55 protein-coding genes (3 of these 55 cut by a window edge) are annotated in these 56571 nt (G+C 69.7%); 25 read left to right on the forward strand and 30 right to left on the reverse strand.

Features of this window, described 5'->3' with window-relative positions; all coding sequences use genetic code 11:
- Window positions 1–6, reverse strand: the 5' portion of a protein-coding gene (locus IEY88_RS31210) for a preATP grasp domain-containing protein (RefSeq protein WP_189158468.1). Its footprint begins 1248 nt before the window's first position; the window shows 6 of its 1254 coding nt (coding positions 1–6); the start codon lies at window positions 4–6; the stop codon falls past the left edge of the window.
- A protein-coding gene (locus IEY88_RS31215) for a class I SAM-dependent methyltransferase (RefSeq protein ID WP_189158469.1) crosses the window boundary here: on the reverse strand, window positions 1–733 show its 5' portion. It extends 2 nt beyond the left edge of the window; 733 of the gene's 735 nt are visible here — the first part of the coding sequence; it begins with the start codon at window positions 731–733; the stop codon is cut by the window's left edge — 1 of its three bases falls inside, at window position 1. The genes IEY88_RS31210 and IEY88_RS31215 overlap by 8 nt, the downstream gene beginning before the upstream one ends.
- Window positions 730–1566, reverse strand: coding sequence for an alpha/beta fold hydrolase (locus IEY88_RS31220; protein WP_189158470.1), 837 nt, complete (start codon window positions 1564–1566; stop codon window positions 730–732). The genes IEY88_RS31215 and IEY88_RS31220 overlap by 4 nt, the downstream gene beginning before the upstream one ends.
- Window positions 1563–2810, reverse strand: a complete 1248-nt coding sequence (locus tag IEY88_RS31225) for an MFS transporter (RefSeq protein WP_189158471.1) — start codon at window positions 2808–2810, stop codon at window positions 1563–1565. The genes IEY88_RS31220 and IEY88_RS31225 overlap by 4 nt, the downstream gene beginning before the upstream one ends.
- Window positions 2807–4354, reverse strand: a complete 1548-nt coding sequence (locus IEY88_RS31230; protein WP_189158472.1) for a hypothetical protein — start codon at window positions 4352–4354, stop codon at window positions 2807–2809. The genes IEY88_RS31225 and IEY88_RS31230 overlap by 4 nt, the downstream gene beginning before the upstream one ends.
- 541 nt (window positions 4355–4895) lie before the next feature.
- On the opposite strand from IEY88_RS31230, the gene IEY88_RS31235 reads away from it, so the two are divergent.
- Both IEY88_RS31235 and IEY88_RS31240 read left to right on the forward strand, forming a co-directional pair.
- Complete coding sequence (locus IEY88_RS31235; protein WP_189158473.1) at window positions 4896–5963, forward strand: ATP-grasp domain-containing protein; 1068 nt, start codon at window positions 4896–4898, stop codon at window positions 5961–5963.
- Window positions 5960–7018 carry a GNAT family N-acetyltransferase gene (locus IEY88_RS31240; RefSeq protein ID WP_189158474.1) on the forward strand — a complete coding sequence of 353 codons (1059 nt, stop codon included), beginning with the start codon at window positions 5960–5962 and terminating at the stop codon, window positions 7016–7018. The genes IEY88_RS31235 and IEY88_RS31240 overlap by 4 nt, the downstream gene beginning before the upstream one ends.
- Before the next feature lie 51 nt (window positions 7019–7069).
- Here the strand turns inward: IEY88_RS31240 and IEY88_RS31245 are convergent, their stop codons facing one another.
- Window positions 7070–7720: a fasciclin domain-containing protein gene (locus IEY88_RS31245; protein ID WP_189158475.1), complete on the reverse strand. Its 651-nt coding sequence runs from the start codon at window positions 7718–7720 to the stop codon at window positions 7070–7072.
- Between the two features lie 186 nt (window positions 7721–7906).
- Between IEY88_RS31245 and sigK the strand changes: the two genes are divergently transcribed.
- The 3 genes from sigK to IEY88_RS31260 are packed head-to-tail and all read left to right on the forward strand — an operon-like array spanning window position 7907 to window position 9622.
- The gene (sigK, locus tag IEY88_RS31250) at window positions 7907–8506 is read left to right on the forward strand and encodes an ECF RNA polymerase sigma factor SigK (protein WP_189158476.1); all 600 of its coding nucleotides are present in this window, start codon (window positions 7907–7909) and stop codon (window positions 8504–8506) included.
- Complete coding sequence (locus tag IEY88_RS31255) at window positions 8503–9228, forward strand: anti-sigma factor (RefSeq protein WP_189158477.1); 726 nt, start codon at window positions 8503–8505, stop codon at window positions 9226–9228. Before sigK ends, IEY88_RS31255 begins: the two co-directional genes overlap by 4 nt.
- Window positions 9229–9271: 43 nt before the next feature.
- The gene (locus IEY88_RS31260) at window positions 9272–9622 is read left to right on the forward strand and encodes a VOC family protein (RefSeq protein ID WP_189158478.1); all 351 of its coding nucleotides are present in this window, start codon (window positions 9272–9274) and stop codon (window positions 9620–9622) included.
- 1 nt (window position 9623) lies between these two features.
- On the opposite strand, the gene IEY88_RS31265 is transcribed toward IEY88_RS31260, so the two are convergent.
- Window positions 9624–11276 (reverse strand): methyltransferase, encoded by a 1653-nt coding sequence (locus IEY88_RS31265; RefSeq protein WP_189158479.1) that lies wholly within the window; start codon window positions 11274–11276, stop codon window positions 9624–9626.
- 19 nt (window positions 11277–11295) lie between these two features.
- Complete coding sequence (locus IEY88_RS31270; protein ID WP_229693948.1) at window positions 11296–12444, reverse strand: 4-hydroxybenzoate 3-monooxygenase; 1149 nt, start codon at window positions 12442–12444, stop codon at window positions 11296–11298.
- Window positions 12445–12650: 206 nt separating this feature from the next.
- Here IEY88_RS31270 and IEY88_RS31275 point away from each other — a divergent pair, with 206 nt between their 5' ends.
- From IEY88_RS31275 to IEY88_RS31285, 3 genes are all read left to right on the forward strand, one after another.
- Window positions 12651–13655, forward strand: a complete 1005-nt coding sequence (locus tag IEY88_RS31275; RefSeq protein WP_189158481.1) for a fatty acid desaturase family protein — start codon at window positions 12651–12653, stop codon at window positions 13653–13655.
- 72 nt (window positions 13656–13727) lie between these two features.
- A complete protein-coding gene (locus tag IEY88_RS31280) occupies window positions 13728–15563 on the forward strand; it encodes a hypothetical protein (RefSeq protein WP_189158482.1) in 1836 nt (611 codons plus the stop codon).
- Between the two features lie 51 nt (window positions 15564–15614).
- The gene (locus tag IEY88_RS31285) at window positions 15615–16316 is read left to right on the forward strand and encodes an SDR family oxidoreductase (RefSeq protein WP_189158483.1); all 702 of its coding nucleotides are present in this window, start codon (window positions 15615–15617) and stop codon (window positions 16314–16316) included.
- 3 nt (window positions 16317–16319) lie between these two features.
- Here IEY88_RS31285 and IEY88_RS31290 read toward each other — a convergent pair whose 3' ends face one another.
- The 5 genes from IEY88_RS31290 to IEY88_RS31310 all read right to left on the reverse strand — a co-directional run bounded on the left by IEY88_RS31290 (window position 16320) and on the right by IEY88_RS31310 (window position 20694).
- Window positions 16320–17516 (reverse strand): cytochrome P450, encoded by a 1197-nt coding sequence (locus tag IEY88_RS31290; protein ID WP_229693949.1) that lies wholly within the window; start codon window positions 17514–17516, stop codon window positions 16320–16322.
- A 14-nt stretch (window positions 17517–17530) separates the two neighbouring features.
- The gene (locus tag IEY88_RS31295; protein ID WP_189158484.1) at window positions 17531–18313 is read right to left on the reverse strand and encodes an ABC transporter permease; all 783 of its coding nucleotides are present in this window, start codon (window positions 18311–18313) and stop codon (window positions 17531–17533) included.
- On the reverse strand, window positions 18310–19260 hold the full coding sequence (locus IEY88_RS31300) for an ATP-binding cassette domain-containing protein (protein WP_189158485.1): 951 nt from the start codon (window positions 19258–19260) through the stop codon (window positions 18310–18312). Before IEY88_RS31300 ends, IEY88_RS31295 begins: the two co-directional genes overlap by 4 nt.
- A 10-nt stretch (window positions 19261–19270) precedes the next feature.
- Window positions 19271–20113 (reverse strand): DUF4097 family beta strand repeat-containing protein, encoded by an 843-nt coding sequence (locus IEY88_RS31305; protein WP_189158486.1) that lies wholly within the window; start codon window positions 20111–20113, stop codon window positions 19271–19273.
- Window positions 20114–20181: 68 nt separating this feature from the next.
- Window positions 20182–20694: a ribbon-helix-helix protein, CopG family gene (locus IEY88_RS31310; protein ID WP_189158487.1), complete on the reverse strand. Its 513-nt coding sequence runs from the start codon at window positions 20692–20694 to the stop codon at window positions 20182–20184.
- A 142-nt stretch (window positions 20695–20836) separates the two neighbouring features.
- On the opposite strand from IEY88_RS31310, the gene IEY88_RS31315 reads away from it, so the two are divergent.
- The gene (locus IEY88_RS31315; protein ID WP_229693950.1) at window positions 20837–21352 is read left to right on the forward strand and encodes a SigE family RNA polymerase sigma factor; all 516 of its coding nucleotides are present in this window, start codon (window positions 20837–20839) and stop codon (window positions 21350–21352) included.
- Window positions 21342–22109, forward strand: a complete 768-nt coding sequence (locus IEY88_RS31320; protein ID WP_189158489.1) for a hypothetical protein — start codon at window positions 21342–21344, stop codon at window positions 22107–22109. The genes IEY88_RS31315 and IEY88_RS31320 overlap by 11 nt, the downstream gene beginning before the upstream one ends.
- Here IEY88_RS31320 and IEY88_RS31325 read toward each other — a convergent pair.
- From IEY88_RS31325 to IEY88_RS31355, 7 genes are all read right to left on the reverse strand, one after another.
- A complete protein-coding gene (locus tag IEY88_RS31325) occupies window positions 22090–22875 on the reverse strand; it encodes a TIGR02452 family protein (protein ID WP_189158490.1) in 786 nt (261 codons plus the stop codon). The genes IEY88_RS31320 and IEY88_RS31325 overlap by 20 nt on opposite strands.
- Window positions 22876–22919: 44 nt before the next feature.
- Window positions 22920–23906, reverse strand: a complete 987-nt coding sequence (locus IEY88_RS31330) for a glycoside hydrolase family 113 protein (RefSeq protein WP_189158491.1) — start codon at window positions 23904–23906, stop codon at window positions 22920–22922.
- Window positions 23907–23969: 63 nt separating this feature from the next.
- Window positions 23970–25211 (reverse strand): SLC13 family permease, encoded by a 1242-nt coding sequence (locus IEY88_RS31335; protein ID WP_189158492.1) that lies wholly within the window; start codon window positions 25209–25211, stop codon window positions 23970–23972.
- Window positions 25212–25242: 31 nt separating this feature from the next.
- Window positions 25243–25701: a (2Fe-2S)-binding protein gene (locus tag IEY88_RS31340; RefSeq protein ID WP_308426024.1), complete on the reverse strand. Its 459-nt coding sequence runs from the start codon at window positions 25699–25701 to the stop codon at window positions 25243–25245.
- A gap of 13 nt (window positions 25702–25714) precedes the next feature.
- Entirely contained in the window at window positions 25715–27928 is a 2214-nt protein-coding gene (locus IEY88_RS31345; RefSeq protein ID WP_189158493.1) for a xanthine dehydrogenase family protein molybdopterin-binding subunit, read from the reverse strand.
- A 119-nt stretch (window positions 27929–28047) separates the two neighbouring features.
- The gene (locus IEY88_RS31350) at window positions 28048–28485 is read right to left on the reverse strand and encodes a MarR family winged helix-turn-helix transcriptional regulator (protein ID WP_229693956.1); all 438 of its coding nucleotides are present in this window, start codon (window positions 28483–28485) and stop codon (window positions 28048–28050) included.
- Between the two features lie 101 nt (window positions 28486–28586).
- The gene (locus tag IEY88_RS31355) at window positions 28587–29720 is read right to left on the reverse strand and encodes an ROK family transcriptional regulator (protein WP_189158495.1); all 1134 of its coding nucleotides are present in this window, start codon (window positions 29718–29720) and stop codon (window positions 28587–28589) included.
- 125 nt (window positions 29721–29845) lie between these two features.
- Here IEY88_RS31355 and IEY88_RS31360 point away from each other — a divergent pair, with 125 nt between their 5' ends.
- The 3 genes from IEY88_RS31360 to IEY88_RS31370 all read left to right on the forward strand — a co-directional run bounded on the left by IEY88_RS31360 (window position 29846) and on the right by IEY88_RS31370 (window position 32398).
- Window positions 29846–30802: a hypothetical protein gene (locus IEY88_RS31360; RefSeq protein ID WP_189158496.1), complete on the forward strand. Its 957-nt coding sequence runs from the start codon at window positions 29846–29848 to the stop codon at window positions 30800–30802.
- 58 nt (window positions 30803–30860) lie between these two features.
- A complete protein-coding gene (locus IEY88_RS31365) occupies window positions 30861–31535 on the forward strand; it encodes a class I SAM-dependent methyltransferase (protein WP_229693951.1) in 675 nt (224 codons plus the stop codon).
- A 116-nt stretch (window positions 31536–31651) separates the two neighbouring features.
- On the forward strand, window positions 31652–32398 hold the full coding sequence (locus tag IEY88_RS31370; RefSeq protein WP_229693952.1) for a sensor histidine kinase: 747 nt from the start codon (window positions 31652–31654) through the stop codon (window positions 32396–32398).
- On the opposite strand, the gene IEY88_RS45170 is transcribed toward IEY88_RS31370, so the two are convergent.
- From IEY88_RS45170 to IEY88_RS31400, 6 genes are all read right to left on the reverse strand, one after another.
- Window positions 32391–33920: a helix-turn-helix domain-containing protein gene (locus IEY88_RS45170; protein WP_189158498.1), complete on the reverse strand. Its 1530-nt coding sequence runs from the start codon at window positions 33918–33920 to the stop codon at window positions 32391–32393. The two genes, IEY88_RS31370 and IEY88_RS45170, sit on opposite strands and share 8 nt — an antisense overlap.
- Window positions 33917–34978, reverse strand: coding sequence for an S-methyl thiohydantoin desulfurase family protein (locus IEY88_RS31380; protein WP_189158499.1), 1062 nt, complete (start codon window positions 34976–34978; stop codon window positions 33917–33919). The genes IEY88_RS45170 and IEY88_RS31380 overlap by 4 nt, the downstream gene beginning before the upstream one ends.
- Window positions 34979–34988: 10 nt before the next feature.
- On the reverse strand, window positions 34989–36518 hold the full coding sequence (locus tag IEY88_RS31385) for a hydantoinase/oxoprolinase N-terminal domain-containing protein (RefSeq protein ID WP_189158500.1): 1530 nt from the start codon (window positions 36516–36518) through the stop codon (window positions 34989–34991).
- A gap of 9 nt (window positions 36519–36527) precedes the next feature.
- Window positions 36528–37778, reverse strand: a complete 1251-nt coding sequence (locus IEY88_RS31390; RefSeq protein ID WP_229693953.1) for a purine-cytosine permease family protein — start codon at window positions 37776–37778, stop codon at window positions 36528–36530.
- Window positions 37779–37962: 184 nt separating this feature from the next.
- Complete coding sequence (locus tag IEY88_RS31395) at window positions 37963–38574, reverse strand: hypothetical protein (RefSeq protein WP_189158502.1); 612 nt, start codon at window positions 38572–38574, stop codon at window positions 37963–37965.
- Between the two features lie 83 nt (window positions 38575–38657).
- Entirely contained in the window at window positions 38658–39281 is a 624-nt protein-coding gene (locus tag IEY88_RS31400) for a hypothetical protein (RefSeq protein WP_189158503.1), read from the reverse strand.
- Here IEY88_RS31400 and IEY88_RS31405 point away from each other — a divergent pair.
- From IEY88_RS31405 to IEY88_RS31445, 9 genes are all read left to right on the forward strand, one after another.
- Window positions 39267–39719, forward strand: coding sequence for a YbaB/EbfC family nucleoid-associated protein (locus IEY88_RS31405; RefSeq protein WP_189158504.1), 453 nt, complete (start codon window positions 39267–39269; stop codon window positions 39717–39719). The genes IEY88_RS31400 and IEY88_RS31405 overlap by 15 nt on opposite strands.
- Entirely contained in the window at window positions 39716–40021 is a 306-nt protein-coding gene (locus tag IEY88_RS31410) for a hypothetical protein (protein WP_189158505.1), read from the forward strand. The genes IEY88_RS31405 and IEY88_RS31410 overlap by 4 nt, the downstream gene beginning before the upstream one ends.
- On the forward strand, window positions 40018–40506 hold the full coding sequence (locus IEY88_RS31415; protein ID WP_189158506.1) for a DUF6346 domain-containing protein: 489 nt from the start codon (window positions 40018–40020) through the stop codon (window positions 40504–40506). The genes IEY88_RS31410 and IEY88_RS31415 overlap by 4 nt, the downstream gene beginning before the upstream one ends.
- On the forward strand, window positions 40503–41804 hold the full coding sequence (locus tag IEY88_RS31420) for a WXG100 family type VII secretion target (protein WP_189158507.1): 1302 nt from the start codon (window positions 40503–40505) through the stop codon (window positions 41802–41804). The genes IEY88_RS31415 and IEY88_RS31420 overlap by 4 nt, the downstream gene beginning before the upstream one ends.
- On the forward strand, window positions 41801–42241 hold the full coding sequence (locus IEY88_RS31425; RefSeq protein WP_189158508.1) for a DUF6346 domain-containing protein: 441 nt from the start codon (window positions 41801–41803) through the stop codon (window positions 42239–42241). Before IEY88_RS31420 ends, IEY88_RS31425 begins: the two co-directional genes overlap by 4 nt.
- The gene (locus IEY88_RS31430) at window positions 42238–43131 is read left to right on the forward strand and encodes a DUF6346 domain-containing protein (RefSeq protein ID WP_189158509.1); all 894 of its coding nucleotides are present in this window, start codon (window positions 42238–42240) and stop codon (window positions 43129–43131) included. Before IEY88_RS31425 ends, IEY88_RS31430 begins: the two co-directional genes overlap by 4 nt.
- A gap of 195 nt (window positions 43132–43326) precedes the next feature.
- Window positions 43327–44727, forward strand: a complete 1401-nt coding sequence (locus IEY88_RS31435; RefSeq protein ID WP_229693954.1) for a TIGR02677 family protein — start codon at window positions 43327–43329, stop codon at window positions 44725–44727.
- Window positions 44728–44786: 59 nt separating this feature from the next.
- The gene (locus IEY88_RS31440; protein ID WP_373294222.1) at window positions 44787–45797 is read left to right on the forward strand and encodes a TIGR02678 family protein; all 1011 of its coding nucleotides are present in this window, start codon (window positions 44787–44789) and stop codon (window positions 45795–45797) included.
- Window positions 45790–49557 (forward strand): TIGR02680 family protein, encoded by a 3768-nt coding sequence (locus IEY88_RS31445; protein ID WP_189158511.1) that lies wholly within the window; start codon window positions 45790–45792, stop codon window positions 49555–49557. Before IEY88_RS31440 ends, IEY88_RS31445 begins: the two co-directional genes overlap by 8 nt.
- Before the next feature lie 136 nt (window positions 49558–49693).
- On the opposite strand, the gene IEY88_RS45300 is transcribed toward IEY88_RS31445, so the two are convergent.
- Entirely contained in the window at window positions 49694–51976 is a 2283-nt protein-coding gene (locus tag IEY88_RS45300; protein WP_308426025.1) for a helix-turn-helix transcriptional regulator, read from the reverse strand.
- 84 nt (window positions 51977–52060) lie between these two features.
- Here IEY88_RS45300 and IEY88_RS31455 point away from each other — a divergent pair, with 84 nt between their 5' ends.
- Window positions 52061–53113 carry a cytochrome P450 family protein gene (locus IEY88_RS31455; RefSeq protein WP_189158512.1) on the forward strand — a complete coding sequence of 351 codons (1053 nt, stop codon included), beginning with the start codon at window positions 52061–52063 and terminating at the stop codon, window positions 53111–53113.
- Here IEY88_RS31455 and IEY88_RS31460 read toward each other — a convergent pair.
- From IEY88_RS31460 to folP, 3 genes are read right to left on the reverse strand one after another with little or no spacing between them, the layout of a single operon-like run.
- Window positions 53070–53354 carry a hypothetical protein gene (locus IEY88_RS31460; RefSeq protein ID WP_189158513.1) on the reverse strand — a complete coding sequence of 95 codons (285 nt, stop codon included), beginning with the start codon at window positions 53352–53354 and terminating at the stop codon, window positions 53070–53072. The genes IEY88_RS31455 and IEY88_RS31460 overlap by 44 nt on opposite strands.
- Before the next feature lie 48 nt (window positions 53355–53402).
- On the reverse strand, window positions 53403–54341 hold the full coding sequence (locus tag IEY88_RS31465) for a hypothetical protein (protein ID WP_189158514.1): 939 nt from the start codon (window positions 54339–54341) through the stop codon (window positions 53403–53405).
- A gap of 14 nt (window positions 54342–54355) precedes the next feature.
- On the reverse strand, window positions 54356–55180 hold the full coding sequence (gene folP, locus IEY88_RS31470) for a dihydropteroate synthase (RefSeq protein ID WP_229693955.1): 825 nt from the start codon (window positions 55178–55180) through the stop codon (window positions 54356–54358).
- 62 nt (window positions 55181–55242) lie between these two features.
- Here folP and IEY88_RS31475 point away from each other — a divergent pair, with 62 nt between their 5' ends.
- Window positions 55243–56307 carry a DUF2786 domain-containing protein gene (locus IEY88_RS31475; protein ID WP_189158515.1) on the forward strand — a complete coding sequence of 355 codons (1065 nt, stop codon included), beginning with the start codon at window positions 55243–55245 and terminating at the stop codon, window positions 56305–56307.
- A gap of 186 nt (window positions 56308–56493) precedes the next feature.
- Window positions 56494–56571, forward strand: partial view of a hypothetical protein gene (locus IEY88_RS31480; protein ID WP_189158516.1) — the 5' end (the start) only. It continues 405 nt past the right edge of the window; the window shows 78 of its 483 coding nt (coding positions 1–78); its start codon is at window positions 56494–56496; its stop codon lies off the right edge, out of view.

Below are 56571 nucleotides of genomic sequence, written 5' to 3' on the forward strand. Positions count from 1 at the left end.
AGCCATCGTGGCGCTCCCCTGTCTTCGTCGCCCCGAACACGGCGTGGCCCGCGCGCGCCCAGTAGACGTCCACGTCGGTGAAACCGATCTCCTGCAACCAGTTCAGCTGGTCGCGCAGCGGGGACGGCTTGTCGAGGTCGTCCGGGTACTGCAGCCAGCTCCACTCGTTCTCGTGGAACGCCTTGTACGGCTCGTCGCCGAGGCCCGAGGCGAGGGCGTTGTCGCGCACCCACTCGTCCCACTCGCGGCGGGCCAGCTCGGTCGCGCGGGCACCGACCGGTTCGATCAGGTCGGCGATCACGAACGCTCCGCCAGGCGCCAGCATGCTGTGCACGTCGGTGTAGAGCTGCTTCTTCTGCGGGCCGTCGAGGTGGTGGATCGCGAGCGACGACACCACCGCGGCCGGGGCCTCGGCACGGGCGCGCCAGTCCGCGGAGGGCAGGTCGAACTCCTCCGCGGTGAACCGGTCGCCGTAGGCCGACAGCACCTCGCGGGACTCGGCGAGCATCGCCGCGCTGGCGTCGAGACCGACGACGCGGGCCTGCTCGTGGTCGGCCAGCAGCCGCCCGCACAGCGCGCCGGGGCCGCTGCACAGGTCCAGCACCTGCCCGGAGCCGACCGGGCCGATCATCGTGCTGATCAGTTCCTGTTGCTTCTCGCGCTCGGGAACGAAGAAGTCCGCGAATCGGATGAACGACGCGGAGTCCGCCTCGCTCCACACGCCGGTGGTCATACCTGTTCAGCCCTCTCGCCGATTGCGTTCAGGAACTCGTCGAGCGCGGCACCGATGGCCGGCACCGCCTCGACGTGGCACATGTGTCCCGCACCGGGCAGGACGGCCGACGGCACGCCCAGCTCGGTCAGGTGGGTGGGGCCGGCCCAGGCGTCGAGATCGCCCGCGACGGCCAGTGCGGGCACGCCCGCGGCGGCGACGTCGGCCGCCACCGTGTCCAGCTTCGGGAAGACGTGGTCGTTGAAGTACCGCAGCGCGTCGAGGTTCGCGGGCTGCGCGGCGATCCGCTCGCACCACGAACGCGTCTCGTCGGTCAGCGGACCGAGCCACAACGGGGCGACGTCGGCGATGTGCCTGCCCAGTTCGGCTTCGTCCGGGTAGACGTCACCCTGCGCGGCCAACGCGGCCAGCGCCCGTGCGCAGTCCGGTTCGCCGGCACGGGTGATGTGCAATGCCTCCGCCTCGGCTTCCGCACGCTCACCTCCGTACGCGGGAGTCGCGAGCAGCACGAGCGCGCGCACCAGGTCGGGCCTGCGAGCGGCGGCACGGGCCACGACGACGCCTCCGTGCGAGTGTCCGAGGAGCACGGGCGGCTCGGCGCGGCCGCTGAGCCACGTGATCAGGTCGTCGGCGTACTCGTCGGGCGAGTACGCGTCCGGGTTCGCCGGACGCGCGGTGCCGCCGGTGCCGCGCGGGTGCAGGATCGTGAGCCGGTAGCGGTCGGCCAGATCGAGCAACGGGTCCACGTACGCGGGGTCCATGCCGGGCCCGCCGGGGTGCACGACGAGGTCCGGGCCCGTGCCACGCACCGTCGTCGCGAGCGCCGGGCTCATCGGCCGGCCTTCGGGATGAGCACGGTCGCCATCACGGCGCCGACCGCGGCGCAGACCGCGGCGACCCAGAACGCGACCGCGACCGACTGGCTCGCCAGCACGCCGCCGAGCGCGGTGCCGATCGGGAAGCCGATGAGGTTGACGCTGATCGACACGGTCATGACCCTGCCGAGCCACTGCGGTTCGGTGCGGCGCTGGCGCAGCGACAGCACGCCGACGTTGAGTCCGCCCTCGACCAGGCCGAACAACGCCATGCCGACGCCGAGGGTGATCACCGAGGCGATCGCGTTGATCGGCAGCACGGCGGCGGACGCGATCAGCGTGACGATGATGGTGATCCGCTCGGTGTTCGCGTTCATGACCTTGCCCGCGACCAGGGCACCGGCCGCGCCGCAGACACCGGTGATGCTCCAGATCAGGCCGGCCCACTGCTCGGTCGCGCCGTCGCCGCCGATCCGCTGCGCCACGGCGACGGGCACGGCGACCACGAGGATGCCGAACGCGATCTGGTAGGTCGAGTACGCGCCCGCCAGCCCGCGCAGGGTGGCGTTGCGCATCAGGTAGACGATGCCGTCCCACGCCTCGCGCACCAGGTGCTTGCGCGGCTCGCGTTCGGGCTCGGTGAACGGGCCGCGCACGGCGAGCAGGCTCAGCGCCGCCAGCACGAAGATCACCGCGACGACCGCGAGCGCCGGGTCGGCGCCGACCAGCGCGATCAGGGCACCGGCGGCCAGCGGGCCGGTCACCTCGATGGCCGAGTACGTGCTGAGGTCGAGCGCGTTCGCCTTGGCGTAGGCGTGCGGCGGCACGATCATCGGGAACAGCGTGCGCACCCCGCCCGCGCTGAGCGGGCTGGTCAGCGAGAACACGCCCAGCGCGCCGAGCAGCAGCGGCGCGGTCAGCCAGTCGCCCACCGACGCCACCACGATCAGGCCGATGAGGACACCGCTGACGAGCATGTCGAGGATGACGGCCCGGCGCGCGCCGACCCGGTCGAGCAGGGCCCCGGCCACCGGGCTGATCAGGAAACCGGGCAGGGTCAGGAAGAACCCGCTCAGGCCGGCCAGCACCGGCGAGTCGAAGCGGACGAGCACCGACAGCACGACGGTGAACAGCGTCATCTCCGACGCCAGCCGCGACAGCGACGCCGACAGCAGCAGCGGCGCCACGTTGCGGGTGGTCAGGACCTGCCAGTACCCGACCTGGGTGGTCTGGTCGCCGGTGTCCTGGGTGGTCTGGGTCATCGTGCTGCGGCCTCCGCGGGTTCCCGGTACGGGAACGCGGCCTGCCAACCGCGGTCCTCGTACCACGCCTTGTCGAACCCGCGGATCGGCGCGACTGGGACGTCACCGGTGTCCAGGCACTCGGCGAGGGCTCGCCAGAAGGCGTCGACCAGCGAGGTGTGACGCACGGCGTCGGTCAGTTCACCCAGAGTGTAGGGCGGGCCCTGCATGCGAACGAGGCGGATGTCGTAACAGCCCCGGAAGCCGTGGCCGAACACGGTGAACGGCTCGCGCCACACCTGCGCGCCGGGTGCGCGGATCGTGTAGCGGACCGCGGAGGCGACGTGGCCGCCGTGGATGTGGTCGGCGTGCTCGGCGATGTCGGGGACCTGCGGCGGGAAGAAGTAGTGCCGGTTCTCCGGGATGTCCGCGCGGTCGAACTCGCCGGGGATGAAGTGCCAGCGGTTGTACTGCATGCGCTGCGCCGACCGCCAGAGGATCGGCACGTCCTCGTCGCCGACGTGCGCCATCCGCGTCGGGTGCGGCAGGCAGCAACAGAAGAAGTCGGCCTTGCGCAGGGCCAGCACGCCCTCGGGGCCACCGGCCTCGGCGCCGCGCAACGACGCCAGGTCGCGCACCGAGCTGCTCATGCCGTAGTCGGAGTCGGTGACCTGCACGGCCGAGGACACGATCGTGGCCAGCAGTTCGCCGAGCACACCGATGTCGTCGCCCGGCGGGTTCCCGGCGTCCCGCTCCGCCGCGGCACGGGTCATCGCGCGCAGGTCGGCGCGGACGTCTCCGGTGGCGGTGAGGTCGAGGCGTTCGCGCCCGAAGGCCGCGACTAGCCCGGGCATCTCCGCGGGGTCGCGGGGCAGCGGGAAGTCGGCCAGGTACTCGCTCTTGGCGAGGGTCAGGCCGCTGATCCGGCGGTAGCGCATGTGATCGGTCCGGTCGGCTTCCGGCATCAGCTCGCGGATGCGGCCGGCGAGCTCGAGCAACGGCAGCCCGTGCAGGTCGATCGGGTCGCGGCCCAGCGCGTGGCAATACGCAGCGTAGCGATTGGTGAGGAACTCACGCAGCCCGACGGCACTGAGTTGCTTCCCGTTGAACTCCTCGAAGCGGACCGACCGCCCGCTGAGGAAAAGGCAGTGCGCGGCGACCACGAACAGGCAGTCGCTTTCGCGCCACTGTTCACGCGGGGTCCGGCGGAGCTTCCCCACCAGGTCATCGCGGGTGAGCGTGTTCGATCCCGCGTCGGATTTCGAGAAAACATCGCGTCCGATGAAGATGTAAATGCTTTCCACTCGCTCGACGATGTCCTGGATGACCGCGAGTCGTTTGTCGAGCTCGCCGGACTGCTCCCACCGACCGAGCAGCTCGTGTATACCACGCATTTCCGCGCGTTCCCGCACGGCGGCGGCGGCAGTTTCCTCGTTCACCATTTCCAGGACCGACCGCGGCACGTCCAGCCAGCCGATGGTGCGTTCGTCCGACTGCTCGGGTGCGGCGCCCGGCGCCCAGAACGACACGCCCGACAGCGGGGCGGTCGTGATCTTGACTATCACCCTGGAGGACCCCTGAACTGCAGGGTAAGTGGCATGCGCGATCACATCAGGGTGCCCGAGCGCGTGCTGGGTCAGCAGCGCCTCCCACGTCGTGAGGCGTTGGAGCGCCAACCGGAAGGAGATCCTGCCCGCAGCTGTGAATTCAGCCAATAAAAGGGAAGAAGTGTCCGAAAGTTCAGACTCGACAAATTGCATGCCCACCCCCGCCGGCGCAACTATCGTACGCAACCTTTACCGCGTCAGATTCCCCCGACGACTTCGGACTATACGCATGATCGACCGGCGCCCTGCAAGGCCTCCTCCGAGCTTCACCCGGACGGCGCAACCATCCCGAATCGGGCGTGCGGAAGTGTGCCGTGGTTATGATGACAATGAATGGCAGGGGCGATTTGGGGGATAACAGATGACAATATTGTCCCCGGCTGACCGGGTGCTCTGCTTGGAGTGGGGAGCTGGTCCAGTCGGCGCAATGCGGGACCTGGGAGTCGCGGTCACGTGTGTGGCGGCCATAGACGATCCCGGGGTGCCGGACCAACTGCCTGTGAACGTGCAAGTGGTGCCCGTGCGTGACCACAGTCGTGTGGAGGACGTGCTGGCCGGTCTGGCGTCGGCCGGGCTGGCTCCGGCCGATTTCACCGCCGTGGGCACCGACGACGAGTTCTCCGTGGTGACCGCCGCCGTGCTGGCCGCACTGGGCGGCGCCCGCGGGATTCCGGTGCCGGTCGCACTGGCCCTGCGCGACAAGCTGGAGCAGAAGCGCCTCGTCCGCGCGGCCGGTCTGCCGACCGCCCGCTGCGCCTGGGCAGCGTCGCTGGCCGAGGCCAAGGGCGCCGGCGTCGAACCGCCGCTGGTGATCAAGCCGCCCGCCGGCGCGGGCACGCAGCGCACGTGGGCCGTGCGGACCGCCGACGACCTGGCCGCGATGCCGGACGAGGCAGGGCCGTGGCTGGTCGAGGAGTTCGTGCCCGGCGGGGAGCTCCACGTGGACGGCGTGGTGCGCGACGGCGTGCTCGTGGTCGCCGTGGTCAGCAGGTACCTGCACAACGTGATCGGCGTGCGCGACGGCGACCTGATCGCCTCGACCACCGTCGAGGATCCGGACCTGGTCGAGCGCACGACCGAACTGACCGCCGCCGCGCTCGCCGCACTCGGTCACCGCGACGGCGTGTTCCACCTGGAAGCGTTCCACGACAACGGCTCGCTGGTCTTCGGCGAGTGCGCCGGACGCATCGGCGGCGGCATGGTCGCGGAGACCGTGCTGGCCAAGAGCGGCGTCGACCTCTACGCCGAGCAGGCCGCCGCGCTGCTGGGCGTGCCCTCCCCCGCCGTCGTGTCGGCGACTCCCGACGTGCTGGGCTGGGCGAACCTGCCGGTGCCCGCGGGCCGGATCACCCGGCTGCCCTCGCAGGCCGAGATCGCCGCCCGCCCCGGTGTCGCCGCGGCCCAGGTCTGGAAGCGCGCGGGGGACGTGGTGAGCGATCCGAGCGGCGGTTCGCACCTGCTCGCGGCCAAGATCATGGTCCGCGCCCCCTCGGTGGAAGCGGCGCGAAAAGCCCTGGTCGACACCGCCGACTGGTTCGCGGGCGCCGCTCAGGTGGTGCCCGCATGATCACCCGGCTGTCGTTGGCCGAAGCGGCCGCGTCCCCCGCGTGGGCCTCGCTGTGCGGCCCGGCCGACCTGTTCTGCACGCCGGCGTGGCTGGAGGTCGAACGAGCCGGTGTCGGCCCGTGGGTGCCCCGCGAGGCCGCCTGCCTGACGTGGTCGGACGCCGACGGCATCGCGGCGGGCACGACGGCGCAGGTCTTCAACGGCTCGGTCACCGACGACACGGTGCGCCTCGACCTGATGCTGCCCGCGCCCGTGACCCTGGACCGCGCGCTGCTGTGCGGCACGTGGTTCAACTCGTCGGTGCTGCACGACCCCGTCCGGGCCCCGGCGCACGCCCGGCTGGAGGTGGCCGAGGCGGCGGTGGCGTTCGGCGCGTCCCGCGATGTCGACGCCGTGTACTTCCCGTACGTCGACGCGGCGGACACGGACCTGCGGAAAGCGTTGGCGGAGCTGGGTTTCCTGGAGTTCCCCGCGCCCGACCGGCACGTGTTCCCGACGCACTACGCCGACTACGACGAGTTCCTCGGCTCCTTGCGCTCGCATCGGCGCACGCGGCTGCGCAAGGAGCTGTCCGTGGTGGCGTCGGCGAACCTCACCACCGCCGCGACCGTGGTCGACGACTCGAACGTCGAACAGCTCTCGCTGCTGGCCCACCTGCTGGAGCGCAAGTACGAGCAGCAGTCGACGCTCGACGAGCTGACCGGCTGGTTCGCCGAGATCGCCCGCCGGATCGAGGTGGTGGCGTTCACCGCGGCCCCCGCGGGCGAGGACCCGTTCGGGATGAGCCTGTGGCTGCGGCACCACGACCTGCTGTACGGGTTCCACGCCGGGTTCGACTACTCGCGCGCCGGCGGGCTGCCGCTGTACACCCTGGTCGGGTACCACCTGCCGATCCAGCACGCATGCGCCGATCCCGGGCTGTCCGCGCTGGAGTACGGGATCAGCTCGGACGACGCCAAGCGGCTGAGGGGAACCACCGCGCTGCCCCAGGTGCTGGCAGTGCGCGGAATGACGGACTCGGTGACTTCGGCGTTGTCCGCCATGAGTCCACAGTAGACACGCCTGTGCCCCTCACATCGGTGATGTGAGGGGCACAGGCGTCACACATCAGGCAGGGAGCAGGACCGAGTCGATGAGGTAGACGGTGGCGTTGGCGGTCTTCACGCCACCACAGATCACGTTGGCGTCGTTGACCTTCAGCGCGTCCTTGGAACCGGACACCTTCACCGTGCCGGTCTGCACGGTCTTCTGGTCACCGGCGATCTTGTCGGGCGTGATCTGGCCGGGAACGACGTGGTACGTCAGGATCTTCGTCAGCAGCGCGTCGTCGGTCTTGAGCTTCTCGATCGTCGCCGCGTCGATCTTCGCGAACGCGGAGTCCACCGGCGCGAAGACCGTGAACTCGGCACCGTTCAGCGTCGAGACCAGGTTGACCTTCGGGTTCAGCTTGCCCGACACCGCGCTGACGAGGGTCGTGAGCAGCGGGTTGTTGCTCGCGGCCACGGCGACCGGGTCAGCTGCCATGCCCGACACCGAACCCGAGCCGGACGGAACCTGCTTCGCGTAGTCGGCACAACCGGGGCCCACGAGGTTCGCGGCCGGGTCGGCCATCGCGGCGGACGAGGTCGCGGTCGTGGTCGGAGCCGCGGAGGAAGACGTACCCGTGCTGGCCGTGTCACTGGATCCGCACGCCGCGCCGAACAGGGCGAGCGAGACGGCGCCGACGGCCAGGACGGTGTTGCGGACGGTCTGGTTCATGACAGGACATCTCCAAAGGGTGATCGAGCAGTTGCTACCCGTGATTCGCCGCCCCTCGGGAGACGGATGGGTGTGGTTATCGACCTGTTACAAACCCGCCCGGATGTGATGGCGCGTTCAGGACCGATCCACGAGCGCTCCGGCTGCGAACACCAGAGGACAACGCTTGATGGAGAGGACCTCGGGATGCCTGAGCGTGAGCGGGCGCTGCAAAGCCTGCAGAGCACTCCTCGCGACGTCGGCCCGACAGCCGACGAGCTGCTCGCTCTCGTCGCACGCGGCGACGAGGCCGCGTTCGAACGGCTCTACGACGTCATGTCCGGCTCGGTGTTCGGGCTGATCAGACGAGTCGTGCGGGACCAGGCGCAGTCGGAGGAGGTGTTCCAGGAGGTGATGCTCGAGGTGTGGCGGACCGCGACCAGGTTCGACCCCGAGCGGGGCAAGGCCACCACCTGGATCCTCACGCTGACGCACCGCCGGGCCGTGGACCGGGTCCGGTCCGCCCAGGCCGCCACGCATCGCGAGGACCGCGCGGCCCGCCTCGACCCGGCCAGGCCGTTCGACGAGGTGAGCGAGCAGGTCGACGGCCGGCTCGAGCAACGCCAGGTGCGCCGGTGCCTGAGCTTCCTGACCGACCTGCAGCGCGAGTCCGTGCTGCTCGCCTACTACCAGGGCTACTCCTATCCGGAGGTCGCGAGCCTGCTGGGCATCCCGCTCGGCACGGTCAAGACCAGGATGCGCGACGGCCTGATCCGACTGCGGGACTGCATGGGGGTGACCGGATGAGGACCACATCCGCTGATCTGCACACGCTCACCGGCGCCTACGCCGTGAACGCGTTGTCGGAGATCGAACGCACGGCCTTCGAGGCGCATCTGACCCGGTGCCAGAGCTGCGCGATCGAGGTCACCGAACTGGCGGCCACGGCGGCACGGCTCGGCGTCGCGGTGGAGGCCCCGCCACCGCCCCAGCTCCGCGCCCGCGTGCTCGCGGCGGCGGCCGAGACCCGGCAGCTCTCACCCCACGCGGACCGCGTGCCGGACCCGCGCCGCAAGCGCTGGGCGGGAGCGCTGCTCGCGGCCGCCTGCCTCGTCGCCGCGGTGTTCGTGACGGTGCAGTACACGGGGTCCTCGGACCAGGACCGGCAGCTGGCACAGCTGTCCAGCGAGTACAGCCGGTTCTCCGACTTCCTGTCCACACCGGACGCGAGGCTCGTCAACGGCAAGGCACCGAACGGCGCCACCGGGACCGCGGTGGTGTCGGCGAGCCGCGACGAGGCGCTGTTCCTCGCCAAGGACCTGCCGGATCCCGGTGACGGGCGGAGCTACCAGCTCTGGACGATCGGTGCCGACAAGGTCCCGCACTCGGCCGGGCTGCTCACCTCGCGGACCGCGCCCGTGTTCGTCAGCGGGCTGACCGGCGTGCAGGAGGTGGCGCTGACCCTGGAGCCCGCGGGCGGTTCGACGACGCCGACCCTGCCGGCGGTGATGGCGATGCCCCTCGCGTGAACCAGGGCGCTGGTTGTCCTGGTTCGGTGCCAGCATCCCGCGCATGATCGGACGCTGGCACGGCCTGGTGATCGACTGCCCCGACCCGCGGAGCCTCGCGGAGTTCTACGAGAAGCTGCTCGGGATGGTCCGGGTGCAGGACGACGGGGAGTTCGTCGTCATCGGTGACGCCCCGGACCGGCCCGGCGTCGCGTTCGCGCGGGTCGAGGGCTGGACACCGCCGAACTGGCCGGACGACACCGCGCACATGCACTTCGACGTGCGGGTGGACGACCTGGTGGGGGCGGGCGAGCAGGTGCTGGCGCTGGGTGCGCGCAGGCTCGAAGGTGGTGGCGAGCGGTTCCACGTCTACGCGGATCCCGCCGGCCACCCCTTCTGCCTGGTGAGCTGGTGAGCTAAAGCAGCCGGGCGCGCATCACGTGCGCGTCCAACGGCAGCGCGTGCGTCTCGACGAGCTCGAACCCGGCCTCGGCGAGCAACGCGCGGTAGTGCGCCTCGGTGCGCTCGCGGCCACCGGTGTTGCACAACATGTGGATGTCCCAGGGGATCGCGAGCGAGTCGGCCCCACCGGTCTCGGGCAGCAGCCGTTCGATCACCAGGATCTCGGCGTGTGCGGGCATGTTCCGCGCACACGTGGCCAGGATCGTGCGGCACTGCTCGTCGTCCCAGTCGTGCAGCACGCGCGACAGCAGGTAGACGTCACCGGCGCCGGGAACGGCCTCGGTGAAGTCGCCGGGCACGAGGCTGACGCGGTCCGCGAGGTCGGCGAGCCGGGGTTCGGCCGCGGCCAGGGCGTTCGGCAGGTCGAGCAGCACACCGCGCAGCGCCGGGTTGGCGTGCAGGACGCGGGAGAGCAGCTCGCCGTTGCCGCCGGCCACGTCGACGACCGTGCGGGCGCCGGAGAAGTCGACGACCTTGGTGACGCCGGTGAACATGGCGTTGCTCGCCGCCATGGAGCCGTGGAACAGCTCCGCCAGCGCCGGATCCGTCGCCATGTGGGCGAAGTGGTGGGCACCGAAGGCCTTCGCGTACGACTCCTCACCGCTGCGGACGGCCTCGGTGAGCTCGGCGAACGACCGGTAGAACGGGCCGCCGTACATCAGGGCGAGCGGGCGCATCGACCCCGTCAGGTCCGACCGCAGCAGCTCGCCGAGGTCGGTGAGGTCGTACCGCTCGCCGCAGACGCGGACGACGCCGAGCGAGCCGAGGTAGCGCAGGAGCCTCGCCAGGCTCGGGGGTTCGCAGCCGGTGGCCGACGCCAGGCCTTCGAGGTCCGTGATCGTCACGAGGTGGTCGAGCAGCCGGAGCTCGGCCGCCGTCGCGATGGCCTGCGTCGCCCACGCGCCGGTCATCAGGCGCAGCAGCTCGGTGCCGGCGCACGACTCCCGCTGGTGGCTTGCCTGCAGTTGCGCGAACCGGCCGGTGGCGATCAGCTCCAGGCGGCGGAACGCGGGGTCGGCGCAGTGCGCGTCGCGGAAGTAGAAGACCGAGTTGTTCTCGTAGCGGTTGTACCCGCCGCCGTCGCAGCGCCGGACACCGGCGATCATCGTGCGCAGTCCGCGCAGCAGCACCGGGTCCGGCCGGCGCACGGCCAGCGCCACGTGGTTCTCGTGCTCGTGCCGGCGTTCGTCCTCCGCGATGTGCGCCAGCTCGGGCGGCGTCACCATCACGAAGATCTCCAGCTCGCACGGCCAGCCGTTGCGGTCGGGCACGGGCGCGCGCAGGATGCCGACCTTCAGGTCCGCCACGGGCACCGAGTACCGGGCGCTCAGCCGTTCGCGGACGACGACGCTCGGGGTCATCGTGCCGACCTCGAGGCCGAGCCGGGCGAGCTCGTCCGTGAGGCCGACCAGGGTCTCCGGGAAGATGAGCAACGCCGCGTGGTCGAGGGCGGCGTGCCTGGTCACGGCGGCGCGCTGGTCGGCGGGCAGCGACGGCACCGCGGCGGCGAGGGCCGAGTGCGTGTCGTGCCTGCCGATGAGGGAGATCGCGGCCGTCAGCCGGCCGAGGTCCGCCGCGGCGATGATGCGGGTGGTTGTCGGGATCATGGTGACGATTCCTGGTGGCTCAGATGCCGACGTAGTGCTCGGCGAAGAAGTTCTGGTGGGCGTGGCAGTCGCGCAGGCTGTGCAGCCGGGCGCGACGCAGAGCGCGGTGGAAGTCGTCGTCCTGGGTGTGCAGGAGGTCGATCATCCAGCGGGAGAACTCCTGCGCCCGCCAGACGCGGGGCAGGCAGGTGCGCGAGTACGCGGCCAGCGGCCGTTCGTCGTCGTGGCGCAGCGCGGAGACCAGGGCGGAGGCGAGGGTCTCGGCCTCCATGATCGCCAGGTTGGCGCCCTTGGCCGCCGACGGGCTGATCAGACCGGCGGCGTCGCCCGCGAGGAACAGCCTGTCGTGCTGGATCTCCGCGGCGACGTCGGACCGCAGCCGCACGATCCGCCGGTCGATGATCGGGCCCTGCTTGAGCTGCCCGAACTCGTCGACGCGCATGCGGGTGTCGAGCGCCGCCCAGATCCGTTCGCCGGTCCACGCCTCCGCGTCGTCGCCGGGAGGGACCTGGAGGTAGTAGCGCGTCACCTCGGGGCTGCGCGCCATGTGGCCCGCGAAGCCGTCGTCGTGGATCGCGTAGGTGACCGCCGCCATGCTCTGCGGTGCCTCGGCGAGCACGGCGAGCCAGCTCACGCCGTGGTCCTGGGTGATGCGCCGGCCGGGCACGGCCTGCCGCGTCACCCCGCCGCTGCCGTCGCAGCCCGCCAGGAACCGGCCGCTGACGACGCTCTCCCCCTGCTCGTCGCGGTAACGGATCGTCGCCGTACCGGGATCGACGCCGGTGACGGTCGCACCGAAGCGGATCTCGCCACCGCGGTCCAGGTACTCGGCGACCAGGTCCGCGACGAGGTCCTGCTGCGGGTACACGGTGTGCACCTCGCCCCGCCCGAGCCGGGAGTAGTCGAGCTCGAACTCCCCGTCCTCGCCGCGGAAGGCGCAGACACCGTGCTCCAGTCCTTTGTGGAGCATCCCGGCGCCGAGGCCGTGCTCGGTCAGCACCCTGGCGCTGTTCGGGCCGAGGAACCCCGCCCTCGCCCTGGTCCGCACCTGCTCCCAGCTCGCCCGCTCGACGACGAGGGTGTCGATCCCCTCCGCCCGCAGCAGGTTCCCCAAGACAAGTCCCGCCGGCCCCGCGCCCGCGATGAGCACGGTGGTGTGGTCGACCACGCCTCCTGGTCCTCTCTGCCGGTCGAGCCCGCGCCGGGCCCTTTGCCGCAGCACTGGACAGCAACGACGAGGGCGGGGACCAGCGGCTCGCCGAGGAAGATGATCATGTCCACTCCATCGTGTCGGCGCCGGTGCGACCCGTGTGGTTGGTAACGACTTCATGGGCCGTGCATGACTTAGTCGCCGCGATCAGGCATTCTGCGCAAATGGCATCCCGGCAGGCGAGCGACTTCGCCCAGTTGGCCGCCGAGATCAAGCAGGCTGGCCTGCTTGCCCGGCGGCGCGGTTACTACTTCACCCGGATCGGCGTGAACCTCGTGGTCTACGCCGCGGCCTGGGTGGCGTTCGCGCTGCTGGGCGACTCGTGGTGGCAGCTCGCGGTGGCGGTCGTCCTGGCCGCGATGAGCACGCAGCTCGCGTTCATCGGGCACGACGCCGGTCACAAGCAGATCTTCGCCTCGAGGAGGTGGAACGAGATCACCGGCTACGTCCACAGCGGCCTGGTCGGTGTGAGCTACGACTGGTGGGTCGGCAAGCACAACCGCCACCACGCCAACCCGAACCACGAGGACGAGGACCCGGACGTCGACATCTCGGTGCTGGCGTTCACCCAGCGGCAGGGAGTCGCCAAGCGCGGCGCGCTGCGGTGGATCGCCTCACGTCAGGCGGTGTTGTTCTTCCCGTTGCTGCTGCTCGAAGGCTTCGCACTGCACTGGCACTCGATCAAGTACTCCGGCCGCGAGCGGACCGTGATGATCGCGAACGTCGTGGTGTACCTCGCGATCGTCTTCTGGGTGCTCTCACCCGTGTACGCGATCACGTTCATCCTGGTCCACCAGGCCCTGTGGGGCTTCTACATGGGCTGTTCGTTCGCCCCCAACCACAAGGGCATGCCGGTGCTGTCGGCCGGGCACACCCTCGACTTCCTGCGCAAGCAGGTGCTGACCTCCCGCAACATCCGGGGCGGCTGGTTCACCGACATCCTGCTCGGCGGGCTGAACTACCAGATCGAGCACCACCTGTTCCCGAGCATGCCGCGGCCGAACCTGAAGCACGCGCAGTCCATCGTCCGGAACTTCTGCGAGCAGCGCGGGATCTCGTACGCGCAATGCGGGCTGTTCCGCTCGTACGGCTACGTGCTGGAGCACCTGCACGAGGTCGCCACCTCGTTGTCCGAAACTGGACAGAGGTCCGCCAAAACGCTCGCCTGACCCGCGCGGCGCTGATTTCCTCGGTTCGAGAGTCCGAACTGGGGAGTTCACATGCGCAAAAGGCTATTTGGCGTGCTCACAGCAGGTGTCGCACTGGCTCTGGTCGCCGGCGGACAGTCGGCGGCCGAGCCCGCGGCAGGGCTGATCCAGCCCGATCCGATGCTCGCTTTCCTGCCCGCGGAGGCACAGGTCGACTGGGCGGCGGTGCACCGCGGCCGGGAGGCCCGCAAGCAGAACCGGGAGCAGGCCCGCGTGGCCGCGAAGAGCGCCGGCCAGCCGTTGGCGTACACCGAGAAGGAGACCGGGCAGGGCGCCAACGACGCGCCCTCGAAGGCCGAGCACGTGGCCGGGTTCGGGACCGGCAGGGGCAAGAACCCGAAGCTCACGCTCACCGGCGACCTCGCGGGTGATCCCACGATCCCCGTGGTGCCGCCGTCCGCCGAGATGAACGACGCCATCCCGCACGCGAGCGCCCTCGGCACGTCCGTGCGGACCAGCGGGACGATCGGGGACGGCCCGTACGGCAGCGGCGGCGACGGCAGCGGCGACCACGACTTCTACCGGCTCACCGGCGGCTCGGAAGGCAAGTACGTCGTCGTCACGACGGACACCCCGGCGGGCGACCTCGACACGCTGCTCGCCGCGTTCGACTCGACCGGGTCGCTCCTGGGACAGCACGACAACCTCGCGGGCACCACCGACAGCAGGCTGCAGGTCTTCCTGCCCGCGGGTCAGGACGTGTACGTCATGGTCGCCGCGGCCGGGCCAGGTGGCATCCCGGCCGACCCGCTGAAGCCGGGCACCGGCAAGCGCGTCCTGACCGAGGGCGACTACGACCTGACCGTCTCTTCCGGCAGCAACGACAAGGACCACTTCTCCGTCGACCTCAAGGCCGGTGACGTGCTCGGCGCGTCGGCGGCGGGCAAGGCGACCAGGGTGGTCGTCCACGACCCGGCCGGACGGGAGGTCTTCGGTTCGTCGCAGGACTTCAGCTTCCTGTACGCCGAGAACTCCCCGATGCCCGCCGGTGGCAACGCCGTCGCGGACTTCGTGGCCCCGAAGGACGGCCGCTACACCGTGGGCGCCGAGAACGGTGACGGCCGCTACGACGTCACGGTCGAGGCCTACCGTCCCGGCTCCGAGCTCAACCAGCGGCCCGAGGTGCTGACGATCTTCCTCGACTTCGACGGCGCCCGCGTCAACACCCGGATCTTCAGCTCCGATCCCAGTGCGGGCAACAAGGACCTCTCGCCGTTGAAGAAGTTCCTGCCGGGCTGGGGTCTCTCCGCCGCCGACGAGAACGCCGTGATCGACGGCGTCGTCGCGACCACGCGCGAGAACATCGAGAAGGACCTCGCCGCGAAGGGCACCAACAAGCGGTTCGCCGTGCGGATCCTCAACAGCCGCGACCACGCCGACCCGTGGGGCCAGAAGAACGTCAGCCGGGTGGTCATCGGCGGCTCGATCGCCGAGGCCGGCATCCAGACCGTCGGCATCGCGCAGTCGATCGACGCGGGCAACTTCGGCAAGGAGGAGACCTCACTGGTGCTGCTCGACATCCTCAGCGCTCCCGCGGCCCAGACGGGCACGTCGCTGAACCGCTACATCACCCCGGCCAGTGACAGGATCGCGTTCATCGGCCGGGCGATCGGCAACATCACCGCGCACGAGGCCGGGCACATGTCGGGCAGCTGGCACCAGGACCAGTTCAACGCGCTCGACGCCATCATGGACCAGGGCGGCAACCCGAAGGGCATGTTCGGCGTGGGCCCGGACGCCGTCGGTGGCACCGCGGACGACGTCGACGTCGACTTCCACGAGGACGTCCTCAACCCCAACGAGGGTTTCACCGGGATCGAGGACTCCCTCAACCGCACCGCCTGGGCGTACGTCCGAGGCGCCAACTGACGGTCCGATTCCCGCCAGAATCCCCGGAGCGGTTCCAGCAGACTGGACGGCATGGGATCACTTGCGGGAAAAGCGGCTCTCGTCACCGGCGGGAGCCGCGGCATCGGTGCCGCGGTCGCCGAGAAGCTCACCGCTCTCGGCGCCCGCGTCGCCGTCACGTACCAGAACACCAAGCCGGACAACGTTTTCGCCATCCAGGCCGACAGCGCCGACCCGGACGCCGTGGTGGCCGCGGTCGAGGAGACCGCGGTCCACTTCGGACGGCTCGACGTGCTGGTGAACAACGCCGCGGTCTTCCAGGTCGGCCCCCTGGAGGAACTCGGCCGTGAAGAGTTCGACCACACGATGGCCGTGAACGTGCGGGCGCCGTTCCTCGCGGCCCGAGCGGCCGCACGGCACATGCACGACGGTGGTCGAATCATCAGCATCGGCAGCAATGTCGCCGTGTACGCGCCGTTTCCGGGCTTCGCGTTGTACTCGGCGAGCAAGACCGCGCTGATCGGGATGACGAAAGGACTCGCGCGCGAGCTGGGTCCGTTGGGCATCACGGCGAACGTGGTGAACCCGGGGCCTACGGACACCGACATGAACCCGGCCGACGGGCCGTTGTCGGACACGATTCGCGGACTGACCGCGCTGGGGCGCTACGGGCATCCGGCGGAGATCGCCGAGCTGGTCGCGGCTCTGGCCGGCGAGGCCGGTGCGTACGTCACCGGTGCCAGCATCAACGTCGACGGCGGTTTCACCGCCTGACGACTACGCCCAGGTGACGGGCAGGGCGTGGACGCCGTAGATGTTCATGTCGGTCCTGAGCTTCACTTCCCTTGCCGGAACGGCTAGTTCCAGCGAGGGGAAGCGGCGCAGCAGTCCCTCGAACCCGGCGCGCATCTCGATGCGGGCCAGCTGCTGACCGAGGCACTGGTGCACGCCGTGCCCGAACGCCAGGTGGCCACGAGCGTTGCGGTGCACGTCGAGCGAGTCGGCGTGCTCGTAACGCTCCGGGTCGTGGTTGCCCGCCAGCAGCGACAACACGACCATCGAACCCTCGCGGATCGTCTCCCCGAAGAACTCGACGTCCTCCGCGGCGTACCGGAAGAAGATGTCGGCGACGGCCAGGTAGCGCAGCAGTTCCTCGACGGCATCGGGGATCAGCTCCGGGTTCGCGCGCAGGGCTTCGAGCTGGTCCGGGTGCTCCAGCAACGCGAAAGTGCCCAGCGCCAGCATGTTCGCGGTCGTCTCGTGGCCCGCGAGCAGCAGGAGGAACGCGATTCCGACGAGTTCCTCGATGCTGAGGTCCTCGTCCCCGGCCAGGTCGGACAGCAGGTCGTCGCCCGGTTCGGCGCGCTTGGCGACGACCAGTTCACCCAGGTAGCCGGTGATCGCCATGTACGCGGCCATCTTGTCCTCCAGGTTCACCTGCCGTTCCATGAACTTGGAGGAGTTGTGCTGGAACGTGTCCCTGTCCGCGTACGGCACGCCGAGGATCTCGCAGATCACCAGTGACGGCACCGGAAGCGCGAACTCCCGGACGAGGTCGACCGGCGGGGTGAGCTTCGCCAGCGCGTCCAGCTGCCGCTCGGTGATCTCGACGATGCCCTCTTCGAGAGCCTTCATCCGCTTGACCGTGAACGCCCCGGTGAGCTTGCGGCGCAACCGGGTGTGGTCCGGCGGGTCCATGCTGATGAACAGGCCAGGGGTCTGGGGGACCGGCTCGGTCATCTCCGGCATGCCCGGCGTCGGGAAAGGCACGTGGATGATGCCGAGGTCCTGCCGGCTGCTGAACCTGGTGTCCGCCAACGCCTGCCGAACCGCTTCGTACCCGGTGACCAGCCACCCCTCGTGGCCGTCGGGGAAGAGCATCGGGCTGACCGGGCGGGTCGCGCGTACCCTGGTGATCTCACCGGGCGGGTCGAACGGCGTGACGTCGCGTTCCATGGGTAAGCCGTGCAGCATGATCGATATCTCCTTCAGCGGGTTGATTCGCGGTTGAAGAGCTTCTTGGACCAGAGGTAGCCGCCGAACCCGATGACGGCGCACCAGGCGAAGGCGATGTAGCCGCTGTTGCCGATCGACGTGCCCATCAGCAAACCACGCAGGGCGTCGATGAACGGGGTGAACGGCTGGTATTCGGCGAACCAGCGCAACACGGTCGGCATCGAGTCGGTGGGCACGAAACCGTTGCCGAAGAACGGGAGCAAGATCAGCGGCAGGCCGACGTTGCTCGACGACTCGACGGACTTGCTGGCGAGGCCCAGTGCGGCGGAGAGCCAGATCATCGCGAACGACATGGCCACCAGCAGACCGGCCAGCGCGAGCCAGTCGAGTGCGCTCGCCTGCGGCCGGAACCCGATCGCGACGGCGACACCGAAGACGACCGACATGGCGAGGACGGTCTGGACCAGGCTGCCGACGACGTGTCCGGTGAGGACGGACACCCGTGCGATCGCCATGGTGCGGAACCGGTCGACGATGCCCTCGGTCATGTCCATCGCGATGGAGATGCTCGTGCCCTGCACCGCGGCGGTGATCGACATCAGGATGATCGTCGGCGTCACGTAGTTGAGGTACTCGGCTCTGCCGCCGCTCGGGCCGCCCAGGCCGGCGCCGAGGGTGCCGCCGAAGACGTAGACGAACAGCAGCAGGAAGACGACCGGCATGATCAGGAGCTGGAACGTCAGCGAGGGGTAGCGGATCATCCGCTTGAGGTTGCGGCGCACCATCGTCGCCGAGTCGGTCAGTGCGTACGTCATGACAGGGTCACTTCCTTCTGGGTCGCCTTCTCGGGGTTGCCGGTGAGGGCGAGGAAGACGTCGTCGAGGTCGGGCGTGTGCGTGCTGAGCGACTCGACGGCGACGGCGTTCTCGTCGAGCCGGTCGAGCAGTGCCTTGAGCGAGCGGACGCTGCCGTCGCTCGGCACCCGCAGGGCGAGCGCGTCACCGTCGCGCGAGGCCTCGCCGATGATCCGCGTGGCGGACTCCAGGTCGCGCAGCTCGGTGAACTGCAACAGGACGTGACCACCGGGCATGCGGCGCTTGAGCTCGTCCGCGGTGCCCTCGGCGACGATCCTCCCGTGGTCCAGCACCGCGATCCGGTCGGCGAGCTCGTCGGCCTCCTCGAGGTACTGGGTCGTCAGGAAGATCGTGACGCCGCTCGCCACCAGCTCCCGCACGATCTGCCACATGGTGCGGCGGCTGCGCGGGTCGAGTCCGGTGGTCGGCTCGTCCAGGAAGATCACCTGCGGCGACCCGACCAGCGTCATCGCGAGGTCGAGCCGGCGCCGCATGCCGCCGGAGTAGGTCGACGCGGACTTGTCGGCCGCGTCCACCAGGTCGAACTGCTCCAGCAACTGCTCGACCTTGCGCCTGCCGTCGGCCTTGCCGAGGTGGTGCAGGTCGGCCATGAGCTTCAGGTTCTCGCGGCCCGTCATCAGGTTGTCGACGGCGGAGAACTGGCCGGTGACACCGATCGCGGCGCGGACGGCGTCGGGGTCGCCCGCCACGTCGTGACCGGCGACGGACGCGCTGCCGCCGTCCGCCCGGATCAGCGTGGACAGGATCTTCACGGTGGTGGTCTTGCCGGCGCCGTTCGCGCCGAGCAACGAGAAGACGGTGCCGCGCTGGACGTTCAGGTCGACGCCTTTGAGCACCTCGTTGTCGCCGTACGAGCGGCGCAGGCCGGTTGCCTTGATCGCGTTCATGGATTTCCCCTCAGCTGCGGCGAACGGAGATGTCGCCGAAGGACGTGTGGGCGGTGACCTTGACGGTCTGCGCGGAGTTGCCGGGGCCGTCGCTCACGTCGAGCGTGTTGCTGACGCGGCCGAACGAGGTCTTGGCGTCGATCCACGCGGCGGTGCCCTGGGCGATCCCGACCTCGATGCCGCCCATGGCGGTGTTCAGCGTGACGGTGTCGCTGACGACCTCGGCGACCTCGATGGAGCCCATCGCGGTCCTGGCCTCCACCAGTGCCCCGGCGCGTTCGACGTTGATGTCGCCGTTGGCCGAACGGGCCCGCAGCTCGCCCTCGACCGTGCCGACGTCGATGTGGCCGTTGGAGTTCTTGACAACCAGCGCGCCGTCGACCCTGCCGACGCGGATGTGCCCGCTGCCGGTCTTGACCTCGGCGTTGCCCGTGACCGTGCCGATCTTGACCTGCCCGGCGCCGGTGTCGGCCTTCAGCCGGCCGGTGCGGTCGAGGTGGATGTTGCCCGCGGACAGGTCGGCCTCGGTCTCGCCGAGCACCCCGGTGGTGCGGATGCTGCCCGCCGTCACGTCGACGTCCACTTTGGACCCGGTGGGCAGCTCGATCACGATGTCGACCGACCTGGTCTTCTTGGAGAAGTCGAACGTCCGCTTCGGCCCGCGCACGATCAGCGTGCCGTCGGCGTAGTCGACCCTGGTCTTCTGCGCGGCCTCGACGTCCGAGGAGTCGGACGAGTCCGAGGGCCGCAGGTCGACCGCGGTGGTGGTGCGGTCGGTCGCGACGATCTGGACGTGGCCCGCGTAGACGTCGAGCAGTACGGAAATCGGATCCGGCGTGTCGTAAGAAGGCATGGCTGTCCCCTCAGAAGGTGTCGGTGGAACATCCCCGCAGGTCGGGGCGATGTGATGCCGGACGGGTGTTAGCGGACCCAGCCGATGAGACGCTGCGAGCCCGTGAGGCTGTTGGCGATCGATTCCTCGATGGTTTCGCGCTTCGGGCTCAGCTGGGCGGACGCGGCACGCACGAGCCACGCGTTGACCGAGCGGCCCTCCTTGGCTGCGGCCTCGTCGATCGCCGCCTTGAGCGGTTCGGGCAGGCGGACGTTGATGCGCACGGTGGTGCCGTCGTCGAAGCCGGCCGTCACGTCCTCGGCGGGAGTGGGCTCCGGCGCGACCGCGGCCGGCTCGGGTGCCCGGCGTGTCACGACGAACTTCGGGTCACGGCCCCGCAGCAGTACCTGCACCGAGTCCGGTGCCAGGTCCGCGGTGATCTCGTCGGCGGCGGCGGACAACGCTTCGAGCAGTGCCAGCCGGATCGCCGACTCCATCGTCACGGTCAACCGCTCGACCAGCGCACTCGCTTCGTCGCCGCCGGTCTCGACGGCGGTCAGCAGCTCGCGACCGAGGGAAGCCACATACGGGGTCAGATCCATGGCATCACTATGGCACACGGTGGCACCACCAGCAAGCATTTCTGGCTCAAAGTGGCATCACTTTGGCTCACTGCAGGTCAGAGGCCTAAATCGGTACGACTCTCAGGTAAACCGAAGGCTGGAGTTCGTCGTCTACCTGATCGTGCAACGAGAACTGAGCGCAGACTTCGACCGGTTCGTGCTGGACCGTTCGACCGCGCTGCTACGCACGGCCGTGCTGCTCGTGGGGGACGTCGGCCACGCCGAGGACATCCTGCAGACGGCGCTGATGCGTCTGGCCACGCGCTGGAAGTCGGTCCACACGGCACCGGAGGCGTTCACCCGCCAGGTGCTGGTCAACCTGGCCCGCGACCGGTGGCGCCGGTCCCGCAGACGGGTGTCGGAGCAGGAGTTCACGAACGCCCACCAGGTGTCCGCGGGACGCGATCCCGCCGACACCGTGGTCGACCGCGACGCGCTGCGCCGGGCCTTGGCCAGGTTGCCGCCACGGCAGCGCGAGGCGGTGGTGTTGCGCTACTTCGCCGGCATGTCCGTGGCGGAGACGGCGGACGCGCTGCGCACGTCGGAAGGGACCGTCAAGGCGCACACGAGCCGAGCCGTCGCACGGCTGCGCGAGTTGCTCGGAGAACAGATCACGGAGAACGCTCATGGTGTCTGACAACGAACTGCTCGACGACGTGCGCGCGGTGCTGCACGCCGAGGTCGCCGGGGTGACCGCCGACTCGGCCGCGCTGCTCGCCTCGGTGCGGCGCGGGCGGTCCCGCCGGCGGTGGCCGTGGCTCGCGCTTCCGCTGGTCGCCGCCGCGGCCGCTGCCGTGGTGCTGCTGCCCGCGCCCCAGCCCGTGCCGGTGACGGTCGCCTCGGAACGCGTGAGCACCGCACTCGAAGGCGTGCGGGGAATGGTGATCCACGAACAGGCCGAGGTGCAGGGCGACAAGTACCTCGAACCGGGTCAGCGCGGGCTGAGCGAACGGTGGCACGCCGCCGACGGCAGCGCGTTCCGGTACCGGGTCTCCGTGGACGGCAGGACGGTCGTGGACCTGAGCCGCTCGGCCGCCGGTGACGTCTTCGCCGACCACCGCACCCGCACGTTCCGCTCGCGGCCCGGCGAGTCACCGGCCGACGAGGTCTGGACGCCCGAACGGATCCAGAAGGCGATCGCCGCAGGCACCGTCACCGTGGACGGGCCCGAGGTGATCGGCGGGAAGGACACCGTGCGGCTGACCGTCGCGGCGGCCAAGGCCGAACCCGGTCTGCGGATGTGGGTGGACGCCTCCACGTACCTGCCGGTGCGCTGGGTGTGGGAGCAGGACGGGGCGAGGGCGTTCGACGTCACGTGGTTGCCGCCGACACCGGAGAACCTGGCCCAGCTCAGGACCCAGATCCCCGCGGGGTTCACCGAAGAGCCTCGTTGAACGCGGTGAACGTCGGCGTGCCCGTCTGGCGGTCCAGCACCGCGAAGACGACGTGCTCGAAGTAGCGGTTGTCCCGCAGCGCGAGCCCGAAGACCTGCGCGACGGTGGCCGGGTCGTTGCCGAACACGCCGCACCCCCACGCACCCAGCACGAGCCGGCGGTGGCCGTGCGACGCGGCGACGTGCAGCACGCGGATGGCCCGCCGCAGCAACGCGAGCGGGACGGCGTCGGCTCGTTCGGGCTGGTTGCGCAGGATCGCGGACCGGTTCGGCGCCGCGGCCGTGAGGAACGAGACCTCGTACGGCTGCGGGAGGAGAGTTCCCTTGTCGTCCTTGAACACCGGCACGCGCGGCGAGTAGATCACGCGGTCGCTGTAGACGAGGTCCTCGTGCGCGCGGTGGTAGGAGTAGAACTCACCGGCGGCGCGCAGGCAGGGGTAGATCGCCGAGCCGCGGGCGATGCTCTCCTCCTGGGCCTGCGCGCCGCTGAGGAACCCACCACCGGCGTTGCGCGCGGAGGCGAAGTTCAGCGCCGCGACGTCACCACCGAGGCGGCGCGTGGCGTCCAAAGTGGACTCGTTGGTGACGTCGATGCGGACGCCGCCGGTCTCCGGGGGCAGCGACAGCACCTCGTCCGGCAGGTGCAGGCGGGTCCCCTCGACGGCGGGGGCGACGGCGATGGTGACCTCGCCCGCCGGGGTGGAGTAGGAGCCGCGCTCCGCGATGGCGACGGTGTCGTGGGCGATCGCTCGCAACCTTGCGCTCATGGTGCCCACGATTCTGGCTTGGAGCCGTCGTGCGCGCCAAGCGGTTAAATCCGCTCGTAGACCTCGGCGACGGCACCGAACGCGACCTTGGGCTCCCAAGTGCCATCGTCGTAGACCTTCACAATGCCGGGAGCGGCCATGTCGAGGTCACGGCTCGGATCGCCGGGCCGGTGCGGATAGTTGGCCAGCGCGAACATGTACACGAACGCCGCGTCGACCCCCTCGGCCTCGAAGGTCTCCAGCACCTCCCGCAGGTACGTGGCCTGCTCCTCCTCGTCACGGACGTAGCCGTCCTTCACGCGGACCGGCAGCCCCGACTCGTCGTGCTCGACGATCTCCATGCTGCGCGGCGCGACGGCCCCCGAACCGCGCCAGGCCGCCGTGCCGAAGCCCGTGATCGCGACCGGCTTCCCTTGCGCCACCACGTTCCTGATGCTCTCGGCGTACACACCGGCGACCTCGGCGGACCGGATCAGCTCGAACGACTTGACGTCGAACAGGTCCCAGTCCGGGTTCTCGAACGGGATGCACGCGTAGGTCAGCTTGCCGTGGAAGTGTTGCCGCACAACGCCTACAGCCTCGGCGAGGAACCCGTTGAGCTTCGCGCCGGCCTCCCGCATCCGTTCGGGGTCGCCCAGCAGCAGGCCCACGCGCTGCGCCACGTCGTCGCCGGGCAGGAAGCCGGAGTTCATGACGCTGAGCTCGACGCCCGCCACGAACACGACCTCGGCACCTCCGAGCCGGATGCGTTCGGCGCGGCGCGCGCAGTCGGTGAACAGGCCGAGGATCTCGGGCGGCGTCAGTTCCAGCGGGTACGGCGAGAACCAGACCTCCAGCCCCAGCCCGGCAGCGATCCCGGCGGCCTGCTCAAGGCGTTCCGGATCACCGCCGACGAGGTGGACTGCGTTGCAGCGCAGGTCGTCCCTGATGACGGTCAGGTCCCGCCGGACCTCGTCGAGGTCGAACTTCTCGAGTGAGATCTCTCCGTGGCGCACGAAACCGGTGTCGTACGCGATGCCTTTGGCGCGCATGCCACCGAGACTAGGTCCAAAAAGTGCGTGCACGCAAGTTTGCCGCTACGACCACCGCTGTGGTCACCCTCCGATCAGCCGCAGGGACGCCCACAGAGCCACGACGGCGCCGACCAGGGTGGCGGGCACGGCGAGCAGGCCGAGCTTCGTGAACTCCGGCAGGTTCACCTCGGTGCCGTGGTCGTGCACGATCCGCCGCCACAGCAACGTCGCGAGCGAGCCCGCGTAGGTGAGGTTCGGGCCGAGGTTCACGCCCAGCAGCACCGCGAGCACCACACCCGGTCCCATCGGCGCGACCAGCGGCAGCAGCACGAGCACCGCGGGCAGGTTGTTGATCACGTTGGCGAGCACGGCGGCGACCGCGGCCACCCCGAGCAGCGCCAGCAGGCCGGTGCCGTCCGGGATCGCGAGCCTCAGCACGTCGTCCAGTCCGTTGTCGACCACCGCCCGCACCACGATGCCGAGGCCCAGCACGAAGGCGAGGAACGGCAGCGACGCCGCCCGCACGACCTCGACCAGCGACGTGCGGCGCCGGACGAGCGCCCGCACGGCCATCGCGACCGCACCCGCGCAGGCCGCCCACGCCGGGTCGATGCCGGTGGCGGACGCGACGACGAACCCGACGAGCGTCAGCCCGACGGTGGCCAGCGCGAACATCGGCAGGTCCTGCGGCGGTTGCTCCACGGGCGCGTGCACGGGCGCGTCGAGGTCCGTGCGGAAGAACCGCCGGAACACCAGGTACTCCACGCCGATCGCCACGACCCACGGCAACGCCATCAGCGCCGCGAACCGCGTGAAGCTCAGCCCGCTCGACGCGAACGCGAGCAGGTTCGTCAGGTTCGACACCGGCAGCAGCAGGGACGCGCTGTTGGACAGGTGGGTGCACGCGTAGACGTGCGGCTTGGGCCGCATCCCGAGCTGCGCGGCCGTCGCGAACACCACCGGCGTCAGCAGCACGACCGTCGCATCGAGACTCAGCACCGCCGTCGTCACCGAGGCCGTGACGAACACCCCGCCCAGCAACGTCCGCGGTCTGCCACCGGACGCCCGCGCCATCCAGGTGCCGCACGCGCGGAAGAGCCCGTCGTCGTCGCAGAGCTTGGCCAGCACGAGGATCGCGGCCAGGAACCCGATCACGGGCCCCAGCCGCACCGCCTCGTCCACGACGTGGCCGAGCGGCAACGCCCCTACCAGCACGACGACGACGGCCGCCGGGACCGCCACCGCCGCCTCGGGCCAGCCCCACGGCCGGACGACCGCGCAGACGAGCACGGCGACCAGCAGCACGACGGACAGCGCCAGCACGGGATCCTCCTGCGCCGGCGGTGCTCCGGCTCTACCTCATCTTGGCCGCCGCCGACTTTATGGCCTGCCTGATGCGGAAGTAGGTACCGCACCGGCACACGTTCGCGATCCGGTCGATGTCCTCGTCCGAAATCTCCTTCTTCGTCCGGAGCAACGCCGCCGCGGCCATGATCTGGCCCGGCTGGCAGTAACCGCACTGCGCGACGTCCTGCTCCAGCCAGGCCTCCTGGACCGGGTGCAGGTCGTCACCGGACGCCAGGCCCTCGATCGTGGTCACCTCCTGGCCGGAGCACTCCGCGACCGGCGTGACGCACGGCTGGATCTCCGCGCCGTTCAGGTAGGACGTGCAGGCGCGGCAGACACCGATGCCGCAGCCGAACTTCGGGCCGCGCACACCGAGCTTGTCGCGCAGCACCCAGAGCAGGGCCATGTCGGCGGGAGCCTCGACGGTGACCGGCTTCCCGTTGACGATCATGGTGTAGGTAGGCACAGCTGACGCTCCTTCAGCGCGGGAACGGCTCGCAGTCGACCGGGAAGATGATCGGGAAGCTGGTCGGCACCACACCGGTGGCCCGCGCGTAGGCGTTGGCGATCGCGCCGACCGCGGCCGGCACGCCCAGTTCGCCCGCTCCTCCCGGTTCGCCGGTGGCCGGCATCACGTGGATCTTCACGTCGAGCGGCGCGTCCTTCTGGCGGGCGTAGTGGAACTGCGAGTACGACCCCTCGAGCGGCAGGCCCCTGTCGATGTGCAGACCGGCGCGCAACGTGGTGGAGATGGCGTCGGTCAGGCCGCCGAGCATCTGCGCCTCGAGGCCGCGCGGGTTGATCGGGCGGCCGACGTCGACCGCGATCGTCGCCTTGACCACGCGGGGGTTCTTCGGGTCGCGCGCGTCGATCTCGACCAGGCAGGCCGTGCACGACTTGTACTCGTCGTGGAAACCGATGCCCTGCGCGAAGCCCTTGGGCATCGCGCGGCCCCACCGGCCCTCCTCCACGACCTTGTTGAGCACGGCGCGCTGGCGGGCGGTCTTCAGGTACTCGCGGCGGAACGCGACCGGGTCCTTGCCCATCTTCTTCGCGAGCTGGTCGACCAGGACCTCCTCCGCGCCACGGGTGTTCGCCGAGTACACGGACCGCCACGAGCCGGTGTGCATGCGCAGGGGCACCTCGTTGAGCAGCGAGGTCACCACGCCGAAGTTGTACGGCACCTTGCACGTCGTGAGGAACACCGTCTGCGCGAACGAGAGGTTGCCCGCGACCGGCAGTGACGCGGCCGTGGCGGTGAGGATCTCGCCGAGGCCGTGCCGGAAGTCGGTCTCGACGGACGCCACCCGGTGCTCGAACGTCAGCACGTTGCCGAGCGCGAACGTCGCCCGCAGCTTGTGGTGGCTGGCGGCGCGCGCCCGGCCGTGCCGCATGTCGTCCTTGCGGTCCCACATGAGCTTCACCGGGCGCCGCAACGCCTTCGAGATCTGCGCGGCCTCGATCGCGGCGTCGAAGAAGAGCCTGCGCCCGAACGAACCACCGCCCTGCGTCACGTGCACGCTCACCGCGGACTCGGGCAGCCCGATTGCCGCCGCGATGGTCTGCCGCGCCACGATCGGTGACTTCAGCCCGGCCCAGATCTCGGCCCGGTCGTCCCGGACGTCCGCGATCGCCGAGTTCGTCTCCATCGGCGCGTGGCTGACGAACGCGAACTCGAACTCCATGTCCACGTGCTGGGTCAGCAGCGGCGGCACCACGAACGGCAGCGTGGCCGCCTTCAACTTGGCCCGGATCTCCTTGTCCGACAACGAGTCGATCGTGCCGGCGTTCCAGGTGACCTTCAACGCGTCCCGCGCGGCCATGGCCTGCCCGAACGTCTCCGCGACGACCGCGACCCCCGTCGGCACGACGCCGATCGCGAGCACACCGGGCATCGCCTTCGCGGCCGTCGAGTCGACGGACCTCACCGAGCCGTTGATCGTCGGCGGCCGGCGCACGACCGTCGGCATCGCACCGGGGACGTCGTGGTCGAGGGTGTACTTGAACTGCCCGGTGACCATCGCGCGGGCGTCGATGCGCGACTGCGGGGTGCCGATCAACCGATGCTCTGAGGACGGTTTCGGTTGTGCGGCAAACACTCCGGTGAGCTGGGCCGCGGCCGACGTCAACAGTCCGTACAGGACTGGCCGCCCGTCCGGCAGGATCACCGCACCGTCTTTTGTGGACAGCCGGTCGACCGCCACACCGTGCCGCTCCGCCGCCGCCGCGAGCAGCCGGGCCCGTGCGGCCGCCGCCGCCTGACGGACCGGGCCGTACACCGACCGCATCGTGTTGGAGCCGCCCGTGAGCTGGTTCATCAGCAACTCCGGCCGCGCGTCCGCGAGCGTGACGCGGACCTGGCCGAGCGGCAGGTCCAGCTCCTCCGCGACGAGCATCGCGCAGGCCGTCGTGATGCCCTGACCGACCTCGGCGCGGGGCAGGTCGAGGGTGACGACACCGTCCTCACCGACGCTGAGCACGGCGAGCGCGCCCGCGGTCGGAGTGCCGGCCAGGATCAGAACATCGCCGAGGTCGAGGATCTCGGCCGGTTGCGGCAGCGTCGGGATGACGGCCTCGGCCGTACCGGGAACCGCGACGGTGAGCACCGGCGCGGCCACGAGGAACGTGAGGAACTGCCGACGACGAACCGGGGTCCCGGCCACGGGGACCGGGACTTCGTTGTCACAGGTCATGTACTCGTCAACGACATCTGGTCGACAGGGGTACGACCGTCAGCCGAATGGGTGCACGACCGACCAGCGCACCGCCGCACCTGCGCCGTTGATGAGACTTGTCCGCCGTACCTGCTGCCCTAGTCGCTCGGCGCGAGCCGGTGTTTCAGCACCGGCTCGGCACCGCCGGTCGCGACCAGGACGCTGACCAACGCGCGTTTGACCTCGTCGTTGCCGTGCACGTCGAGCTCTCGCCGGAGCCGGCGGCTGTCCTCGACCAGCCGCCTGCCACGGCTGGTCAGCTGCGCACGCCTGATCCGTCCGTCCACGCGGTCCGGCACCCGCGTCACGTAACCGAGGCTTTCCAGCTCCAGCAACTGCTTCGACGCGGCCTGCTGGGTGACGCCGAGCAACTCGCCCAGCTCCCCCACCTTCGGCTCGCCGTCGACGAGCTGCTGGATCACGTAGCCGTGCGACATCCGCACGCCCTTGTGCCCCATCTCGTGCAGCTGCTTGAGGATCGCGTCGTTCGCGGAGCGGCCCGCGAGGTACGCGAGCGTCCCGAGGTCGATGTCCATCAGGTCCACGGGGCGAATCCTGGCATTGCCAACCACGGTTGTACAACGATGGTTGTGATTGTGGCTCCACCGGGTTGCCGCCCCCTTCGACGCAGCGACCGTCAGTGAGCGGCGGAGACCCTGGCGGTGACCAGGTTCGTGAGCACGGCGCCGAGGCCGGTGGCGACGGCGCCGGTGAGGATGGCGGCCTCGCCCAGCCGTGAGGTCTCCACGGCGGGAGGCTGGTAGGGCGACAGCGCGGCCAGGAAGGTGCGCACAGGCTCGGCGAGCAGATCACCGTTCAAGCCGATGCCACCTCCCAGCACGATCAACGAGACGTCCACGACCGACACGATCCTGGCGGCGTGCTCGGCGATCCGTTCGGCCTCCCAGGCGACGAGTCGCAGCGCGCGGTCGTCCCGCACCCGAGCGGCGGCCATGACGTCCTCGCAGGTGGCGAATTCGGAGTGCTGCCAGACGTGCGCGAGGAACGCGTCCGCGGCCGGGCTGTCGGTCCGGAACCGCTGGCCGGGTGGCACCTGGTCGATCTCACCCGCGGCCCCGTTCACACCGCGGTGCAGACCGCCGCCGAGCACCAGCCCGGCACCGACACCGCTGCCGACCGACAGGAACGCGAAGTCGCGGACGTCCGCACCGGCACCCCGCCAGCCCTCGCCGACCGCGGCGAGGTTGACGTCGTTCTCCACGATCACCGGCAGGGCCAGTGCGGCGGTGAGCTCGGCCCTGGCGGCGAACCCCTCCAGCGCGTGCTGGTTGGCGTCGTGGACGATCCCGGTGCGCGGGTCGATCACGCCACCGATGCCGATCGTGGCGACCTCGGGCAGCGACCCCGCCGTGTCGACGAGCGCGTCCCTCACCCGCAGCGCCACCTCCAGCACGTGGGCCGGCTCGTTGCTCGCCACCGGCTGGTCGAGCCGGGCGAGCACCTCGCCGTCGAGGTCGGCGATCATGCCGCGCAGGTACCGGCTGCCGAGGTCGAGCGCCAGCACCGTGGCCGCCCGCGCCCGCGGTCCGAAGTACACCGCGTCGTACCCCGCCGCGTCCGGTGGCCGGGGCACCTCCTCGACGAGCCCGGCCGCGAGCAGCGCGTCGATCGCCCTGTTCGCGGTCGGCTTGGACATGCCGAGGTCCCGCGAGAGCTGCGCACGGGTGACCGGGTGCCGCCGGCGGATCGCCCGGTACACGGCCTGCAGATTGGTGTCCCGCACGTGCGCCCCGGTCACGGCCCCTGTCATGCCCGTCAAAGTAGTGACGAGCCGTTACCGGGGGCCAGGTTCACCGCTTCACATACCGATCACATACCTGACCTCATACCCGGCCGCTGTTGTCTGGCGTCGTTCTCGACGAAGGGAGACCGGCGATGTCCGGCGAGAGGCAGTACAGCCGCCGTGCGATCGGCAAGCTGGCGGCAGGCGCGGTCGCGGCGGCGGGCATGGCGTCGTTGCCGGGCCAGGCGTCGGCCGCGCCGCACTACCGCGCGCACGGCCCGTTGCTCACCGACGGCTACCAGACGTGGATCGACGCGATCAACAACCAGGGCGCCGACCTCGCGAAGGTCGTGACGGGCTGGGGCATGCCCGGCTCCGGGCCGTGGCAGAACTTCCCCGACCACATCTGGACCGCGGCGGGCGCGACGAACTTCCTCATCGTCCGCACCGTCACCGGCGACACGGACAAGATGATCGACCCGAACCAGGCCGTCGCCGAGATCCGCGACTCGCGCTTCTTCGAGTTCAAGAGGATCCGCTCGGGCGCCGACAAGTGCATCATCGAGCTCGGCAACGAACCGAACATCCGCGTCGCCGACCCGTGGGCGTACGGCTACAACCTGAGCGTGACGATCGACCGCATCCGGGAGACGTTCCCCGGAGCCAAGATCTGCGGCACCGCGCTGTCACCGAACAAGACCACGAACCCGGACACCTGGTACGCCAACCCGAACTTCGTCAACGCCATCAAGAAGTGCGACTTCGTGGGCGTCCACTTCTACAGCAACGCCGACGACGGCAACTTCGCCGCGCAGGGCGGCTGGAACGAGCTCACGTACTCGGAAACCCTGTCGCGGTGCGCGTCCAAGTGGCCCGGCAAGCCGGTGATCGCCACCGAGTACTCGATGCGGACGACCCGCGTCACGCCCTACAACAAGGGCTACAAGTACGGCAGCCTCATCCACTTCGACGACTCGGTCGCGTCCAGCCTGTGGGGTGCCTGCTACTACCACGTGCAGACCAACCCGGGCGGCATCGACTTCCACGAGAACGTCGGCTCCGAAGGCGCTCGCGGCTACCGCAAACGCCTGAGCGAAGGCGGCCTGTAACCCACTCCCCCAGGTAGACTGGCAGGGCATCTACCTGGGGGTTTGAGTGCAACGGACCGTGCGCACGATCGATGACGTCATGACTCTGCTGGACGGGTTGTCCGCGTCGCCCGAGGGCGACTGGTGGGACCGCTTCTACGCCGACCGCTCGCACGAGGTCCCGTTCTTCGTGGCCAAGCCGGACGAGAACCTGGTCAGCCTCGTGGAACGCGGCCTGCTGCCGCCGGGCCGCGCACTGGACGTCGGCTGCGGTCCCGGCCGCAACGCGCTCTTCCTGGCGCGCAACGGGTTCCAGGTCGACGCGGTGGACCTCTCGGCGACCGCGATCAGGTGGGCCGTCGAACGCGCCGAAGGCCTCGACATCCGCTTCCGGCACGGCGACGCGTTCGAGACCGAGGGCTCGTACGACCTGATCTACGACTCGGGCTGCTTCCACCACCTGCCACCGCACCGCCGCGTCGGCTACCTCGCGCTGCTCGACCGCGCGCTGGCCCCCGGCGGCCACTTCGGGCTCACCTGCTTCACCGACGAGGAGGGCACCTCCGTCCCGGACGCGGAGCTGTACCGGACCGGGCTCGCGGGCGGCGTCGGCTACACCCCGGACGAGCTGCGGTGGATCTTCCAGGACCTCACCGAGGTGGAGTTGCGCCGGATGACGGAGGAGCCGCCGGACTCGCCGCGGTTCGGGAAGTCGTTCCTCTGGACGGCCCTGTTCACGCGTCGAGTGCAGTGACCGGACGCCGACGTTCGGCAGGCGGAAAAGTCGGGTGTCGCCACCTGCGAAAGTAGGGTCAACCCCCTGCTCCAGTAGGTGATCCAAGGCACAAAAGCGGCAGTATCGTCACCGGCGTGACGCAGGCCGGAGACCTGGCACTCGTGCTGCTCGTACTCGTGGCAGCCGCGCTCGCGGGCCTCTACCTCGGCACGCGGCGCAGCCTCACGCGGGCTCTGGCCGAACGAGAACGCGAGCTGCTGGCCGAGCAGGCCCGCGCCGACGAACGCACGAGGCTCGCCGCCGAGATGCACGACGTCGTCACGCACCGGCTGAACCTGATGGTGCTGCACGCCGGCGCGTTGCGAATAGCCGCGCACGACGACGGCGTCCGCGAGGCTGCGGGCGAACTGCGCACCGCGGGCTGCCAGGCGCTGGACGAACTGCGCGACCTGGTCGGCGTGCTGCGCTCCGGCCGCACCACCAGCATTCCCGACGTGCTGCCCGACCACCTCGCCCGCCTGGTCGCCGACTCCGGCACCGGCCTGGCGATCACCCTCACCGAACACGGCGACGCGGACACCATCTCCCCCGCCATGCGCCGCACGGTCTACCGCGTCGTCCAGGAGTCCCTGACGAACGTGCACAAGCACGCGCCGGGAGCCCAGACCGAGATCACGATCCACTGTGGACCGAGCATCGTGCGGGCGGTCATCCGCAACACGCGACCGGTCTCCCCGGTCCTGGCGCTCCCCGGCTCCGGCGGCGGTCTGCTCGGCCTGCGGGGCCGGGTGGAGATGGTCGGGGGAACGCTGACCGCGGGCCCGACGGACGACGGCGGCTTCGAGGTCGACGCCGTGCTGCCCGCGTTCGTGCCTACGTGACCTCGTCCGACGCCCGGACCGCCCGGCACGCCAGGTGCACCGCCAGCCGTTCGTCCGGGTTCAGCAGGCTGACCCCGAGCAGTTGCTCGACCCGGTTGATCCGCTGCGACACCGTGTTCCGGTGCACCTTCAGCCGCACGGCCGCGGACGACGTCACCGACTCCTCGTCCAGGTAGACGGCGAGGGTGCGCAGCAGCTGCCCGTCCTCCACGCCCGTCAGCGGGTCCAGCAGCCGTGCGGCCTGGTCGACCAGCGCCGGGGTCTCCGCCGCCATCGACAGCAGGCGCCGCACGCCCAGTTCGTCGACGTGCACGACCTTCGCCGAGCCGGTCATCGAGGCGGCCTCGCGTGCCTCCGCGAGCGTCCTGCCGACGCCCGTGACGCCGGGGTGCGGGCGCCCGATGCCGGCGACGAGCGAGCAGTCGCCCAGCACCTGGGCGATCTTCGCGGTCAGCTCGCGGTGCTGCGACTGCGGCGGCTCGGAGTCGTTGGTGAGCCAGAACGACCAGCCCTCCGCGCCCTCGACCAGCTGACCGTGCAGGCCGCGGCGGGACAGGTCGACGCGCAGCCGTTCGGTGCTCGTGGGATCGGCCACGGTCGACGGCACGACGTAGACGCCCGTGTGCCAGCCGTCGAGCCGCCACCCGGCGAGCACGGCCTGCTGCACGAGGTGCGGCGGCACGTCGTCGCCGGACGCGAGCAGCTCGGACAGCAGCGAGCCGCGGGAACGGGCGCGGCGCTCGGTCTCCAGGCGTTCGGCGGCGACCCAGCTGCCCAGCGCCCACGACGCGACCTGGCTGATCTGCGCGACGGTCTCGGCCCGGCGCTTGTTGCTGCCCCGCGCGTGCGAGACGAGCCACAGGTGCACGTGCCCGGTGCGGTCGGTCTCCACCGGCACGGCCACGGCGAAGCCCTCGGCCATCTCGACGGTCGTGGCGACGGAACCGGTCAGCAGGTCCGGCGGCAGGCCGGGCGGCGACACGCCCTCGATCGCGGTGCCGTCCGCGCTGATCACGGCACACGTCACGTGCAGCTCGCCGGACAGGATCGTGATCACCGACCGCGGGTCGGGCCTGCTGCGCCCCAGCCGCGCGGTGACGGCGTTGAGCAGCCTGGCCGCCGTGACCTCGGGACGCCGCACCGCCGTGCGCAACGCGTCCGCGACCAGCAGCGGGTCGTCCGCGCCGGCCTGCAGCAACGGCACGCCGAGCCGGTTCGCGAACGAGATCGTCGCGGCGGAGGGGGCCTGGTAGGCACCGGTCGACGGCCGCACCAGCACGACGGCCCGCACGTCCGCGCTGTACGCCCGGCGCAGCGCCACCTCGACGAGGTACGGCTGGTGCCCGGTGAGGATCACCAGGTCGCCCGCCGAGCACGCCTCGACGGCCGTGATGTCCGCCGCCAGCCGCACGTCCGCGACCTCGGTGCCGACACCGCGTTCGCCCGCCAGCAGGGTCACGTCGCCGAGCACGCCGATCTCCAGGAGATCGCGCACGGTCAGGGAGTCGGCGTCGTCGATCACTCGGCGTCCCGGAACGGCAGGTAGTCGAGGTCGTAGCCGAACGCCCGCGGGTCGACCCTGCCGAGCATCTCCGGACGTACCCACTGCGGTGGTGATGGGAGCGCTACCACGTCCACGACCGCGCCGAACCCGAGCCCTTCGGCCGACAGCGGGTGGCCGGTCTCGGCGTCCAGGCAGCACAGCAGGTCCGGCGTCGTCACGAGCGCCTCGCCGTCCGCGAGCGCGACGAGGTACTCCCCCTGCATCTCCAGGCGCACGTACGCGTCGTCGGCGTCGAGCCGCTGCAGCGCCACCGTTCCACGCGGGAAGTCACCGGCCGATTCACGCCACACCTCGACGACTTTGCCCCGTGCCACGAGGAAACCGCCGGAGGCCTTGGCCCGTTCGGCGACGGAGTCCGTGCGCCGCGACCAGATCTCGCCCAGTTCGAGGGCACGCGCGAGCGAACCCGTGATGCCCGCCGCGACCGCGTCCGCGAGCTTCAACGGCTTCGCGACCATCATCGCCCAGCCACCGAAGTCGACCATCACCGTGCGGGCGAGCTTCTCGATGCCGGTCGAGTCGAGCACCGCGCGGTTGCCGCTGGGTTCGGTGATGGCCAGCGGGGTCGTGGGCAGCCCGGCCGCGTCGTAGGTCGTCTGGTCGATCCGCGGGAACGCTCTCCCCATCCCGTCGACGTCGACGTACGGCAGGCCCAGCCGTGCGGCGAGGAGCAGCGGCAACAGGCCGTTGCACCCGCCGATCTCCCACCCGATGACGGCCGTCGCGGACGTGGAGTCGTGCGCCTGCAACGCTTTGAGCGCCTCCTCGGCCTCCCTGCCGGACGGCAGCTTCTCGATCAGGACGGTCGGTGCGCCGAGCAACCCGACCCGTGCGCCGTAGCCGTCCGGATCGGCCTCGGCCGCGTCGAGGACCGTGATGGGCCCGCTCTGGCGCATCTCGTGCCGCAGCATCGCGGCGAACGCGTGGGTCTCCTGCTCGCCGCCCCCACCACCGCTGCCGAGCATGACCACGCCCAAAGCGAGCCGGTCCACCTCTTCAGGCCGCAGCAGGTGCATGAGCAGGACCTTAGTGGCCGAGCAGCAGATCACCCACCGCACGCGCTCGCACGCGGCTCGCGTTTCCCGGCAGGTAGGCGAGCGGGATCTCCTCGATCTCGACGATCCGCACGCTGCCCGCGTCCGCACCCGCCGCCACCGCCCTGTCCACGGCCTCCTGCCGGGCCGCGTCGAGCACCTCGTCACGTCGCGCCGGCTCCATCGTGAACACCCGGTCGACCTCACCGCCGACCTGCGCGATCGCGGCACCGACGGCGCCCGCGAAGGCGTGGTGCGGGGGCCGGACGCCCTTGATCTCGTCCGGCACGAGGACACTCCCGCCGCCGACCAGCACGACGGGCATCGGTGCCGGGCTCGTGCGCATGCGGTCGACCTGCGCGGCGATCCGGTCGCCGACGTGGTCGAGCACCGACCGCACGAGCGTGCGGTCGAGCTTCTCGACGAGGCTCCTGTCGCCGATGTCGGCGAGGCCCGCCGCGACCGCGACGTCCGTCACCGTCAGCGTGTCGCCGCCGAACACCAGAGCTCTTCGCGCCAACCGGAATCCGACGCTGTCCGGTCCGATCTGGACGTCCGGGTGCTGCCTGATCACGCTGCCGCCGCCGAGGCCGATCGACCGGACGTCGGGCATCCGGAAGTTCGTGCGCACGCCGCTGATGATCACCTCGGATGAGGCCTCGCGCGGGAAACCGTTGTGCAGCACGCCGATGTCGGTCGTGGTGCCGCCGACGTCGATCACCGCGCAGTCGTCCGAGCCGGCCAGGAACGCGCCGCCGCGCATGGAGTTCGTGGGCCCGGAGGAGAACGTGGCGACCGGGTAGCAGCGCGCGTACTCCAGGTCCATCAGCGTGCCGTCGTTCTGGCTGAGGTAGAGCGGTGCGTCGATGCCCTGTGCCGTCAGGGATTCCGAGAGCCCGTCGGCGATCTGCTCGGCGAGCGCGCGCAGCGCGGCGTTGATGATCGTCGCGTTCTCCCGCTCCAGCAGGCCGAGCCGCCCGATCTCGTGCGAGAAGCTCACCAGCAGCCCCGGCACCTCGGCCGTGAGGATCTCCGCGGCCCTGCGCTCGAACTCGCTGCTGACCAACGAGAACACCGACGAGATGGCGACCGACCGCACGTCTTTCTCCGCGAGGTCGGCGGCGACCGCGCGCAGTTCGTCCTCCCGGAGCGGCGAGATGACCCGGCCGTCGTACTCGTGGCCGCCGTGGCAGAGGTACGCGTGCCCGCCGATGGCCTCGCGCAGTTCCCCGGGCCAGTCGACGAACGGCGGAAGTGCCGCGGTGGCGGGAAGTCCGAGCCTGACGGCCGCCGTCCGCGCGAGCCCCCTGCCCTCCACGACGGCGTTGACGAAGTGCGTCGTGCCGATCATGACGGCGGTGATCGACGCCGGCGCGAACGCGTGCCGCAACCCGCCGACCGCGTCGATGATCCCCGTGGTCACGTCGGCCGTCGTGGTCGCCTTGCACTCGGCCAGGACCCGCCGGCCCTCGACGAGAACGGCATCGGTGTTCGTGCCGCCGACGTCGATACCGATGTGCATGTCCACCCCTCAGGCGGCCTGAGCTTCCTCGACCACTTTACGGTTGGTGGCCCTGCGCGTCCGCATCCGCAGGAGGTCCAACCGGCCGGCGGAGACGTACAGCCCGAACGCGAGCACGAGAGAGTTCACACTGGACTGTCCGAACGGCAGGATTTCACCCAACACGGCCGAAACAGGCCAGATGATCACCGTCGCGGGCACCCACGAAGGCGCCGAGCGCGGCACGTGCGGCCGGGTGGAGATGATCTCGTTGCGCCACTGACGAACCACGAAGTACTCGGCGGCCATGATCCCGGCGACGGGCGGGAACACCACCGCCAGCAGCACCAGGAAGTGGCTGAACTGGTGCACGATCCCGGCGGCCGCGAGGAAGGTGCCCGCGCACCCGACCACGACGGTCACCTGTGCCCGGTTGATCCTGACCGCGAACACGGCGTCGAAGAAGTTCACGAGCCCCAGCGAAGCCGAGCGCAGGTTCCAGTCGTTGATCTTCAGCACCACCGTGACGACGATCAACGCGCCGATCCACCCACCGGACGCGCTGATGACGCCCGTGACGTCCGCGGTGCCGAGCCCGTGCGCGAGGACCACACCGACCAGACCAATAGCCCACTCACCGGCCGTGATCCCGAGAACTGTCTGCTTGACGACGTCCCGTTCGGTGCGGTGGAAGCGCGCCAGGTCCGGTGAGATCACCGCTCCGACGATGAAACTGCCCGTGACCAGCGTGATCGCCGTCAACATCCCGATCGAGGGCCCTGGCGCCGGACTGCTGACGGTGGCACCGACATCGTTGACATCGCTCAGCACGAGGTAACCAAGCAACAGCAGGAACGCAGGCACAGCCACGTACGACGTCCACGCCATCCACCGCACGCCATAGGCCGCGATGACCGTGACGACCACCCCGAGGACCAACGACCACACCGGCGCCGGCAACACCCCCGTCACCCCGGCGAGGACCGCCCCGGCCAGCCCCGTCTGCACCCCGAACCACCCGGTGCACGCCAGGGCGATGATCAGCCCCAGCATCGCCGACCCGGCATGCCCGAACCCGGTCCACCGCCCGAGAAGCGCCGTCGGCAGCCCCTCCCGCTGCCCGATGACCCCCACCGCGATCGCCACGACGCCGAGCAGCACGGCCCCGATCGTGAGAGCGAGCAACGCACCCCAGAACGTCATGCCGAAGCCAAGTGTCGCGCCCAGCAGCAACTGGCTCAGCGCGGTCGTCTGCCCGAAGCGCTGGGACGCGACTGACAACCACGGGCGCCGCGCCTGGTCAGGGACACGACTGAGGGCCTGATCATCACGCCCGGCAAGAGCGGCCACGACCATCCCTCCGCCCTGTGATCGACAACCCGGACAGTAATGGCCCACCCACGATCGAGCTACAGACAATGTGCACAGTCAGATGAATCACCACGTTGCGAAACGCACAGGCGACTCAATTCATGGCCAACGCAATCCGCCTGCGCGCGACCAACCTCGTTTGGTGCACGTCCATGCCGAACCCGAGCCCCGGCCGCCGCTCGAACCGGTCGTAGCTGCGGCTGAGCAGCCAGTGAGCCGCAACGGGAGTGATCAGCTCCAGCCGCATCTCGTCCCGCAGCCGAGCCAGCGCCTCCCCCACCTGCCGCGTCAGAAAGGCGTGCCGCGTGAGGCTGCCATTGATTTCATCGATCATGAAAACCATCGCATGAGGCGCGTCGCCGTACGAATAGCTGCACAACAGTGCCAGATATCCGGCGTCGATCGACCGATCACCGATCCAGCACTCCCCGAATGTGAGCCCACCCAGATCCCACTTCGGTTCGGCCTGATGACGCGCGGCCTCCTGAGCCCACACCCCGGGCCGCCCAGGCAGCAGATGCCCCAGCGCCGTCAGCAACGCCGCACTGCGCCGGCTCGGCACCTCCCCCAGGTGCCGGACGACCACCTCCCACAACTCCTCGTTGTCCGCGAAGGGCCCGACGAACGCACTGACCTGGAGCTCGACCTCCAGCGGATCCGTCAACTGCGGCAACGGCCGCCCGGCGTCCACCACCGCCTGCTGCATGGGGGTCAGCCTCGTCCGCATGGCGGGAGATTAGGCCGATCAGCCCAACGCGGACCGTTCGCCGACCAACGCCACCATGCGGATCACCCCATCGTGATCACGTCACGCAGTCCGTCGACCAGCACCTCGCCTGGAATCTCGAACTGCACCCCACCCTGCGCGGTCAGCAACACCGTGGCGGGCCGCTCCTGCGCGTCCAGCACGACAGCCAGCTCCACACCACGAAACAGGTGCCAGTGAGGGGGCCAATCAGGCGGCCGCGCCCGTTCCGAGGCAAAGACGTCGACAACATCCCCGCGCACCACCAGATGCCGCCGCGGTTCGCGGGAGGGATCAGCGGGCAACACCAGTTCCGCCGCCAGCACCGCGTTCACCAACTCGGCTTTGTCCGCATGGCCCCGATGCACCAGGTACATCACCGACTCGAGCTCGTTCTCGAAGACGACCTCACGCGCCCGGTACCGGGGATTCGGCACGTACTGATCGGTGATCTCGCCCTGCGAGTCCACGAGATACCGCCCGATCACCGCCTCGGTGGAGGTACCGTCGTGACCTGGATCGGTCACGTGCAACCAGCTGTTGGGCGCGCGACGGGCACGTTCTCGCATCTCCCGAGTGATGAGCGGCTTCACCATGCACGCATTGTGCCGAACCGTGCGCGGAGAGTTCGTCTCAATGAGAACATTTCGCCCATGACCGATCCGCACCAGTTCCTCGCGAACTTCGAGGGACGTCTCCAGCAGGCCCAGGAACAGGCGAACGCCATCCAGACAGCGTTCCGCGAGTCCCGCACCGAGGCCCAGAGCCCGGACGGCTCGGTCATCGTCACCGTGGGCTCCGGCGGCCGAATCGAGTCGCTCCAGCTCACCCCGCGCGCCGACGACCTGGGCTACAACGCCCTGGGCCGCTCGATCATGGACACCATCCGCCGCGCCCAGGTCGAGGCCGCCCGCAAGATCGAGGAGACGATGCGCCCGATCCTCGGCGAGGGCGAGGGCATGGCCTTCCTGCGCGAACAGGTGCAACAAGGCATCGCTGTGATCGACCCGGCGGGCACCGTCGCCGAACCGCCACCCGCACCGGGCCGTCCCGCACCGCCTCGGGGCGATGACGACGACTTCGGCGGGAACTCGGTGCTGCGATGACCGGCTTCGCAGCGCAGTCAGAGGCCATCGCGGCCCACGGCAAGCAGATCGTCGGTCAGCTCTCCCCGTCCCTGCAGGAGGTCGCCTCCGCCTCCCAGGTGAGCCTCGGTCCTGCCGCGATGGGCGAGCTCTGCCAGGTGTGGTCGTTCATCTTCAACGACGAACTCGACAAGGCGAAGCTGCTGCTGGCGGAATTGCCGAAGGCGTTCGAGGCCACGGGCGACAGCCTCTGTTCCACCGCGGAGACCTACCAGCAGACCGACGAGGGCAACCGCGACGCACTGCGGGGAGTGCACGGATGATCAAACGCATCGCGATCGCGGTGGTCCTGTGGATCGTGGCCCTTTACCTCGCCCAAGCCGCGCCCCGGTTCTTCGGTGGCGAGGACGGTTCCGGCGGGGAGACGAAGGGCTACGCCGAAGACATCTCCTGTTCGAGAAACTGGTGGGCTTTCGGCGCCCTCTGGTCTTGCGACGCCACCATCGTCGCCAACGACGGCAAGCGCTACAGGTACCACAACGGCAATTCCTCGCTCACTCCCGCGGATGTCGGCACTCGCGTGCCGATGACCAACAACCGCGTGCGAACCAGTAGATCTTCAGCCGCGTCCGTGAAGTGGGGTGTGACAGAACCGCGTGAGCCCGTCAAAGCGCTCGTAGCCCTCTCCATCGCCGGCTTCCCGGGCGCCGCGTTCATCATCACGGTCCGCATGTTCCGCAAGAGGAAGCCCGGTGATACGGACGAAACCGGACCAGCGACGGCCCAGTCTGAAGGAACGAACCGATGAGCAATCCGCTGGTAGCCCAGAAGGAGCCCGAGAAGAAGGCGTTCGCCGGTGCCGGGTTCGCCGACACCGGTGAAGACCTGGTCAAGCCGTTCCTCGAGGGCAAGGACATCGATCCGGTCGCCCTCGGCATAGACGGCGCCGCGATGGTCCTCGACGTCGCCGGCCTGCTCACCGACCCGCTCGGCACGCTCGCCTCTTCCGTCGTCGGCTGGATCATCGAGAACGTCGGCTTCATCCGCGAGCCCTTCGACAAGCTCGCGGGCGACCCTCCCGCCATCGAGGCGGTCGGCAAAACCTGGGACAACATCGCCAAGCGCCTGAACGAGGAGGCCACCGCCTACAGCAACCAGGCGAAGGCGCTCGCGGACTGGACCGGCGACGCGGCCGACGCGTACCGGGCCCGGTGCAGCACCCTGGTCGCACAACTGGAGGGCTCCGCCGCCGCGGCCTCCTCGGCGGCGAACAAGATCAAGGTCGCGGGCGCGATCGTCGCCGCCACCAGGGCTCTGATCCGCGACCTGCTGGCCGACCTCGCAGGCACCCTGCTGCTGTGGGGCATCCCGGCCGCCGCGTCGGCCATTCCCACGGCAGGTGCCTCGGTCGCCGCCTTCATCACGCGCGCTGTGACGAAGGCTGTCGAGATCGGCACCAAGATCGCGAGGTTCGTCGCCAAGCTGTTCAAGGCCCTCGACAAGCTCGGTTCCCTGGCGAAGAGCGCCGGCGACGCCATGCGCAGGCAGGCCGACGAGCTGGCCGCGCTGAGCCGGCAGATGCCGAACAGCAGCTACGGCAACCAGCGCGCGGCGGAGTTGGCCTCCGACTCCGCGACGAAGGTGTCCAGGGCCGACACGCTCGACAACGTCGGCGACGGACTCGCTAACGCGAGCAGGCGGCTCCAGGACGGCGTCGACAACACGATGAACAAGGTCGACGACCTCGCCCAGCGCACAAGCCAGAAGGTCGACGACTGGGCGAACCGCGTCAAGGAGAACGGCCCGGCGCGCAAGCAGAAGGTCAAAGACTTCTACGACAAGATGAACCAACCGCCGCTCACCACGCGCAGGGAGAACATGGGCGATCCCGGCTACGCGGCTGGTCGCGGGGCGGACCGCGTGGACTCCCCCATGAGCAAGGGCGTGCTCGACGGCCAGAACTGGGTGCGTGCCGTGGCGAGCCGGGACATCAGCCACCTGATGCCGAACTACGGCGACCTGGTCCACCCGGCGAAGGAACTGGGCAAGGAGCTGAACAAGTCAGTGGGCAACGGCGGTCACCAGGACCCCAACGACAACCGATGACCAAGCGGATCGCCATCGCCACCGTCCTCTGGATCGTCGCTCTTTACACCGCCCACGCAGGCACGTTGTTCTTCGACGGCGAAGCAGGTTCGGGTGGCGATCCGAAGGGCTACGCGGAGAGCATCTCGTGCGCACGCAACTGGTGGGCCTTCGGAGCCCTCTGGTACTGCAACGCCACCATCGTCGCCGACGATGGCAAGCGATACCCGTACAGCAACAAGAACTCCTCACTCACGCCGGCTGACATCGGCAACCGCGTGCCGATGACCAACAACCGCGTACGTTCCGGGCGGTCATCCCAGTCGAGCGCGGAGTGGGCGCTGGCCGAACGCAGAGACCCGAACAAGGTTGCGTACATGCTGTCCCTCATGGGCATTCCGGTAGTCGCGCTCTTCATCACGTTCCGCATGTTCCGCGACAAGAAGCCGGTGGCGTGAAAGGACATCACCAGCGCTGGCTGGCCCTCGCCTGGTTCGCCCTGTGCGCGTACGGCGCCGCGTTCCTCCTGCTGTTCTGGGAGGACCACGGCCCCCGAGGTTCCGCGGTCGCCCAAGCCGAGAACATCCAGTGCGAGCGCAACTGGCTCCTCCTGGGCACCCGCTGGAGCTGCAGCGCGATCATCACCGACATCAACGGCGTGCAGACCCGGTTCACCAGCGACTCCTCGCTGCTGAACCCAGCCGACACGTCCGTACCCATGCAACGCCTGGGCCCGCTCGACTTCGTGCCGGCCCGCGAGTCGTTCACCCCAGCTCCGTGGCCCACGATGGGCGCCGTCGTGCTGATCGGCATCGGCCTGCTCGGCGCCGGCATCTGGTGGCAGAACAGCCGTTCGCGCCCTCGGAGCCCGCGGGCCGAAGTGCGCCGCCTCCGCAGGCACACCCGCTGGTACGTCGGAGCGGGTCTCCTCGCCCTCGCGGGGGCTCACTTCACCTACGGCCTGCTGATAGCCGCCCGCGCCGACTTCTGGCCCCGTCCGGCCGAGGGCACCGGTGTCGCGACGTCCTGCGACCGCGACTGGCGGTACCTGGGAGCATCCTGGCGCTGCACCGTCACCATCACCCCGAACACCGGCGGCGAGCTCATCCAGACCATGAACCACTCGCAGTTCACCGCCGCAGACCTCGGCACGCACAAACCGGTCACCTTCACGGGATCAGTCTGGGAGTCCATGGACCAACCCCACGAACACCGGTTCGCCAAGACGTTGATGGTCCTGCTGCTCGCCGGCGGCGTCGCACTGGTCGTCAAGCCGCTCTACGACCGGCCACGGATCCAAGGCCTGGAGAAGCCTGGGCTGCCACCACGCTTGCTCGACATCAGGTGATCATGCTCCGGTGCGTGGGGCGGTTGGCAGCTCAGGCGTTGACGGCTTGTCGTCCGACGGTGATGTCCGCGCGTTCGGCGGCGCCCGGCCCGCCTCCCACCCGGTACTGTCGCTGACCTCCTGAACGATCTGTCGGCTCGACGGCCGTCCGACCTGTCACCCGAAAGCCCTACAACGCCAGCTACGGTGGCACAGGTGACGACGTTTCCACCGGTGCCCGCGGACCTGTTCCGCTTCACCACGACCGACCAGGCGGAGCTGCACACCGCAGTGCTGCGCGTGTTCGGGGTGGCGAACGAGCGCCTGCAGACCGTCCTCACCCCCGATGACGTGCAGCAACGGCTCCGCCAAGTCGGCTGGTCCGAGCAGGTGGCGGACGACGAGCTCAACGCGTCCCTGACTGCGCTCCGCAGCTGGGGCCTGCTGGACGCGTCGCAGCACCGCTACGGCCTGACGAAACCGGGCGAAGCCGCGTACGCCGGCATCCAGCACGCCACGAGCACGATGGCGAGCACCGGCTCACTGCAGACCGCGGTCCTGGACGCCATCGAGAACCACCTGAAAGAACTGCAAGAGCCGCTGAACGACCACCAAACGTTCACGAAGCTCCGAGAGCTCGAAGGCCACTTGGAGGCCCTCCAAACCGGCACGACCAGGTTCAACGCCGACCTGCAGAGGCTCCTGAGGGACGACCAGGCCGACCTGGCCACGTTCCAGGACGTCAAGCGCACCACGGTCACTCACCTGCGCGACTTCATCGCCGACCTGGACGCGCGCAAGCACAAGATCCGCGCGGCCGTGCAGGCCATCGACCCCGCCGAGCTGCACGAACGCGCGCGCAACGGCGCCGGGCTCGTCCAGGACCAGTGGTTGCAGCAACGGAAGGAACAGTGGCGCACCCTCCAGGCCTGGTTCAGCGACAACCCGCCGCGCGTCGAGGAGCTGCAGGACGTCTCGCGCAAGGCGATCGTGCAGTTGTTGCGCGTGCTCGACCGGATCAGCGAGCAGCGCAAGAAGCCCACGAACACCGCGGCCGACTTCAGAAGTCTCGCGAAGTGGTTCGCGCGGACCGAGACCGAGGACGAGGCGCACGAGCTGTTCAACGCCGCGTTCGGCATGTGGCCCGCGAGGCACGCGCACCTCGCGCACGCCGACGGTGAGCTGCTGCCCAGTGGCGAGGCCTGGCACAACACGCCGCCCGTGCCCGTGTCGCCGCAGCTGCGCGCCACCGGGAAGCAGGAGCACATCGGCGCCACCGGCAAGGTCCGCAACGTCGACGAGGTGCGCCGCAACCGCCGTGAGCAGGCCGAGAAGGAACGCGCCGAGCTCGAACACGCCTGGTCGTTGATCCAGACCGACGGCGCGATCCGGATCTCCACGCTCACGAACCTCGACCACGACACGTTCCACCGGCTGATCGACCTGGTCGGCAGGGCCCTGGGCAGCGATCCGGACAGCACCGGCACGCGCACGGCCGGCACGAGTGACGGGCGGATGCAGATCAACCTGCGCAACGCGCGCGGCTGGGCGACCATGACCACCCAGAAGGGCACGCTGAGCGGGCCCGACTACGTGATCGACGTGCAGAGCCGATGAGCCGCACGGGAAATCAGCTCGCACGGCTGGAGAGCGAAGAGGTGGCGCGTGGTGTCCGTATGCTGCTCTCGCGGCCGTTGCTCACCGCGGCACAGGACCACGACGGCTTCGATCTCATCAGAAGGCGCCGTGAGCCCATCACGAAGTGGTTCGACTACTACTGCGGCTGGCGGGTGATCGTCGAGCCACGGGCCGGTTACGCGCGTTTGTTCAAGGTGACGCAACGGCCCGACCGCACGCGTCCGGCGTTCGACCGGCGGCGCTACACGTTGCTGTGCCTGATGTGCGCCGAACTGCTGACGACGCCGGTGACGACGCTCGACGAGCTCAACACCCGCACGAAGCAGGCCGCGGCCGAGGACGGCGTCCAGTTCGACCCGGCCCGGCGCAGCGACCGCAACGCGTTCAACGACGTCCTGACGTTCCTGGAGGAGCTGGGCGCCGTCGAGACGGGCGAGCACGTCCGCGCGGACCCGACGCTGATCACGCGCCTGCTGGCCGCTCCGGTGCCGCCCTCCACAGTGGACACGATCGCGGACCTCACCCGCGAGACCCGGTACGACACCGCGCACCGCAGCCTGTGGCAACGGCACTCCGTCATGCGCAGGCTGATCGACGATCCCGTGCTGTACAAGGAAGATCTGAACGCGAGCCAGCTCTCGTTCCTGACGTCTCCGGCCGGTCGCAAGGTCGTGCAGACGGGCATCAGGCTCGCGGGCTGCACGCTGGAGGAACGCGCCGAGGGGTACCTCGTGGTCGACGCCGACGCGATCGCCACGGACACGAGGTTCCCGGACGACGACAACCACGCGAAGGTCGCCGCGTTGTTGTTGCTCGACCGGTTGGCACAGGGCCCGGCCACCACCGAGGACCTGGCCGAGGAGTCCCGCGAACTGCTGACGAAGTTCCGCACCTGGGCCAAGGCCTACCAGTCGGACGGTGGCGCGGGCAGACTCGCGGCGGACGCGCTCGAGCTGCTGGAGGCGTTCGGACTCGCACGCACGGAGAACGGCACCGTTCACAGGCTGCCCGCCGCAGCCAGGTACGCGGTCGAGGAGCTCAATGACTGAGCGGTGGCAACCGAGCCGCGCCGGCATCATCAACGTCTGGCGCTACTACGACGAGATCTTCTCGTTCTACCAGGGCAGACTGCTGCTCAGGGGCCCCAACGGCACGGGCAAGTCGAAAGCGCTCGAGCTGCTGCTGCCGTACCTGTTCGACGCGAACCTGCGTCCGCACCGTTTGTCGACGTTCGGCAGTGCGGACCGCACGATGCACTGGAATCTCATGGGCGAGGGCAACCAGGGCAGCACGCGCGTCGGGTACGTGTGGCTGGAGTTCCAGCACGGCGAAGAGTGGTTCACGTGCGGTGCGCGGCTCCAGGCCACCACGAACACGGCGAACGTCTCCGCCACGTACTTCACGACGTCACAGCGAATCGGCGATCTGGCGCTGGTGAACGAGGCCGGGCGCCCGCTGACCACGGCCGACCTCGCCGCGGCGATCGGCGAGCACGGCGTCGTACACACCTCACCGGCCGATTACCGGCACACGGTGCGCACGACGTTGTTCCCCGGCGTGAACGAGCAACGCTACGACTCGCTGATCACGGCGTTGCTGCAGCTGCGCACGCCGAAGCTGTCCGAGCGCCTCGACCCGAGCGTGCTGTCCTCGTTGCTGTCCAAGGCACTTCCACCGCTGGACCAGTCCGACCTCACCGAGATCGCGGAGGGGTTCGAACGGCTCGACCGGCGGCGCGAGGAGCTGCGGCGGCTCGACGAGGAGATCATCACCGCCGAACGGCTCGCGGGCGTGCAGCGCGTCTACGCCCAGCGCGTGCTGGGCGCGGCCTCGTGGGCGTTGGAGACCTCGACCGAGCAGCTCGAGGACCTGACCAGGGCCGCGCGGATGAGCGACCGGCGCTACGAGCGTCAGATCACGCTCACCGACGAGGCGTTCGACCAGCTCGCGGCGCTGGGACGCGAGGCGAGCGCGGTCGACGCGGAGATCGCCGGCATCTCCGACCTGCCCGCGTACCAGGAGGGCAAGCAGCTCGACCTGTTGCGGCAGCAGCTTTCCGCCGCGAACGTGCGTGCGTCGGAGGCCGCAGCGCACGCCGTGAAGCTCCGCGCACGGGCCGTTGCCGACGACGAACTGGCTGGCCAAGCCAAATCCGATGCGGCCGCACGCGCCGATGAACTGCGTCGTTCCGCGGTGATCGCACGGGAGACCGCGGAGCAAGCGGGCATGCGGTCGGTGTTCGAGGAAATCGAGTCGGGTGCCGACGCGCGCTCGAGCCGTCAGCTGCTCACCGCCGCCATCAAGTCCCGGTCCACCGAGATCAACGAGATCGTGCGTGCCATCACCGCGCACGAGAGAGCGCTCGACGCACGGAACGCCGCACGCCAACGGCTTGAAGAGACCCGTGACGAGCTCGACGTCGCAACGGACGCGGAATCCGTCGCGGAACAGGCGTTCAAGCAAGCGTTTGCGAAGTTCCGCGCGGACTTCGACACGTGGGCGCACGGCTGTTCCGAGCTGAACGTCGCCGAGCACGGTGAGGTCGTCGAGGCCGCGGCGATGTCCCGCGAGGAGTTCAGCCGCATCGAGGCGCGCTTGCACGAGACGCGCGCGGCGTTGGACGGTCAACTGTCGCAGTACCGGGCCATCCGCGAGAAGCTCGCCAACCAGGTCGACGTCCCGCCGCCTGCTCCGTACACCCGTGACGGCGATTACCGCTCTCACGGCGCAGGGGCCCCTTTGTGGCGTTTGGTCGACTTCCGCCCTGAGACGCCACCGTCCGTGCGTGGCGCCGTCGAGGCGGCGCTGGAAGCGTCAGGACTGCTCGACGCGTGGCTCACGCCGGACAACTCCTACGGCGTGACGGAACGGGATCGGTTCGTGGAGCCGTCCCTGGCACCTCCCGCTCCCGGCTACACACTGCTGGAGGTGCTCGACACGGACGACGAGCGCTGCCGCCGGTTCCTGGAGGGCGTGGCGTTCGGCGACACGGCGACCGGGCACGCCATCGCGATCGGCGCGGACGGCACGTGGCGCCTCGCCAACGCGCACGGCCAGTGGACCAAGGACTTCCCGACCTACATCGGGGCGGACGCCCGCAAGCGCGCCCGTACAGGCCGGATCGCCGAGCTGACCGGTCTGATCGAGCAGCTGGCCACCGATCTGTCCGGTGTGGACGCGGCGCTGAACCAGATCTCGGTGCGCCGCGCGACGCTGGCGGGCGAACTGGCCCGCCAGCCCTCGACCGAGCCGACACAGATCGCCGAGGAGCAGCGCACGAAGGCCCAGTTGCGGTGCGCCGCACGCAAGGACGCCGTCGCTTCCGCCAACCTGCGGGTCGCCGAGGCCGAGGTCGCCCGGCACTCCGCTCCGGCCGAGGCCCCGGACGCGGACGCGCTGGCCACGTTCGGTGCGGCGGCGCACCGCTGGCTGGACGACCGCCACGACGCGTCCGCCGCCGAAGCGCTGTCGGCCGACGCCGTCAGCCGTGCCTCGACGAGCAGCGCGCTGGCCGACGAGGCCGAGGAGACGACGGCCGCCCGTCAGCAGGAGGCGGCCGATCTCGCCATCACGCTGGAGACCGTCGAACGGTCCGCGGGCTCCGAGTTCCACGCCCTGGACGAGCAGCTCATCTCGTTGCGCGCCAAGGCCCTCGCACTGGCCGAAGAACGCGAGCTGCTGCAGGACAAGCAAACGGGCCTGGCGCGCACACTCGGCACGTTGGAGGAAAAGCGCAAGGTCGACACCGCACGCGCCGCGGAAGCCGCCGTCGTGCACGAGGCTGCTGAAGCCCGCTACAAGCACCTGACCAGCGGCCATCTGCCCGCCGACGCCGGCGAGGTGCCCGACGGACCGGTGGACCCGCGCCTGATCCGCGACTCCGAGTCCCGCCTCGGCGCCGCGGTGCACGAGGCCCAGCAGCAACTGGCCGGCCGCATCGACCTGTCGCTCGACCCCGACGACGACGTCACCGTGCTGACCGCGACGCTGGACGGCGCGCGCATGGGCGCACACGCCCTGCTTCACACACTGCAGGCCGAACGCGACCGCATGCGCACGCACATCACGGACGGCGAACGCGACCTCTTCGACCAGACCCTGACCGGTGACACCCGCAGGCACATCGCCCAGCGCATCCAGGGCGCCACCGAGCTGGTCGGCGCCATGAACCAGCGCCTGGAACGCGTCCAGACGGCGTCGGGCATCCGCGTGCAGCTCGACTGGCAGGTCGACCCCCAACTGCCGCCGGGCACCCGAGAGGCCCGCGACCTCCTGCTGCGCTCAGACCTGAACGACGACGAACGCGCGTTGCTGCACCAGTTCTTCCGCGAGCGCGTAGAAGAAGCACGCGCGCACGACTCGGCAACGGGCTGGGAACAACAACTCGCCCAGGTGCTCGACTACACGACGTGGCACCAGTTCGTCGTGAAGGTCGACAGAGGCGAAGGCTGGGTGCCGGTCACCAAACGCGTGCACGGCGCGTTGTCCGGCGGCGAGAAGGCCATCGTGCTGCACCTCCCGCTGTTCGCCGCGGCGGCCGCGCACTACCACGCCACGCCGACCGCACCCCGGCTCATCCTGCTGGACGAGGTCTTCGTCGGCGTCGACGCCACCAACCGCGGCCAACTGCTGGAGCTGCTGGTCAACTTCGACCTCGACCTGGTGCTCACGTCGGACCACGAGTGGTGCGACTACCGGGAGCTGACCGGCATCGCCATCCACCAGCTCACGACCGGCACGGACGGGGACGACGCCGTGACGACCGTGCGCTTCACGTGGGACGGGCACAGCCTCACGGCCGATGACTAGCTACCGAACAACGCCAGCGGTTCGCGTTGTTCAGTGCTGAGAGGGAACGACGGGTCGTGCCGCGAATAGATCTCCGCGGCCTCTCACAGTTCGTCACGCACGCTGGACGCGGTGCGATCCTGCGTCCGATCGAGTGTCATCCCCGGTTGCCGAGGTCATCCGCAAGAACCGACGCGAGCTCGCCGCGGGTCGTGATGCCGAGCTTCGAGTACGTGTTGGACAGGTGGTTGTCGACGGTTCGCACGGAGATCACCAGTGACTCGGCGATCTCCTTGTTCGTGAGGCCCCGTGCGGCCAGCACGGCGACCTCGCGCTCCCGCTTGGTGAGCGGCTCCAACGTCACCTGGGCCAGCGCGGGCGTCCGAGCGCCCTCGCACAGGCCGATCAACCGGGCTGCCAGCGCGCGGTTGCCCGACGCGGCGGCCGCTTCGGCCGCGAACAGCACGTACCCGGCCTCCTCGAACCGCGCGGCCACCTCTTGGAGCGCCTTGGCGTCGTTGCGCACCAACGCCTCCGCGTGCGCGGCGTACACCGGGACCAGAAGTCCGGTCGTGGTGGCGGCGAGCTCCTGCAACCGTTCCAGGGCATCGGAAGCGTGCCCGAGCCGCACGGCCTCGTGCAGAAGCATCGCCTCGGCGGCGTACTCGCCGTACGCGCGCACGTCAGCAGCCGCGTCGAACGGCGACACACCGCCAGCCCAGATCCGGGCCGTCCACAAGCCGACGAGGTACGGCCGCATCCCCTGCCACACGAGCTCTTCCGCCTCGGCGAGCAACGATCGCGCATCGTTGCCCAGCAACGCCTCCACCTGCGCGAGCAAGCACAACCGGACGAACGGCTGAGCGGACCGCACCTCCCGCAGCAGCCTTCGCGCCTCCCGCAGCCGTCCACCCGTGATCGCCATCCCGGCCAGCGACACCGCCCACGTCGACCGCATGGAGTCCCATTCGGCATGCCCCCGATGCGCCTGCACGGCAAGGCGTTCCGCTCGTGCCAGGTCGCCGTGGGTGGCGTGCACGAACGCCTCGGCGAACACCGTCATCTCCGCACCCAGCCCCGCCTCCGGGTTCGGCGGGACGACCGGGAACGGGCCCACGTACCGTCCCTGCACCACGTCGACCATCGCGAGGATCGCGGCCTCGGCGGGCTCCGCGTAGGTGAGCAACTCGCGGACCTCGTCGTACTTGCCCGCGTGGAACAGGAGCACGGACCGCGCGAGGTCGTTCTCCAGCATCGCCGCGGCTTCCTCGTGGCGCCCCAGGCCCCAGCCCAGGTTCAGGGCACGCATCGTCCGCAGCTCGACCGGGTCGTCGTCCGAGGCGATCAGCGCGAAGACCTCTTCGGCCTCCACCGCACGATCGGTGAACAGCAACACCTGGGCCAGCAGCCGTGCGGCCTCCACCCCGCCGCCGATCGACCATGCGGCGCGTGCGAGTCGTTCTGCCAGAACAACACCACCTGTCGCGCTGGCGAGGTTCGCGGCCTTCAGCAGCAGTTCGGGGTCGTCTGCCGTGCCGCTGTCCAGACGCAACACCGCTACCCGCAACGGATCGTCGAGCACGGAAGCGAGGTACCGCTGATGATTGCGCTTGCGCAGAGGAGGGCATTGCGCGCGCAACACCTCGCTGTACAGCGGATGTGCGAGTCGCAGTCCCTCGTCGCTCACGATCACGAGCCCGTCCAACGCCTCCGACGCGGCTAAGTCCAGCGGTTCGCCGAACGCGAGCAGTTCCAGCACACGGCGTTCCTCGGCGGGTACGGCGGCGAGGTGCGCCTCGACCAGTTCCACCAGTCGTGGTGACAACGGCAGCGGACCGTCCAATGACCACACACCGCCGTGCGAGACCCACTGCGCGGCGAAGTGCATCTCTCGCAGCAGCAACATGTTTCCGGCCGACGCTGTCCACAGCCGGTCGGCCGTCGCGCTCTCCAGCACACCGCCGAGCACGGTCTCCAGCACCTCGACCACCGCGGCACGGCCGAGCGGATCGAGTTCGATGCGCGGGAGCAGCTCGTCCTTCCACAGCGCCACCACCGGTTCGGGCGCTCGTTCGCCCGAACGCAACGTCGCCACGACGACGGCTTCCCGGTGCTGGACGAGCTGGTGCAGCAGGCCGGCCGACGCGTCGTCGAGCAGGTGAACGTCGTCGACCACCACGACACGGCCACGCAACACGGCTCGTGCGGCGGTCAGCATCGCCAACGGCGAGGGATCCACCGACGGCAAGAAGGGCGCCATCACTCCGAGTGGGATCTCTGACATCGCCGCCGTGGCACGCAACCGGACGTCGCACTCGACCTCGTCCAACAACCGTGTCTTGCCCACGCCCGCGGGACCCCCGACGATCAGCCCCACGCCGCGCACCGCACGCCGGACCGCGGTGAGCTCGGCGTCCCTCCCCACGAACGGCCACCCCATGCCGTCAGGCTAGGTGATCGGCGCCGCGAAGATGGGTGATGGCTCACTCATGCCTCTGAACAGCGCGAACACCACGATGACGGCATGAGCTTCTACACGGATCCGACCCCGTACTTCGACGAGTGGCGCGCGCAGGGGCCTGCGCTGGTCGAGATGCCGGACGGCCAGAAGTCGTGGATGATCAGCCGCTACGACGACGTCGTCCAGGCGCTCGGCCATCCCGGCCTCAGCAGCGCCATCATCCCCGGCGGCATGCTCAACCACACGGACCCGCCGGAGCACACGCAGCTACGCAAACCCATCGCGCGCGCGTTCTCCACACGGCGCATGGAGGCGCTGCGGCCGCGCATCGAGCAGATCGCCAACGAACTCCTCGACACGTGGGAGGGAACGGAGGAGGTGGACGTCATCGAGACGTTCGCCCATCCGCTTCCGATCACCGTCATCTGTGAACTCCTAGGTGTGCCCAAAGAGGACAGAGACGAGATCCGGACGCTCTCCACCGAGCTGCTCGTCCCCGCGACCATGGCCGAGGCCTTCGGCAGGTTCGCGGCGTACGTAGAGCGGCTCCTGACGACGAAAGAGCCCGGTGACGACGTCATCACCGAGCTTCGCGACGAACCGAACCTCGTGATGAACCTCGTGCTGCTCATCACAGCAGGACACGAGACGACCGTGCACCTCCTCGGCAACGGCCTGCTCGCCCTGCTGCGCGATCCGGACGTGAAGCGGTCGCTGGCGGGCGATCCGCTCCTGATTCCGGAGGCCGTCGAGGAGTTCCTGCGCCTCGACGGGCCACTGGCGCTGGGGGTGAGTCGCGTCGCCACGTCCGACGTGGTGATCGGAGGGGTCACGATTCCGAGAACCTCGCAGGTCGCCGTCTCACTGGGAGCGGCCAACCGGGATCCGTCCCGGTATCCCGGCGCGGACGCGTTGCAGCTGGGCCGAGACCCACACGTCGCGTTCGGTCACGGGATCCACTACTGCGTGGGGGCGCGGCTGGCTCGCATCGAGGGTGAGATCGCGTTCGGAACTCTCCTTGGGCGTTTCCCGGAACTCGCGCTCGCCGCTGAGCCCGAGTGGAGGGAGTCATTCATCCGAGGCTTGGGATCATTTCGCGTGCGACCGAAGCCCTGACGGCGGCACGGGCGGCCGACAGGTCGTCGACCGCGTAAATCTCGGGACAGGACGCGATGACGAGGTCCTTGCCCGACGCGACGGTCAGCAAAGAAACTTTCTCCGTCAACGACTTGGCTTGCCGGACAACTCCCTTGGCATCAACGCGGATCAACGTGACCCACGTCTCTGACCAGGGGAAGTCCGCGACGGCGCTGGATTTGCGCAGGCCTTCCACATCGAACTCGGCAAATCTGGGCATGACACCAAGATAACGAGTCGAGGTTGCGGAAAGTCAAAGATCACCCTTTCACCGCAATGCAGCCAGCAGATGGGACAGGTTGACACCAACGGCGTCCGCCAACCGGCGCACGACTTCCGGAGCGGGTGCCAACGGGTGTGTCTCGCGGGTGAACGGCAGGCCTTCACCGCCTGAAAACTTCGATTGCGGCGTGACGGGGGCCAGGATCGGGTAGATGCGCCAGCGCGGCACCTTCGAGTCGGCCATGGCGAGCGTGTTGTCCTGCCACAGCATCACGGCGGATGACCGGATGTTGCGCGCGAGGACGCAGCCGTGGCCCGTGAGCGTGATTGCGCGCGCGGCAGCCCTCACCGCGTTGCGGAACTCGCCCTCCACGACCCACACGCCGTTCATGAACTCGGCGGTGAAGCCTTCCGTCTCCAGCGCGGCGATCGTCTCGGCGTGCTGGTCGTCCGCTGCGGCCGTGGCGAGCTCGACGACCTCCTGCACCTCGGAGGCCGTCACGACGCGCGCACCGGCCTCCGTGGAGTGCTGCAGGAGCCGTTCCACGTGGCGGTCCTCCGCGTAGGCCGCCCACTCCTGGGCCTTCTCCCACGCCGACCGTGCGATGACATCGGCCTCGGAACCGCCGCGCAGCCGTGCGTCCTGCAGCAGCTGTGCGAGCACCACGGCGATGACGGAACTCAGCAGGGCGTCGTCCCGCGTCTCGTCGTCCTCGGGCACGAGAGAGACGACCAGGTCCCTCAGATCGGCGCGCCAGCTCTCGTCGCCCGCCCACACGCCGATGGCGAGCAGGTTCAGGTAGTGGTCCGCGAGGGCCATCCGCACGAGCAACGGCTGAGTGCCCGCTTCTCGTGCGTCACGGCGCGCGGTCGCCTTCATCTGCTGCCGTTCCGCGGGATCCACCACGCTCACGCGGATCTTGTCGAGTTCGTCGAGGAAGTCGTCCCACCGGTCATCCGAAAACCGGGCGAAGACGTCGTCCACCTGATACCTCCAGCTCAGAGTCGAGCGACGGACTCGAGTACTCGTCTGGTGCGCGCGACCTCGTGCGCACGAAAGACCGCGGCGCCCGCCAACGCCGCGATCGCGGTTGCCACGAGCGTGCCCTCGACGCGCTCGTGCAGTTCCACGCCGAGGGTCTCCCCGACGAAGTCCTTGTTGGACAGAGCCATCAGCACCGGCCACCCGGTCGCCACCAGCTCGTCCGTGTGCCGCACCAGCGCGAGGCTGTGCCATGTGTTCTTGCCGAAGTCGTGTGTGGGGTCGATCAGCACGCTCTTGCGAGGCACACCGAGTGCGACCACCCTCTCCGCGCGCGTCGTCGTCTCCGCGATGACGTCCGCTACGAGGTTCGGGTAACTAACCCTATGCGGACGCGTGCGCGGCACCGCACCGCCCGTGTGCGAGCAGACGTAGCCGGCGCCGTACTCCGCGGCGACCTCGGCCAGCTGCGGGTCCGCGCCCGCCCACGTGTCGTTGAGCAGGTCGGCACCGGCCTCGCAGACGAGGCGGCCGACGTCCGCGCGCCAGGTGTCGCTGCTGATGATCAGCTCCGGGTAGGCGGCGCGCACGCGGGTGATGAACGGCACGACGCGGCGCACTTCCTCGCTCGCGTCGACCAGGTCACCGGGACCCGCCTTCACACCGCCGATGTCCACGATGTCCGCGCCCTCGTCCACGACGCGGTGCACGGCCTCCATGGCCACGTCCTCGGCGTAGGTGGCGCCCTTGTCGTAGAACGAGTCGGGGGTGCGGTTGATGATCGCCATCACCAGCGCGTGCTCACGGACTACGGTCCGGCCGCGGAACTGGAGCTCGATCACATCCCGTGTCTACCAGGTGGTCCCCGACCTGTGCACATGGCGGACGTCTCATACTGCGTGGCGTGGAACTGGTGAAAGCGGTCGACGCGCTCTGGCAGCGCGGCTGGCTGCCGTACGACGTGCGCGAGATGGTGGCGCGTTCGCTCGATGAGTCCGCCACCTCTCTCGTGGTGGACGTGATCGCTTTGTCCTGTTCGCCGCATGCCCCGGAGACGGTGCATCCGCGGTGGAGAGGGCAGCTGGACGAGATCGGCGCCTCCGTGTGGTGGGAGGGGGAGCTGCTGGAGGCGTGGGCGACGCGGCACATCGAGACGCTGTCGTACGCGAACCGCACGGCCGCTGAGCTGCTGAAGTTCCTCGGGCGGATGCCCTCGGTGCCGCAGATCCTGCCGTTGCCGGGCGACGTGCTGATGGCGGCCGTGCGCGCGGGGCTCGACCCGAAGGTGCTCAACCGGGTGCGCGGGCTGCTCGCGAAGGCCGAGTCGACGGCGTTCCCCGAGGAGGCCGAGGCGCTGTCGGCCAAGGCGCAGGAGCTGATGAACCGGCACGCGCTGGAGCGGGCGATGCTCGACGCGGACCTGCCGGCCGAGGCGACGTCGCGGCGGTTGTGGCTCGACAAGAGCTACTTCAAGGAGAAGGCGCAGCTCGTGCACGTGGTGTCGGAGGCGTTCCGGTCGCGTGCGGTGGCTTACGACGGGTTCGGGTTCGTCGCGCTGGTGGGCGACGAGGTGGACTTGGAGAGCGTGGAGCTGCTGTCGACGTCTCTGCTCGTGCAGGCGACACGGGCGATGGTCGCCGTCGGCGGGAAGGCCGGCAAGGGCAGCGAGGCGCGCTCACGGCCGTTCCGGAAGTCGTTCCTCGTGGCCTACGCGTCGCGGATCGGGGAGCGGCTGGAGGCCATGGCCGCCGTGCCTGTTCCGCCCGACGACCCGATCGTGTCGGACGAGCGGTTGCTGCCGGTGCTGGCGGACCGAAAGAAGGCCGTGGACACGTTGTTCGAGGAGATGTTCACGCGCACGAAGACCTCCCGCGTGACGGTGCGTTCCGCCGCCGGGTGGGGTGCGGGCCGCAGGGCGGCGGACGCGGCCGACATCGGCACAGGCCGCAGCGCCGTCACCTCGGGCTAGCGGCGTGGCTCAGAACGCCGCCGTGTTCGTGGTCAGACGGGTGTCTGCTGAGCGCGGACACGCCGCCGACGTTCTGAGTCACACCACCAGCTGGGCCACCCCTTCGAGTGAACTCCCCGCATCACAACGACCTCCAGGCCCCCAACCGCGGAAAAACCGTCAGACCCCCTCCCTAACGTCCCTCCCATGACATCCACCTTCCACAACGAGATCAAGCTCGGCGAGGTCCACTACCGGCTGAGCGCGACGACCGACTCCGACGAA

This window comes from Lentzea pudingi (assembly GCF_014646255.1).
Classification (GTDB): Bacteria; Actinomycetota; Actinomycetes; order Mycobacteriales; family Pseudonocardiaceae; genus Lentzea; species Lentzea pudingi.

Coding starts and splice junctions, on each gene's coding strand:
- IEY88_RS31220 (WP_189158470.1), bottom strand. CDS start 1,566: ATGAGCCCGGCGCTCGCGACGACGGTGCGTGGCACGGGCCCGGACCTC.
- IEY88_RS31225 (WP_189158471.1), bottom strand. CDS start 2,810: ATGACCCAGACCACCCAGGACACCGGCGACCAGACCACCCAGGTCGGG.
- IEY88_RS31240 (WP_189158474.1), top strand. CDS start 5,960: ATGATCACCCGGCTGTCGTTGGCCGAAGCGGCCGCGTCCCCCGCGTGG.
- IEY88_RS31245 (WP_189158475.1), bottom strand. CDS start 7,720: ATGAACCAGACCGTCCGCAACACCGTCCTGGCCGTCGGCGCCGTCTCG.
- sigK (WP_189158476.1), top strand. CDS start 7,907: ATGCCTGAGCGTGAGCGGGCGCTGCAAAGCCTGCAGAGCACTCCTCGC.
- IEY88_RS31255 (WP_189158477.1), top strand. CDS start 8,503: ATGAGGACCACATCCGCTGATCTGCACACGCTCACCGGCGCCTACGCC.
- IEY88_RS31260 (WP_189158478.1), top strand. CDS start 9,272: ATGATCGGACGCTGGCACGGCCTGGTGATCGACTGCCCCGACCCGCGG.
- IEY88_RS31265 (WP_189158479.1), bottom strand. CDS start 11,276: ATGATCCCGACAACCACCCGCATCATCGCCGCGGCGGACCTCGGCCGG.
- IEY88_RS31275 (WP_189158481.1), top strand. CDS start 12,651: ATGGCATCCCGGCAGGCGAGCGACTTCGCCCAGTTGGCCGCCGAGATC.
- IEY88_RS31285 (WP_189158483.1), top strand. CDS start 15,615: ATGGGATCACTTGCGGGAAAAGCGGCTCTCGTCACCGGCGGGAGCCGC.
- IEY88_RS31290 (WP_229693949.1), bottom strand. CDS start 17,516: ATGCTGCACGGCTTACCCATGGAACGCGACGTCACGCCGTTCGACCCG.
- IEY88_RS31295 (WP_189158484.1), bottom strand. CDS start 18,313: ATGACGTACGCACTGACCGACTCGGCGACGATGGTGCGCCGCAACCTC.
- IEY88_RS31300 (WP_189158485.1), bottom strand. CDS start 19,260: ATGAACGCGATCAAGGCAACCGGCCTGCGCCGCTCGTACGGCGACAAC.
- IEY88_RS31305 (WP_189158486.1), bottom strand. CDS start 20,113: ATGCCTTCTTACGACACGCCGGATCCGATTTCCGTACTGCTCGACGTC.
- IEY88_RS31310 (WP_189158487.1), bottom strand. CDS start 20,694: ATGGATCTGACCCCGTATGTGGCTTCCCTCGGTCGCGAGCTGCTGACC.
- IEY88_RS31320 (WP_189158489.1), top strand. CDS start 21,342: ATGGTGTCTGACAACGAACTGCTCGACGACGTGCGCGCGGTGCTGCAC.
- IEY88_RS31325 (WP_189158490.1), bottom strand. CDS start 22,875: ATGAGCGCAAGGTTGCGAGCGATCGCCCACGACACCGTCGCCATCGCG.
- IEY88_RS31330 (WP_189158491.1), bottom strand. CDS start 23,906: ATGCGCGCCAAAGGCATCGCGTACGACACCGGTTTCGTGCGCCACGGA.
- IEY88_RS31345 (WP_189158493.1), bottom strand. CDS start 27,928: ATGACCTGTGACAACGAAGTCCCGGTCCCCGTGGCCGGGACCCCGGTT.
- IEY88_RS31350 (WP_229693956.1), bottom strand. CDS start 28,485: ATGGACATCGACCTCGGGACGCTCGCGTACCTCGCGGGCCGCTCCGCG.
- IEY88_RS31355 (WP_189158495.1), bottom strand. CDS start 29,720: ATGACAGGGGCCGTGACCGGGGCGCACGTGCGGGACACCAATCTGCAG.
- IEY88_RS31360 (WP_189158496.1), top strand. CDS start 29,846: ATGTCCGGCGAGAGGCAGTACAGCCGCCGTGCGATCGGCAAGCTGGCG.
- IEY88_RS31380 (WP_189158499.1), bottom strand. CDS start 34,978: ATGCACCTGCTGCGGCCTGAAGAGGTGGACCGGCTCGCTTTGGGCGTG.
- IEY88_RS31385 (WP_189158500.1), bottom strand. CDS start 36,518: ATGCACATCGGTATCGACGTCGGCGGCACGAACACCGATGCCGTTCTC.
- IEY88_RS31395 (WP_189158502.1), bottom strand. CDS start 38,574: ATGCAGCAGGCGGTGGTGGACGCCGGGCGGCCGTTGCCGCAGTTGACG.
- IEY88_RS31405 (WP_189158504.1), top strand. CDS start 39,267: ATGACCGATCCGCACCAGTTCCTCGCGAACTTCGAGGGACGTCTCCAG.
- IEY88_RS31410 (WP_189158505.1), top strand. CDS start 39,716: ATGACCGGCTTCGCAGCGCAGTCAGAGGCCATCGCGGCCCACGGCAAG.
- IEY88_RS31415 (WP_189158506.1), top strand. CDS start 40,018: ATGATCAAACGCATCGCGATCGCGGTGGTCCTGTGGATCGTGGCCCTT.
- IEY88_RS31420 (WP_189158507.1), top strand. CDS start 40,503: ATGAGCAATCCGCTGGTAGCCCAGAAGGAGCCCGAGAAGAAGGCGTTC.
- IEY88_RS31425 (WP_189158508.1), top strand. CDS start 41,801: ATGACCAAGCGGATCGCCATCGCCACCGTCCTCTGGATCGTCGCTCTT.
- IEY88_RS31440 (WP_373294222.1), top strand. CDS start 44,787: ATGCTGCTCTCGCGGCCGTTGCTCACCGCGGCACAGGACCACGACGGC.
- IEY88_RS31445 (WP_189158511.1), top strand. CDS start 45,790: ATGACTGAGCGGTGGCAACCGAGCCGCGCCGGCATCATCAACGTCTGG.
- IEY88_RS45300 (WP_308426025.1), bottom strand. CDS start 51,976: ATGGGGTGGCCGTTCGTGGGGAGGGACGCCGAGCTCACCGCGGTCCGG.
- IEY88_RS31455 (WP_189158512.1), top strand. CDS start 52,061: ATGAGCTTCTACACGGATCCGACCCCGTACTTCGACGAGTGGCGCGCG.
- IEY88_RS31460 (WP_189158513.1), bottom strand. CDS start 53,354: ATGCCCAGATTTGCCGAGTTCGATGTGGAAGGCCTGCGCAAATCCAGC.